Source organism: Caballeronia sp. SBC1 (genome assembly GCF_011493005.1).
GTDB lineage: Bacteria > Pseudomonadota > Gammaproteobacteria > Burkholderiales > Burkholderiaceae > Caballeronia.
Window position 1 is genome coordinate 2,180,393 of record NZ_CP049156.1, and the last position, 57,671, is coordinate 2,238,063.

General features: G+C 61.0%; 46 protein-coding genes, 1 other RNA gene and 1 pseudogene (2 of these 48 running past the window's edge). 20 read left to right on the forward strand and 28 right to left on the reverse strand.

Annotated features, from left to right (window positions below):
• The 11 genes from hflK to ndk form a co-directional block, all read right to left on the reverse strand.
• Positions 1–173, reverse strand: the 5' end (the start) of a protein-coding gene (hflK, locus tag SBC1_RS09555; protein ID WP_165091453.1) for an FtsH protease activity modulator HflK. 1,294 nt of this gene lie to the left of the window's left edge; the window shows 173 of its 1,467 coding nt (coding positions 1–173); its start codon is at positions 171–173; its stop codon lies beyond the left edge, outside the window.
• A gap of 47 nt (positions 174–220) precedes the next feature.
• Positions 221–1,495 carry a GTPase HflX gene (hflX, locus tag SBC1_RS09560; RefSeq protein ID WP_165093221.1) on the reverse strand — a complete coding sequence of 425 codons (1,275 nt, stop codon included), beginning with the start codon at positions 1,493–1,495 and terminating at the stop codon, positions 221–223.
• Between the two features lie 35 nt (positions 1,496–1,530).
• Positions 1,531–1,767 carry an RNA chaperone Hfq gene (gene hfq, locus SBC1_RS09565; protein ID WP_031356421.1) on the reverse strand — a complete coding sequence of 79 codons (237 nt, stop codon included), beginning with the start codon at positions 1,765–1,767 and terminating at the stop codon, positions 1,531–1,533.
• Between the two features lie 150 nt (positions 1,768–1,917).
• Complete coding sequence (gene der / locus SBC1_RS09570; protein WP_031356422.1) at positions 1,918–3,255, reverse strand: ribosome biogenesis GTPase Der; 1,338 nt, start codon at positions 3,253–3,255, stop codon at positions 1,918–1,920.
• 509 nt (positions 3,256–3,764) lie between these two features.
• Positions 3,765–4,904, reverse strand: a complete 1,140-nt coding sequence (bamB, locus tag SBC1_RS09575; protein ID WP_165091456.1) for an outer membrane protein assembly factor BamB — start codon at positions 4,902–4,904, stop codon at positions 3,765–3,767.
• 162 nt (positions 4,905–5,066) lie between these two features.
• Positions 5,067–5,696 carry a tetratricopeptide repeat protein gene (locus tag SBC1_RS09580; protein ID WP_165091458.1) on the reverse strand — a complete coding sequence of 210 codons (630 nt, stop codon included), beginning with the start codon at positions 5,694–5,696 and terminating at the stop codon, positions 5,067–5,069.
• A gap of 101 nt (positions 5,697–5,797) precedes the next feature.
• Positions 5,798–7,144 carry a histidine--tRNA ligase gene (hisS, locus tag SBC1_RS09585; protein ID WP_165091460.1) on the reverse strand — a complete coding sequence of 449 codons (1,347 nt, stop codon included), beginning with the start codon at positions 7,142–7,144 and terminating at the stop codon, positions 5,798–5,800.
• Positions 7,145–7,150: 6 nt separating this feature from the next.
• The gene (gene ispG, locus SBC1_RS09590) at positions 7,151–8,470 is read right to left on the reverse strand and encodes a flavodoxin-dependent (E)-4-hydroxy-3-methylbut-2-enyl-diphosphate synthase (protein WP_165091463.1); all 1,320 of its coding nucleotides are present in this window, start codon (positions 8,468–8,470) and stop codon (positions 7,151–7,153) included.
• 273 nt (positions 8,471–8,743) lie between these two features.
• Complete coding sequence (locus SBC1_RS09595; protein WP_165091465.1) at positions 8,744–9,922, reverse strand: RodZ domain-containing protein; 1,179 nt, start codon at positions 9,920–9,922, stop codon at positions 8,744–8,746.
• Between the two features lie 214 nt (positions 9,923–10,136).
• Entirely contained in the window at positions 10,137–11,279 is a 1,143-nt protein-coding gene (rlmN, locus tag SBC1_RS09600; RefSeq protein ID WP_165091467.1) for a 23S rRNA (adenine(2503)-C(2))-methyltransferase RlmN, read from the reverse strand.
• Positions 11,280–11,378: 99 nt separating this feature from the next.
• Positions 11,379–11,804 (reverse strand): nucleoside-diphosphate kinase, encoded by a 426-nt coding sequence (gene ndk, locus SBC1_RS09605; RefSeq protein ID WP_031356429.1) that lies wholly within the window; start codon positions 11,802–11,804, stop codon positions 11,379–11,381.
• Between the two features lie 432 nt (positions 11,805–12,236).
• Between ndk and SBC1_RS09610 the strand changes: the two genes are divergently transcribed.
• Positions 12,237–12,935 (forward strand): Bax inhibitor-1/YccA family protein, encoded by a 699-nt coding sequence (locus SBC1_RS09610; RefSeq protein WP_165091471.1) that lies wholly within the window; start codon positions 12,237–12,239, stop codon positions 12,933–12,935.
• A gap of 108 nt (positions 12,936–13,043) precedes the next feature.
• On the opposite strand, the gene rlmD is transcribed toward SBC1_RS09610, so the two are convergent.
• From rlmD to surE, 6 genes and pseudogenes are all read right to left on the reverse strand, one after another.
• Positions 13,044–14,348, reverse strand: a complete 1,305-nt coding sequence (rlmD, locus tag SBC1_RS09615; protein WP_371826751.1) for a 23S rRNA (uracil(1939)-C(5))-methyltransferase RlmD — start codon at positions 14,346–14,348, stop codon at positions 13,044–13,046.
• 244 nt (positions 14,349–14,592) lie between these two features.
• A complete protein-coding gene (locus SBC1_RS09620) occupies positions 14,593–15,369 on the reverse strand; it encodes a 3'-5' exonuclease (RefSeq protein WP_165091487.1) in 777 nt (258 codons plus the stop codon).
• A gap of 39 nt (positions 15,370–15,408) precedes the next feature.
• A pseudogene (gene rpoS, locus SBC1_RS09625) lies at positions 15,409–16,335 on the reverse strand (RNA polymerase sigma factor RpoS); the annotation flags it as partial.
• Positions 16,336–16,514: 179 nt separating this feature from the next.
• On the reverse strand, positions 16,515–17,492 hold the full coding sequence (locus tag SBC1_RS09630; RefSeq protein ID WP_165091493.1) for a peptidoglycan DD-metalloendopeptidase family protein: 978 nt from the start codon (positions 17,490–17,492) through the stop codon (positions 16,515–16,517).
• 5 nt (positions 17,493–17,497) lie between these two features.
• Entirely contained in the window at positions 17,498–18,736 is a 1,239-nt protein-coding gene (locus tag SBC1_RS09635) for a protein-L-isoaspartate(D-aspartate) O-methyltransferase (RefSeq protein ID WP_165091495.1), read from the reverse strand.
• On the reverse strand, positions 18,733–19,491 hold the full coding sequence (gene surE, locus SBC1_RS09640; RefSeq protein WP_165091498.1) for a 5'/3'-nucleotidase SurE: 759 nt from the start codon (positions 19,489–19,491) through the stop codon (positions 18,733–18,735). Before surE ends, SBC1_RS09635 begins: the two co-directional genes overlap by 4 nt.
• Before the next feature lie 196 nt (positions 19,492–19,687).
• Between surE and SBC1_RS09645 the strand changes: the two genes are divergently transcribed.
• On the forward strand, positions 19,688–20,662 hold the full coding sequence (locus SBC1_RS09645; protein ID WP_165091500.1) for an NADPH:quinone oxidoreductase family protein: 975 nt from the start codon (positions 19,688–19,690) through the stop codon (positions 20,660–20,662).
• 314 nt (positions 20,663–20,976) lie between these two features.
• On the opposite strand, the gene SBC1_RS09650 is transcribed toward SBC1_RS09645, so the two are convergent.
• The 6 genes from SBC1_RS09650 to ffs form a co-directional block, all read right to left on the reverse strand.
• A complete protein-coding gene (locus SBC1_RS09650; RefSeq protein WP_165091502.1) occupies positions 20,977–22,182 on the reverse strand; it encodes a CaiB/BaiF CoA-transferase family protein in 1,206 nt (401 codons plus the stop codon).
• A gap of 92 nt (positions 22,183–22,274) precedes the next feature.
• Positions 22,275–22,499, reverse strand: coding sequence for a DUF1653 domain-containing protein (locus SBC1_RS09655; RefSeq protein ID WP_165091505.1), 225 nt, complete (start codon positions 22,497–22,499; stop codon positions 22,275–22,277).
• Between the two features lie 38 nt (positions 22,500–22,537).
• Positions 22,538–23,134 (reverse strand): recombination mediator RecR, encoded by a 597-nt coding sequence (recR, locus tag SBC1_RS09660; protein ID WP_165091507.1) that lies wholly within the window; start codon positions 23,132–23,134, stop codon positions 22,538–22,540.
• A 35-nt stretch (positions 23,135–23,169) separates the two neighbouring features.
• On the reverse strand, positions 23,170–23,496 hold the full coding sequence (locus SBC1_RS09665) for a YbaB/EbfC family nucleoid-associated protein (RefSeq protein ID WP_165091510.1): 327 nt from the start codon (positions 23,494–23,496) through the stop codon (positions 23,170–23,172).
• A gap of 428 nt (positions 23,497–23,924) precedes the next feature.
• Entirely contained in the window at positions 23,925–26,828 is a 2,904-nt protein-coding gene (gene dnaX, locus SBC1_RS09670; RefSeq protein WP_165091513.1) for a DNA polymerase III subunit gamma/tau, read from the reverse strand.
• Between the two features lie 336 nt (positions 26,829–27,164).
• Positions 27,165–27,263, reverse strand: an RNA gene (ffs, locus tag SBC1_RS09675) — signal recognition particle sRNA small type.
• A gap of 402 nt (positions 27,264–27,665) precedes the next feature.
• Between ffs and trxA the strand changes: the two genes are divergently transcribed.
• The 12 genes from trxA to SBC1_RS09735 all read left to right on the forward strand — a co-directional run bounded on the left by trxA (position 27,666) and on the right by SBC1_RS09735 (position 46,615).
• Complete coding sequence (gene trxA / locus SBC1_RS09680) at positions 27,666–27,992, forward strand: thioredoxin TrxA (protein WP_031356443.1); 327 nt, start codon at positions 27,666–27,668, stop codon at positions 27,990–27,992.
• 384 nt (positions 27,993–28,376) lie between these two features.
• On the forward strand, positions 28,377–29,642 hold the full coding sequence (gene rho / locus SBC1_RS09685) for a transcription termination factor Rho (protein WP_031356444.1): 1,266 nt from the start codon (positions 28,377–28,379) through the stop codon (positions 29,640–29,642).
• Positions 29,643–29,875: 233 nt separating this feature from the next.
• Positions 29,876–30,355 carry a MerR family transcriptional regulator gene (locus tag SBC1_RS09690; protein ID WP_165091515.1) on the forward strand — a complete coding sequence of 160 codons (480 nt, stop codon included), beginning with the start codon at positions 29,876–29,878 and terminating at the stop codon, positions 30,353–30,355.
• Entirely contained in the window at positions 30,355–31,902 is a 1,548-nt protein-coding gene (locus tag SBC1_RS09695) for an MFS transporter (protein WP_165091517.1), read from the forward strand. Before SBC1_RS09690 ends, SBC1_RS09695 begins: the two co-directional genes overlap by 1 nt.
• A gap of 46 nt (positions 31,903–31,948) precedes the next feature.
• Positions 31,949–32,788 (forward strand): zinc-dependent peptidase, encoded by an 840-nt coding sequence (locus tag SBC1_RS09700; RefSeq protein ID WP_165091519.1) that lies wholly within the window; start codon positions 31,949–31,951, stop codon positions 32,786–32,788.
• A 185-nt stretch (positions 32,789–32,973) separates the two neighbouring features.
• A complete protein-coding gene (locus SBC1_RS09705) occupies positions 32,974–33,228 on the forward strand; it encodes a type B 50S ribosomal protein L31 (RefSeq protein ID WP_050380378.1) in 255 nt (84 codons plus the stop codon).
• A gap of 317 nt (positions 33,229–33,545) precedes the next feature.
• Positions 33,546–35,309: a glycosyltransferase family 39 protein gene (locus tag SBC1_RS09710; RefSeq protein WP_165091522.1), complete on the forward strand. Its 1,764-nt coding sequence runs from the start codon at positions 33,546–33,548 to the stop codon at positions 35,307–35,309.
• 2 nt (positions 35,310–35,311) lie between these two features.
• A complete protein-coding gene (locus SBC1_RS09715; protein WP_165091524.1) occupies positions 35,312–36,691 on the forward strand; it encodes an MATE family efflux transporter in 1,380 nt (459 codons plus the stop codon).
• A gap of 132 nt (positions 36,692–36,823) precedes the next feature.
• The gene (locus SBC1_RS09720; RefSeq protein ID WP_165987581.1) at positions 36,824–42,796 is read left to right on the forward strand and encodes an Ig-like domain-containing alpha-2-macroglobulin family protein; all 5,973 of its coding nucleotides are present in this window, start codon (positions 36,824–36,826) and stop codon (positions 42,794–42,796) included.
• A gap of 4 nt (positions 42,797–42,800) precedes the next feature.
• A complete protein-coding gene (pbpC, locus tag SBC1_RS09725; RefSeq protein ID WP_165091529.1) occupies positions 42,801–45,011 on the forward strand; it encodes a penicillin-binding protein 1C in 2,211 nt (736 codons plus the stop codon).
• Positions 45,012–45,338: 327 nt separating this feature from the next.
• Positions 45,339–45,965: a helix-hairpin-helix domain-containing protein gene (locus SBC1_RS09730; protein WP_165091532.1), complete on the forward strand. Its 627-nt coding sequence runs from the start codon at positions 45,339–45,341 to the stop codon at positions 45,963–45,965.
• Positions 45,966–46,165: 200 nt separating this feature from the next.
• A complete protein-coding gene (locus SBC1_RS09735; RefSeq protein WP_165091534.1) occupies positions 46,166–46,615 on the forward strand; it encodes a YidB family protein in 450 nt (149 codons plus the stop codon).
• A 126-nt stretch (positions 46,616–46,741) separates the two neighbouring features.
• On the opposite strand, the gene clpB is transcribed toward SBC1_RS09735, so the two are convergent.
• Positions 46,742–49,339, reverse strand: a complete 2,598-nt coding sequence (gene clpB / locus SBC1_RS09740) for an ATP-dependent chaperone ClpB (protein ID WP_165091536.1) — start codon at positions 49,337–49,339, stop codon at positions 46,742–46,744.
• 352 nt (positions 49,340–49,691) lie between these two features.
• The gene (locus SBC1_RS09745; RefSeq protein ID WP_165091538.1) at positions 49,692–50,183 is read right to left on the reverse strand and encodes an Rrf2 family transcriptional regulator; all 492 of its coding nucleotides are present in this window, start codon (positions 50,181–50,183) and stop codon (positions 49,692–49,694) included.
• Between the two features lie 652 nt (positions 50,184–50,835).
• Here SBC1_RS09745 and SBC1_RS09750 point away from each other — a divergent pair.
• Positions 50,836–51,447: a group III truncated hemoglobin gene (locus SBC1_RS09750; protein ID WP_241201914.1), complete on the forward strand. Its 612-nt coding sequence runs from the start codon at positions 50,836–50,838 to the stop codon at positions 51,445–51,447.
• 80 nt (positions 51,448–51,527) lie between these two features.
• Here SBC1_RS09750 and moaE read toward each other — a convergent pair whose 3' ends face one another.
• Genes moaE through glp form a run of 3 tightly spaced genes read right to left on the reverse strand, consistent with a single transcriptional unit; the run spans position 51,528 to position 53,507 of the window.
• Positions 51,528–52,007, reverse strand: coding sequence for a molybdopterin synthase catalytic subunit MoaE (gene moaE / locus SBC1_RS09755; RefSeq protein WP_165091541.1), 480 nt, complete (start codon positions 52,005–52,007; stop codon positions 51,528–51,530).
• A 1-nt stretch (position 52,008) separates the two neighbouring features.
• Positions 52,009–52,266, reverse strand: coding sequence for a molybdopterin converting factor subunit 1 (gene moaD, locus SBC1_RS09760; protein ID WP_165091545.1), 258 nt, complete (start codon positions 52,264–52,266; stop codon positions 52,009–52,011).
• 8 nt (positions 52,267–52,274) lie between these two features.
• Entirely contained in the window at positions 52,275–53,507 is a 1,233-nt protein-coding gene (gene glp / locus SBC1_RS09765) for a gephyrin-like molybdotransferase Glp (RefSeq protein ID WP_165093225.1), read from the reverse strand.
• A 322-nt stretch (positions 53,508–53,829) separates the two neighbouring features.
• Between glp and SBC1_RS09770 the strand changes: the two genes are divergently transcribed.
• From SBC1_RS09770 to SBC1_RS09790, 5 genes are all read left to right on the forward strand, one after another.
• Positions 53,830–54,375: an NUDIX hydrolase gene (locus SBC1_RS09770; protein ID WP_165091548.1), complete on the forward strand. Its 546-nt coding sequence runs from the start codon at positions 53,830–53,832 to the stop codon at positions 54,373–54,375.
• 15 nt (positions 54,376–54,390) lie between these two features.
• Positions 54,391–55,140, forward strand: coding sequence for a leucyl/phenylalanyl-tRNA--protein transferase (gene aat, locus SBC1_RS09775; protein ID WP_165987583.1), 750 nt, complete (start codon positions 54,391–54,393; stop codon positions 55,138–55,140).
• Positions 55,141–55,349: 209 nt separating this feature from the next.
• Positions 55,350–56,231: an arginyltransferase gene (locus SBC1_RS09780; protein WP_165091553.1), complete on the forward strand. Its 882-nt coding sequence runs from the start codon at positions 55,350–55,352 to the stop codon at positions 56,229–56,231.
• A 144-nt stretch (positions 56,232–56,375) separates the two neighbouring features.
• Positions 56,376–57,416, forward strand: a complete 1,041-nt coding sequence (locus SBC1_RS09785; RefSeq protein ID WP_165091557.1) for a quinone-dependent dihydroorotate dehydrogenase — start codon at positions 56,376–56,378, stop codon at positions 57,414–57,416.
• 140 nt (positions 57,417–57,556) lie between these two features.
• On the forward strand, positions 57,557–57,671 hold the 5' end (the start) of the coding sequence (locus SBC1_RS09790) for a transporter substrate-binding domain-containing protein (RefSeq protein WP_165091560.1). It continues 677 nt past the right edge of the window; only the first 115 of its 792 coding nucleotides appear in the window; its start codon is at positions 57,557–57,559; the stop codon falls past the right edge of the window.

Genomic DNA, 57,671 nt, shown 5'->3' on the forward strand with positions numbered 1-57,671 from the left:
TCCGGCGGGCCTTCACCATCCTTGTCCTTCGATGGCCGCTTGGGATCCTGTGGACGCTTCTGGTCCTGGCTTTTAGCGTCGCCATTGCCGTCGCCCCGCCCCCAGCGCGGATCGTTGATCGAAAAGACGGCATGCGAAAGCTGCCGGTTACTCCGCTCGTTGTAGTCGTTCACTCGGTGATTCACCATTAGACAGCCGGGTCAATGCAAATCGGAACAGATCAGTGCCCGTGCTCGGGGACCTTGCGGTCATCACTTTCGTCGGCTGACCGGTGGTCTTCCGGTAGCGTGGTTCCGTCGTCGGATGTGCTATCCATGGACTCCGGCACGATTGTGCCGTCCGGAAGTTCCGTGTACTCGTTGTTATCTTTGGGTTCGGAAGCCGCAAATTCGGCGATTGCCAGGCGCAGCGCGTCGAGTCCCTGACCCGTTCGCGCGCTCAAAAAGACGCGCAAAATATTACCATACTCATCCCTTTCAACCGGATCGTTGCGGGCCGCGAGCTCAGGCACCGAATCAATCTTGTTGAAAACGAGGATTTGCGGAATGCCGTCGGCGCTAATGCTGCTCAGCACCTTGTTCACCTCGTCGATCTGGTCGAGCCGCACCATGCTCGACGCATCCACCACGTGCAGTAACAAGTCCGCCTGAACGGTTTCTTCAAGCGTCGCACGAAAAGCCGCGACCAGCTGGTGAGGCAGGTCGCGAATGAAGCCGACCGTATCCGACACCACGGCCTGCCCCGCTTCCTCACTGAGATAAACCCGGCGGGAGGTGGTGTCGAGCGTGGCGAACAACTGGTCCGCCGCGTAGGCCTGCGCTTTCGTCAACGCGTTGAACAGCGTCGACTTGCCCGCGTTCGTATAGCCGACTAGCGACACCGAGGTGGTCCGGTTGCGCTCGCGCTGACGCCGTTGTGTGCCATGCTGGCGCCGCAATTTCATCAAGCGCGCCTTCAGCGCCTTTATCCGCTCGCCGATCAGCCGGCGATCAGTTTCAAGCTGCGTTTCACCCGGGCCGCGCAAGCCGATACCGCCCTTCTGCCGTTCAAGGTGAGTCCATGCGCGAATCAGGCGCGTGGACAAGTACTGGAGCTGTGCGAGTTCGACCTGCAGCTTGCCTTCGTGACTGCGGGCACGCTGCGCGAAAATGTCGAGGATGAGACTGGTCCGGTCAATGACTCGCCGATCCAGCGCCGTTTCCAGATTGCGCTGCTGCGCGGGCGCCAAGGCATGATTAAAAATGACAAGTTCCACGTCGTTGGCTTCGCACGCGAGGCGCAGCTCTTCGACTTTGCCGCTGCCGACAAACATCTTGGCATCGGGGCTGGAACGGCGACCGGTCAGGGTGACGGCGGGATGGGCACCCGCACTTTGTGCGAGCAGACTGAGTTCTTCGAGACTGGCGACGAAATCGATTTTTCCGAAGTCGACACCTACAAGCGCTGCGTTGATCAAATCAATGTTTTCATTTTGAAGCGACCGGTGAATTAGCATGTTCATTCATGCCGTGACACCGGGCGCAACGAGGTTTAGGGCGTCTCTGCATCCGGGTGGAAATTCACCGGACGCGCCGGCACGACCGTGGAAATGGCGTGCTTATAGACCATCTGGGTAACCGTATTCCGGAGCAACACAACGTACTGGTCGAACGATTCAATATTGCCTTGCAGCTTGATGCCGTTGACCAGATAGATCGATACAGGCACGTGCTCTTTTCGCAGTGCGTTCAAAAACGGGTCTTGTAACAATTGCCCTTTGTTGCTCATAGCAAACTCCGTATTATTTTTGCAGGTTAACGTGATTGCGACGAAGAAAAAGAGATCCGCCGTCAATCGCTACACTATAGCCGATTTTCATTTTCGCACCAGCGCGCCACGGCCGTCGAAACCCGGCGAAACGCTTGGTGCACGCGGGATTCAGCCTTTGTCCGCGTAAGGGTTCGCGCTTGAACGGAACTCTATGCGCAATGGAGTCCCCACGAGCCCGAAAGTTTCTCTGAAGCGACCTTCAAGGTAACGTTTGTAGGTGTCCGTGATCGCGTCGAGCGCATTTCCGTGGACGACGATGATCGGCGGATTCTGTCCACCCTGGTGCGCATAACGCAGCTTCGGACGAATCGGTCCGCGGCGACGCGGCTGCTGAAACTCAACCGCGTCGATCAGCGCGCGCGTGAGCTTCGGCGTGGGCAACTTGGCCATGGCGGCGGCGTAGGCGTCATCCACCGATTTCATGAGTTGGCTGATGCCCGTCTTTTCCAGCGCCGACACGTAGTGGAATTTAGCAAAGTCCAAAAACTTGAGCTTGCGCGTCAGGTCGGCCTTGGTGCGCTCTCGCACATGCGAGTCCAGTCCGTCCCACTTATTGACCCCTACCACCAGCGCACGTCCCTGCTCGACCACGAAGCCCGCGATATGCGCGTCCTGGTCGGAGATGTCCTGTTGCGCATCCAGCAGCAGGATCACCACGTTAGCGTCGGAAATGGACTGTAACGTCTTCACCACCGAAAACTTCTCCACCGCCTCGAACACCTTGCCGCGACGGCGCAACCCAGCCGTATCGATCAACGTGTATTTGCGGCCACTTCGCTCGAAATCAACATAGATGGAATCGCGCGTGGTCCCGGGCATGTCGAACGCGATCACGCGCTCCTCGCCGACCAACGCATTGATCAGCGTCGACTTGCCGACGTTCGGGCGTCCCACAATGGCGATTTTTACACCGCGCGCCGCCTTTTCTTCGGGGTCTTCTTCCGGCTGTCCGGCATACGCTATCTCGAGCGCGTCACCGATCATTTCCGTGACACCGTCGCCGTGCGCTGCAGAGATTGCCCGCGGGTCGCCCAGGCCAAGTTCGTAGAAGTCGGCGGCGACCGCGCTGTACTTCATGCCCTCGGCCTTGTTGACCACGAGGAACAGCGGCCGGCCCGTCTTGCGCAGATAGTCCGCAATCGCCTTGTCCTGCGGTGCGAGCCCATTGCGGCCGTCGGTGATGAAGACCACCACGTCGGCCTCCTCCACCGCCTGGCGGGTCTGGCGCGCCATTTCGTGCAGGATGCCATCTTTCGCGACCGGTTCGAAACCGCCGGTGTCGACCACCAGATAAGGCCGGTCGCCGACCCGGCCTTCGCCATAGTGGCGGTCCCGGGTTAGGCCGGGCAAGTCGGCGACGAGTGCGTCACGCGAACGGGTCAGGCGGTTGAAAAGCGTCGATTTCCCCACATTGGGGCGCCCCACGAGGGCAATTACGGGTTTCATCAGATGGTGTTCACAGTTGAACGCAAGGCGGATGATTCCGGCCCGGCGCGCGCCGGATAAAAGTCCGGAAACGGCGAGCCGCGAGTGTGCGTGGCCCGGCGATGTGTCGAAAATTAGCACGGTTCCAGCGGAGCGACCGCGGCGTGCAGCGATGTTCCACTTTCATGGCGTTTGAAGCGCATGTGGAACGCGCTGAGCGCTCCGCCAAACGACATGATCGATCGAGCAACGTCACCCGAAGGTGTGGACCGGCTTGCACAAATCTGCCGCCGAAATCCCGATGCCTGGTGTTGCCTAGAGTTACTTGTACCGTTGCCTTTACCGCTTAGATGCTGCTTGTGCGCTTATTTGCCGCACGATGGATGCTTCACGTGCAGCCTTGATGAATCGATTCTATTCGCACGGCGCGGACTCAAAAAACAAAAAAGTCCGAAAAAACACGAACGGCCGGCAAAGCCGGCACGCTCGTCAGAACGTTAGATCCAGTCAAACCCACTCAAACCGTCAAATCAGCGCGGACGGAAACCATACAGGCCGCCGTCGTGCGTCTGGATAACCAGGGTATCGCCTGCCAGCACCGGCGCAGCAGTAATTGCGCTGCCATCGGTCTTGGCACGGCCGACGAATTCGCCATTAGCCGTTGAAAGGAAATGCACGAAACCCTGATAGTCGCCAAGCACGACGGCGCGGCCCAGGATGAACGGTACGCTGACCATGCGATTCTTCAGCTTGTCGTTCTTCCAGAGCGGTGCACCGTCGATCCCGCTAAACGCGTTGACGATCGACCAGTCGTCGCCGGCTGCGACCATTTCATTGTCCTGCGCCAGGCCGCTGTCGCTCGAGAATGACTTTTCCCATTGCGGACGGCCCGAGTTCGCGTCGAAACAGCCAATGCGACCCTGGAAGGTGACCGCGCACGTTTCCGATCCTACGAGTGTTGGTGCGCCGGTGACGTCGTTGATACGCTCGACCTCAGTCACACCCTTCGGGAACGATACCGGCGTCTGCCAGTAGGCGTCGCCGGTCTGCAGATTGATTGCAGCGAAGGTACCGCCCGGGAAGCCCGCCAGGACCGCCTGGGAAGCGGCGAACGTCATGCCGGCAGCCACGCGCAGGTTGAGCGGCACGGCGCGCGCCTGGAATACCCATTTCTGCTCGCCAGTTTGCGAGTTGAACGCAATGACCTTGCCGTCGATCGTCCGGACGATGACCACGTCATTGCCGACCAGCGGCGGCGAGATGATTTCGCCCGGCGCGGTTGCTGTCCAGAGTTGCTTGCCGTCCGGTCCGAGTACGTAGACGTTGCCTTTCAGGCCACCGACCGCGGTCAGGTTGCCGTCGCTGCCCACGCCCGCTGACAGATCGTCTTTGAGCTTGGTACGCCACACGTCCTGCCCCGTCTTGGCATCGATCTTCGCAACCGTTCCGTTGGCGCCTGCCGCGTAGACGAAGTCACCGACTGCCACGGGCGAGAACAGATAACGCCCGGCCTTGCCGACGCTCGCCTTCCAGGCCTGCTCCACGGTTAGAACCGGCTTGATGTCTACAAGCGGAGTCGGCACGCGGCGCTCGTCCTTGGTGGCGCAGGCGGTGAGCATAACCGTCATCGCACAAGCGAGCGGGAGAGCGTAGCGTTTCAGAAAAGTCATCGGTGGACGCAACATGAATAAGTGAAATCGGTTGATCGGTGTGCGGCGTGGTGCTCGCTTGGGGTGCAAGTCACCGCTGCAAACCGGTGACTTTAACCTAGTGAGCAACGCGCCTGCATAAGGACGAGGTCGGCTGACGGGCCTTGAGACCGGCCGTCGGCGCTAGCCGCCGAGTGCGTCCAGCTTGAACTGGACCAGTTGACGGGCGGACGTATCGGACTTCGGCAGCGTGTCGAGCGCAACCTTGTAAGCCGCACGCGCGTCATCGCGCTTACCTTCGGCCGCCAGCAGGTCACCGCGACGGTCCGACACCACGCCCTTGAACGCGTCGAGGGGCGCGTCGGCGAGCACCTTCAGGCCAGCGTCATAGGATTTTTCGTCAAGCAGCAGCAAAGACAGCCGCAGTTTCGCGATCTGTTTGTATTCAGCGTCTTTCGCGTGATCGGCGGCCCATTGCAGTTGCGTTTTAGCCCCTGCGCTGTCCCCTGCGGTGTACAGCGATTTGGCGGCGGCCAGCGCCGTCATCTGCGCATACGCGGTGCCGCCGAACTTGTCTTCCATGTCCGTTGCCGCCCGCGTGACCATTGCCTTGTCACTCGATGCCACCGCTTGCTGCACCTGGTCGTAGAGCACGGCGGCTTCTGCAGCCTGCCTGCGCTGCCAGAAATTCCAGCCGTTCCAGCCCGCCGCGACGACGAGCACCGCAAGAACAATCCAGGTCGTGGAGTTGCCCCATTTCGCCCACCAGGCTTTCAGGTTTTCTAGTGACTCTTGTTCTTCGTGATAGCTCATGCCCTGCGTATTCCTTGACTGCTTTTGTGTTCGCGCGCAACGCCGCACACCATTGTTTCAGGCCGCCGCACCACCTTGCCCGCGTGGCGCAGCCCGACAAATCAGTCGGCGCCGTCGTCGGCGGTTGCCACCATCGCATTGATTAGAAATTCGGTCAAGTCTTCCACCGGCACCGTGGCTTGCTCGTTCTTTTGACCCGTCGACTCGATCGATGCACTGCGCAGCGGCTTCACGCCGACCATGCCCTGCGCCAGCTCGTTCTCGCCCAGCACCACGGCAAATGCCGCGCCGCTGGCATCGGCCTTTTTCATCTGCGACTTGAAGCTCGCGGGCGTGCCGTCCGGGCTGCAATGCAGGATGACGTCCAGGCCGGTGTCGCGCAATCGCTCGGCAATGATAAACGCCTGCTCTGCCGCCGCTTCACCCTGGTGAACCACGTAGATATCGGTTCCTTCCGGCACCGGCACCAGATCTTCTTCCTTCAGCAATTCAAGAATGCGCTCGACACCCATCGCCCAGCCGCACGCCGCTGTTGCCTTGCCGCCCAGTTGTTCGATCAGCGGATCGTAGCGGCCGCCGCCCGCCACCGTACCCTGTGCGCCGAGCTTGTCGGTCACCCATTCGAACACGGTGAGATTGTAGTAATCGAGGCCACGAACGAGACGCGGGTTGATCTTGAACGGAATATTGTTCGCCTTCAGCAGACGCTGAACCCCCTCGAAGTGCGCGAGCGATTCGGCCCCGAGGAAATCGACGAGCTTCGGCGCGTTCTGCGCAATCTCCTGCATGGCGGGATTCTTGGTATCCAGCACGCGCAACGGATTGGTGTAGAGACGGCGCTTCGATTCTTCGTCGAGCGCGTCAACATGTTGCTCGAGATACGCGATCAGTTCCGTCCGGTGCGCTGCGCGCTCTTCCGGCTGGCCGAGCGAATTCAGTTCGAGCCTGATACCGGAGAGTCCGAGATCGTCCCACAAGCGCTGGCACATCATGATGATTTCAGCGTCTGTGTCCGGTCCGGCAAAGCCGAGCGCTTCCACGCCGACCTGATAAAACTGCCGGTACCGCCCGCGCTGCGGACGCTCGTGACGAAACATGGGACCGATGTACCACAGCCGCTTGGGGCCGTCGTAAAGCAGATTGTGTTCGATCGACGCACGCACCACGGCGGCCGTGTTCTCCGGGCGCAGCGTGAGATGCTCGCCGTTGAGCGCGTCGGTGAAGCTGTACATTTCCTTCTCGACAATATCCGTTACTTCGCCAATGCCGCGCGTGAACAACTGCGTGGGCTCGAGGATTGGCGTGCGGATCTGCTGATAGCCGTATGCGCGCAGCATCGACTTGACGGTGTCTTCGAAGAATTCCCACAACGCGGCATCCTGCGGGAGGATGTCGTTCATGCCCTTCACGCCGGTCAGTTTCTCGAGCTTTTTCTTCTGTTCAGTCATCTGTCTTTAAAGTGTTTCTGCCTGCGCGGTTTCGCGCTTGCCGTAGGTCCGCGTCACATATTCGCTGACGATTTGCTGGAAATCCTGGGCGATATGCTCGCCGCGCAGCGTCTTGACCTTCACGCCATCGATAAACACCGGTGCAGCCGGATTCTCGCCCGACCCCGGCAAGCTGATGCCGATATTCGCCTGCTTCGACTCACCCGGTCCATTCACAATGCAACCCATCACTGCGACGTGCATTTTCTCCACGCCAGGGAATTGATCGCGCCACACCGGCATTGCATTGCGCAGATACGTCTGGATCTGCGACGCCAGTTCCTGGAACAACGTGCTGGTGGTGCGTCCGCAGCCGGGGCACGCAATCACCATTGGCGTGAACGAGCGCAGGCCCATGGTCTGCAGGATTTCCTGGCCGACGATCACTTCGCCGGTCCGCGCGCCGCCGGGTTCCGGCGTGAGCGAGATGCGGATCGTGTCGCCGATTCCCTCCTGCAACAGCACCGACAACGCCGCCGTGGACGCCACGATGCCCTTCGATCCCATACCTGCTTCGGTCAGCCCGAGATGCAGCGCGAAGCTGCAACGCTTGGCCAGTTCACGATACACCGCGATCAGGTCCTGCACGCCGCTTACCTTGCACGACAGGATGATCTTGTCGCGCCCAAGGCCGAGTTCGACCGCGCGTTCCGCTGACCCGATCGCCGATTGAATCAGCGCTTCATACATCACGCTTTGCGCTTCCCACGGGGTGGGACGGGCCGCGTTCTCGTCCATCATCCGCGCGAGCAGATCCTGGTCGAGGCTGCCCCAGTTCACGCCGATCCGAACCGGCTTGTCGTAGCGCGCAGCCGCTTCGATCATCTGGGCGAACTGCGTGTCACGTTTGGCTCCTGCGCCCACGTTGCCCGGATTGATCCGGTATTTCGACAGCGCTTCGGCGCACGCCGGATAGTCGCGCAACAGCGTATGACCGTTGTAATGAAAGTCGCCAACGAGCGGCACGGTCACGCCCATCCGGTCAAGCTGCTCGCGTACCGCTGGAACGGCTGCTGCGGCCTCGGGTGTATTCACGGTGATCCGCACCAGTTCCGATCCCGCTTGCGCCAGTTCCTTGACCTGGATCGCCGTGCCGATGGCGTCGGCCGTATCGGTATTCGTCATCGACTGGATGCGCACGGGGGCATCGCCACCGATTGTCACAAGCTGGCCGGCCCAGCGGACATCGACGGCGTGCGATGCGCGCCGTTTCCACGATCCGCCGAAGACTGGCTCCGACGAACAAATCTTGCTTTCAATAAGGGGGTGTTGAGCTTCGGATTGCATCGAAAGACCCTTTGCGCCGCCGGCTATCACACGGTGACGCGTATCTGGACATGAATGAGACTCGAGGACATAAAACGGCGCCACCACCTTTGCGACGCCTTGATGAAATCTTCGCACAACTCCGTGTCAAGGCTGAGAATCGACCTCAAAGCGACCTCAAAGCCCCTCACGCCGTGTGGCGTAATTCTTTCAAGCCCGCATCCGCTAACGGCGCGGCTGAAGCTCACAAGAGAGTGCACGCGAGTGCACGCTCGCGCGACTCGGGCAGCGCAATCAGGGCAGCGAAAAGCGGGCGACGTTGCCCTTCGCAGGGCCAAACTTGGCTGGATCGACAGGTTGTCCGTCGAACATCAGCGAATCGAGGCCCGCCCGATTTCCAACCGTGATCTTGAACGGCGCGTCGCCTGCCACTCGCTGCACGCTCCCGGCCTTGACCAGGCCTGAAAACACTTCCTTGCCGTCCTTCTGGCGCACGCTGAACCAGCTATCGCTTGCCACCTTCAATTCAAGTTCGTTGGCGCCGGCGCCGACTGAAGCAGTCGCTGACGCCGTAGCAGCCGCTTGCGCCGATGGCGTAGGTTTCACTGCATTCGCCAACGGCGCCGTAACCGGCGCGCTCGCGCTTTGTGCATGCGCGGCGGCGCCCTGGACAGCCGTAATAGTGGATGAAGACGCGGGAAGCGCATTCGTACCTAGCGGACTTGGCATGGGCTGGCCACCAGCCTGGGTTCCGGCCTGAGCCGGCGTTTCAGTAGCGGCGTCACCCGACGCTACCGAACCCGTGTTGGCCGTTGCTTCGTCGGTCGCCGCCACCGACGAACTCGCACTGGTTTCGCTGTTCGTTGCCTGGGTTGCGCCGTTAGCGCTGGCCTTCAGCCGCGCAAACCAAGCGGCGGAATCCCCACCCGTATGCCACATTGCGAGCGCAATCACGGCAACGATTACAGCAGCAACGCCCCACAACCACGACCGGCGTCGCGGGGAACCGCCCAGCGGGACCGACACGCGGCCGCGCGGCAAACCCGCACCCGACGATGCCGGCAACGATAGATTCTGCTCGACCGGACCGTTCACGTGGCGCAGCGCGGCCGTGAAGGGCGTTGGGTCGGCACCCATGATTTTCGCGTAGCTGCGCACAATGCCCGCCGCGAAATTTCGGTCTGGGAAAAGGCTGAGATCGCCGCTCTCGAGCGCACGTAGTTTCTGCGGAGATACCTTCAGCCGCGCGGATACGTCATCCAGTGACCAGTTCTTCGCTTCGCGGAGCTGCGTAAGACGCGCGCCGACCGCGGCGACCGAATCGAGACTCGCTGCCTGCTGAATGCCGCCCGGCGCGGTGTTGGCAGCGCTCGCGGCGTTCTCCGGCTGACTTCCGGGCAAAGCCCCGGCCTGACTGCCCGATTGGCCACCTTTATGAGCGCCGAAAGGCGTCGGGTGCTGCGGCTCACTCATCCCAAATTCCTCGCATCGATTCTTTTTTGTCGCTATTCAGCTTCGTTGCTGACCTTAGCGTCACCGCACAATATTGCCGAGTCGGCGTTGCAGACCGCTTTATAACAAAATGCACGCCGTTATGTGCCGCGTTTGATCATTTATTGCCGGATTTTCCGGTTTGTCCGTCGAATGAGGCACCGCAGGTTGGCAGCGCGACCATTCGGCCTGAAGCTCAGACAGCGCGAACCTCGATGACCTTCGCCGGCTTCCCCATGCGCTGAGCCAGCCGGGTGCGATCCTGAACCGCGCCGGCCAGCTGACCGCATGCCGCGTCGATGTCGTCGCCGCGCGTCTTGCGCACCGTTGTCACGACGCCCGCGTCCATCAGCACCTGCGCGAACCGCTTGATCTGTTCATTGCTCGAGCGCGTCAAACCGGACTCGGGGAACGGATTGAACGGAATCAGGTTGAATTTGCACGGCACATCACGCGTAAGCGCAACCAGCTCCCGCGCGTGCGCTTCGCTGTCGTTCACACCGTCGAGCATGCAATATTCGAATGTGACGAAATCGCGCGGCGCAACCTTTAGATAGCGCTGGCACGCGGCCATCAATTCACGCAGCGGATATTTCTTGTTCAACGGCACCAGCATGTCGCGAAGCGAATCAATTGGCGCATGCAGCGACACGGCCAGCGCGACGGGCAAATCCGCGCCGAGGCGGTCCATCATGGGCACGACGCCCGAGGTGGACAACGTCACGCGGCGACGCGACAGCCCGTAAGCGTTGTCGTCGAGCATCAGCCGCATGGCCGGCACAACAGCGTCGTAATTGAGCAGGGGCTCGCCCATGCCCATCATCACGACGTTGGTCACCACGCGGTCAGCCTTGCCGCTATTCGGCGCGCCGAAAGTGCCGCTTTTGGAAGCCCGCAATGCAAACTCTGCCATGCGCAACTGGCCGATGATCTCGCCCGTGCTCAGATTGCGCGAAAATCCCTGCTTGCCGGTGGAGCAAAACCGGCAATTCACAGCGCAGCCCGCTTGCGACGAAACGCAGAGCGTGCCGCGATTTTCTTCCGGAATGTAGACAGTTTCGACCGCGTTGCTGTTGCCCACGTCGATCAGCCACTTGCGTGTGCCGTCGGTGGACACGTGATCGCGGACGATAGCGGGCATATCCAGGCTTGCCCGCCCTTTCAATTTTTCACGCAGCGATTTAGCCAGGTCCGTCATGCCGTCGAAGTCGTCGACACCGAACTGGTGAATCCAGCGTTGCAATTGCTTGGCGCGAAACGGCTTCTCGCCCAGGCTGTCGCAATAAGCGACGAGCCCGGCGGCATCGAGGTCGAGAAGGTTGACTGTTGCAGCTGTCATTTCGATTCTGCCATTTCCTTGCTGAGCGAAAAACGGAACGCGTTCTGAGCCGCGCTCCAGCTATTTCGCGCCAATTCCTGCGATAAATCTACTCCCGAATCAACGCGAATAGACGTTCACTTCGGGGAAGAAGAAAGCGATTTCCTGACGTGCGGTTTCCGCAGCGTCCGAACCGTGCACCGCGTTAGCGTCGATGCTGTCAGCAAAATCCGCGCGGATCGTGCCCTTGTCGGCCTTCTTCGGGTCGGTTGCGCCCATCAGGTCACGATTCGTCAGGATGGCGTTCTCGCCTTCCAGCGCCTGGATCATCACGGGACCCGAGATCATGAATTCGACCAGGTCCTTGAAAAACGGGCGAGCAGCGTGAACAGCGTAGAACTTTTCCGCGTCAGCGCGCGACAGGTGGACCATACGAGCCGCGATGACCTTGAGACCAGCTTGCTCAAAACGGCTGTAGATCTGGCCGATCACATTCTTTGCCACTGCATCCGGTTTAATAATCGACAGGGTGCGCTCGATCGCCATGAAAAACTCCAAAAAATGAACGGGTTACGAATATAAATGAATCGACAATTATAGCACGAAGCGTTGTATGATTGCGATGGAAACCTTACGACTCCGTAAGCATAAAGCCAGGGAATGAATTGCAGTGCGGATCGCAGCGTGGGTATGAAACGCGCGGTAATTTTAGCGGTCCTAGTACTGCACGGCAGCATCGTTGATTTCGGTGCAAGATAGTCCCATATTTCGTGTCGGAAGGTCGTTGGGCCCGCAGCGTACAATGCAACTGAAGGTTTTCGCGGCAAATCGTCCAACGAAGCGTTCAACGAAGCCGCCTGACCGATAAAAGCCGTGTTTTCGCACGGTAGCTTTCGCACGGCACGTTGGCGCTTACGGCAAATCAAGCCGGTGTTTTTGAACCAGATGGCTTTACACAAGTTTAGGCAAGGAGAAACCATGAACGAATCCCCTTACAGTTTTGGCCGCAGCGGTAGCGTCACGTCGTCCGAAACCCGCAACCGCGTACTACGGAACACCTACTGGCTGCTTGCGCTGTCCATGGTCCCAACCGTAATGGGCGCGTGGGTCGGCGTAGCAACGGGCTTTTCCCTGTTTGCGGCTACCAGCCCCGCCATGAGCTTCATCGCCTTCATGGCAATCGCGTTCGGCTTCATGTTCGCCATTGAGCGCACCAAGAACAGCAGCATCGGCGTATTCGTGTTGCTCGGCTTCACGTTCTTCATGGGCCTGATGCTGTCGCGTCTGCTGAGCTTCATTCTCGGCTACACGAACGGGCCGCAGCTCATCATGATGGCGTTTGGTGGCACTGGTGTGATCTTCGCCGCCATGGCGACTATCGCAACAGTCAGCAAGCGCGACTTTTCCGGCCTCGGCAAGTGGCTCTTCATGGGCGTACTGGTATTGCTGCTGGCCGCGTTCGCGAACGTGTTCCTGCACCTGCCGGCCTTGATGCTGACGGTATCGGTGCTCGCTATCGTGATCTTCTCGGCGTACATGCTGTTCGACGTCCAGCGCGTGGTGAATGGCGGTGAAACGAATTACATCAGCGCCGCGCTCGCGATCTATCTGGACTTGTACAACGTGTTCACGAACCTGTTGATGCTGCTTGGCATCTTCGGTGGCAACCGGAACTGATTGCGCGTTAGTCTTGGTTCGCTCGTGTTGCTTCACTCGTAAAAACCGGCCTTTTCGAAGGCCGGTTTTTTTATGCTCGCAAAGCTTGGCGATTCGAAGCTTGGGGATTCAATCGCGCTCGAACAGCGCAATCGATTCGACGTGCGATGTATGCGGAAACATGTTCACCACACCCGCGCCCTTCATGCGGTAACCGGCATCGCGCACGAGCACGCCCGCGTCTCGGGCGAGTGTTGCCGGATTGCAGGAGACGTAGACAATTCGCTTGGGCAACTCGCCCTCGCCGCTCTGCGCAATTTCTCCCAGCGCCTTCGATACCGCCAGCGCACCTTCACGCGGCGGATCAATGAGAATCTTGTCGAAGGGACCGAGCGCACGAAAATCGTCTGCTGTGATCTCGAAGAGGTTTCGGCATGCGAACGACGTATGCTCATGGACGCCATTCGACCTCGCATTTTCCAGCGCACGTTCGGTCAGGCCCGCACTTCCCTCAATTCCCACCACTTCGCGCGCTACGCGAGCGAGCGGCAGCGTGAAATTACCGATACCGCAAAACAGGTCCAGCACCCGATCCGTGCGCTGCGCGGCCAGCAGCCGCAACGCGCGGCTGACGAGCACGCGGTTGATCTGATGATTGACCTGGGTGAAATCGGTTGGTTTGAACGGCATGCGGATGCCGAATTCCGGCAGCGTGTAAGCCAGTTCCCGGTCGACCGGATAAAAGGGATAAGCCGTCTCCGGCCCTTTCGGTTGCAGCCAAAACTGGACGCCATGGGCATCGGCGAAAGTACGCAGCAGCGCTTCATCCTCCTGCGTCAGCGGTTCGAGAATCCGCAGCACCAGCGCGGTTACCTCGGCTCCAACGGCCACTTCGATCTGCGGCAGGCGGTCGCGAATGGACAAATCGCGGACGAGCAGGCGCAGCGGCATAAGCAGTGCAGACACATTCGGGTGCAGGACGTCGCAAGTTTCCATATCGGCGACAAAACTGCTCTTTTTCTCGTGGAATCCCACCAGCGCGCCGCCCTTTCCCGCGATCAGCCGCACAGCCAACCGCGCCCGATACCGGTATCCCCACGACGGCCCGTGAATAGGCCGATAGATCGTTTCCGCATGGAGCTTGCCGATGTGCTGCAGGTTGTCCTCGAGGACGCGTTGCTTCACGGCGATCTGCGCGCGCACGTCGAGGTGCTGCATGGAGCAGCCGCCGCATTTACTGAAATAGGGGCATTTCGGCTGCGTCCGCATGACGCTTTCACGAAGGATTTTTATGAGCAGCGCCTGCTCGAAAGCGGCCTTCTTGCGAAAGCTCGCATACAACACGCGTTCACCCGGCAGCGCGCCTTCCACAAAAATAACCTTGCCTTCCGAGCCGTCCTCGGTCGTCGCGCGGCCGACACCTTGAGCATCCATATCGAGCGATTTGATTTCGATCTCGAGCGGCGCGGCCGAAGGATCCAGAGGAACGATTCGAACCGGCGCATTCCAGCGACTACGAGATTTTTTTCGAGCGTGAGACACCTGCGGACATCCTGGCTAATGTAAAAAAAGTGAACAATCGGGAAGTGGAAAACCAAACGAAAAGCGGGGTGAATACCCCGAAAAGAGCAGCAAAGGCGAGATTGTAGACGATGCCGGAAACGCCCCGGCGCGGTGCTTAGTTGTCGAACGCCGCCAGATATTCAGCCCAATGGGACGCCGGCTCAAGCGCGAGGGCATTCTTTACGAAGCTGATCTCGTCGGCATACTCTTCAGCGGAAAACCCTCCGCGCATTAGTTGAAAACGGCAGTACATCAGGTAGGTGTTTACCACGTCCGTCTCGCAATAATTGCGGATTTCTTCTATGCGCCCTTCCGAGTACGCCTGCCAGACCATGCCGCCGTCCATGCCCAGCTTGCCCGGGAAACCGCACAGCTTGGCGAGCGCATCCAGCGGCGCATTCGCGCGCGCCTGGTACATCGCAAGCACGTCCATCAGGTCGGTGTGACGCGCGTGGTAACGGCTGATGTAGTTGTTGTAGCGGAACTCGCGATCGTCGTTGCCCTGGTCCCAGTAGCGGGACGCCGCCACGCCATGCACCAGCGCGCGGTAGTGCAGCACGGGCAGATCGAAACCGCCGCCATTCCATGAAACGAGTTGCGGCGTATATTTTTCGATGACGCGAAAAAACGACTGGATCAGCGACGCCTCGGAATCGGTCGTAGTGCCGAGCGAACGCACGCGAAAACCCGTGTTATCGCGGAACACGCATGAAATGGCGGCAATGCGCTGCAGATGATGCGGCAGGAAGTCGTTGCCCACCTTTTCGCGGCGAGCGGCGAACGCATGCTCCGCTACCTCGATATCGGTCAGCGTGGCGGGAAGAGTGTCGAGACGGCGAATACCGTCGACATCGGGAATCGTCTCGATGTCGAATACGAGAATTGGAGTCATTACTTTTTTAAAGACAGCATTGCAAGGACGACGCTGCGCCTAGAGCACGGCGTCCTTTCGCACACCGTTCGATGCGAAGAACCGCTTGAGCCGGACCAGCGCTTCTTGCTGGATTTGGCGCACGCGCTCACGCGTCAGGCCCATTTCGTCGGCGAGTTCTTCGAGCGTGGCCGGCTCAATATGATTCAGGCCGAAACGACGCTCGATCACGTGCCGGTGTTTGTCGGAGAGACGGGAAAGCCACAGCTTCGTGAGTGTTTCCAGTTCGCGATGCTGAACTTCCGAATCGGGCGACTGGCTTGCGTCGTCGGACAGCAGATCGAGCAGGCTGCTCGCCGGATCGAGATCGAGCGGCGCATCGAGCGACGCCGTGTGTTCGTTGAGCGCGAGGATGTCCGTGACTTCCTCGGGCGTTTTGCCGGTGAGATGCGCGATGTCATCAATACTCGCGTCGCGCCGGTCCGGCGCAATGGCCGCCGTCGAGTTCGCCGAGCTTTTTTCGAGATGACGTTTCGCGCGCAGTACCTGGTTGAGCTCGCGAATCACGTGGACAGGCAAGCGTACCGTGCGCGCCTGATTCATGATCGCGCGCTCGATGCTCTGCCGGATCCACCACGTGGCATACGTCGAAAACCGGAAACCACGCGTGGGATCGAATTTTTCGATAGCGTGCATCAAGCCGAGATTGCCCTCCTCGATCAGATCGAGCAGCGGCACGCCACGATTCAGATAACCCTTCGCGATACTGACCACCAGCCGTAGATTGCGCTCGATCATGACCTGGCGCGCTTCGAATTCGCCGGCTTTCGCCAGCCGCGAATAGCGCTGCTCTTCCTCAACGGTCAGCAGCGGCTTCACACTGATGCGGTTCAGGTAATGCTGGATTGTGTCGGCCGTGAGTTCGGCCTGCAAAATAGACTTGAAGTCGTCGACGTCGGGTACGGAATCAGCCGCGCCCTCGACGGCATCCTTGCCGTTCACGCCACTGTCTTCGTCGGCATCAAGCTCGACGTCGGCCGTTTCGCCTTCGGACTCGTCTGCGTGGCTCGAAGCGCCGTCTTCCACCGTTGTCTGCGTGGGTCGGCTGATTGTCTCAGTCTCGGCTGGCGGCGGGCGGCGCTTCGATTTAGGCATGATGATTTCGCTTATTGCGGCGGCAAATACTTCAGAGGGTCGACAGGTTTGCCCTGCCGGCGGACTTCGAAATGCAACATCACGCGGTCCGAATCGCTGTTGCCCATCTCGGCGATTTTCTGCCCTTTTGTCACCGCGTCTCCCTCTTTTACCATCAAAGCACTGTTATGTGCGTACGCAGTAAGAAAAGTTGCGTCGTGCTTGATGATGATGAGATTGCCGTATCCGCGCAGACCGTTGCCGGAGTAGACGACCCGTCCATCGGCCGCCGCGTTGACCGGATCTCCGGCTGCGCCGCCAATGTTCAACCCTTTGTTCTTCGCGTCGTCGAACGTGCCGAGAATCGGCCCGCGCGCCGGCCAGATGAACGCGGGCTGCCCAGCAGAAACCGCGGCCGCGCCATTATCCACACCCGTTCCCGGCGGCTGCGTCATGGCCAGCCCTGGCGCCGCTGTGCCCGGCATTGCTCCCATGCCGGACGAAGTGCCGTAATTCGGTGCAGGCGGCAAACCGCCCTCCGTGCCCGGAGCAGTCGAAGGATTCGCACTGTACGTGCTGTTCAGCGGCTGGGCCTGCACTCCGCCGCCAACAATGGGAGCGGTAGAAACGCCCGGTGTAGCCGCCGCGAGATTAGCGCCCGGAGGCGCCACGCGCAGCAACTGGTCGACTTCGATCTGGTTCGGGTTCGTCATGTTGTTCCACGACGCGATATCCCGATAATTCTGGCCGTTTTCCAGTGCGATCCGGTATAGGGTGTCACCCGGCTTCACCCGGTAGTAACCCGGCGGCGGCGGACCCGGCGGCAACACGGCTCCATCCTGGGCAGCCTGCGTGCCGATTGCGGATCCAGTCCGGTCAACGACGGGCGCCTGATCCATCCGGGTCGCGCAGGCGGCCAGTGCGGACAGCGCAACGACGCATACACAGCGCTGAACCACCCACAGACCGGGGTTCGCGCTCACTTCACGTTTAGCACGCAACATACTCATCGGTGTTAAATCACTCCGGATTTTAAGGGTACAAAGAAAACCCGATCGAGCTGCGACTCGCGCCATTGAGTGGGCGAAACGCGCTCGACGAGTGTCAGTATCTGCGCTTGCGCCGTCTGGGATCCGACGGGCGCAACAAGTCTGCCGCCTACAGCGAGTTGATCGAGCAACGCCTGCGGAACGTCGAGGCCGGCACAAGCAATCACAATGGCGTCGAACGGCGCGACCGCCGGCAATCCAAGGCGCCCATCGCCGTAATGCAGGCGGATGTTCGGCACGCGCAACGGCCGCAAATTCAGCTTCGCGCGCTCAGATAACGGCCGGATCCGTTCAATGGAATACACGTCGGCTGCTACCTGCGACAACACAGCCGCCTGATACCCGCAGCCCGTGCCGATTTCCAGCACATTCCTGAGCGTTCGTCCGGCCGCGACCAGCTCGATCATCCGTGCGACCACCGACGGCTTGGAGATAGTCTGATGATGACCGATCGGCAGCGCAGCATCCTCATACGCCTGCGTGGCAAGTCCGGGATCGACGAACATGTGGCGCGGCACTGCTGCCATGGCGGCGAGCACGCGTGCATCCGTTATGCCGTTGGCACGCAGACGTTCGACCATGCGCTCGCGCACTCGTTCCGATGTCAGCGCGTGAGTGCTTTGCTGCCCGGCCTGGGACGTAGCCTTTCGGACGGCGTTTGATTTGACCTCGGGTTGCGGTGCCGGTTTTAACTTCGCTGGTTGTAAATTCGCCGGTTGTAAATTCGATTTCGCATCCGGCTTTAAGTGTGTCTTGGGCCTTGGCTGAGCATCGCGCGTTTCGTTCAGACGCGCGCCCGAACGCAGCGCGCCGGGCTGATGATGCGCGACGACCGTGGATGGTTTCGACGTAGCATGCAATCTTGCGGCCGAACGATGCCCTTCTCCCGTCGATGCAGCCGGACTCCCCGCCACACCTCGCGCCGTGTTGCCCGGGAGCGCCTTCGATTCAGGTTTCGCCACCGCACTCACTTTCGTGCCGGAGTGCGTGCCCGACGACGGTTTTGCTGCCCTTCCACCCGCCAGTTTCGGGGCGGCTGCGGAGGTCTTGTGCGTGGCCGCCGCGGATTTCAAAACACCGCTGCCGCCCGAAATCGCCTTCAATACCGGCTTGCTGCGCGCATCAGGACGCGCAGTCGCCTTGCGTGGCTCACGCACCAGATCGGCGAGCGCCAGCGGAAAGCGTTTCGCGCGTTCGTCCGTCATGAACGGCGGCTCCGTGCCTCGGCCCACTGGCGCGTAGCGGGCAGCAGCTTGGTGTGCGTCAGATCGAGTTGCAGCGGCGTGATCGAGATATGACCGTTCGCCACCGCGTGGAAGTCCGTGCCTTCGCTTGCATCGAGCGCGTCGCCGGACGGCCCGATCCACCAGATCGGATTACCGCGCGGATCGATTTGCCGAACGACCGGCTGCGACGGATGGCGCTTGCCCAGCCGCGTAATACGCCACTCGCCCATCTCGTCATACGGCAGACTCGGAATGTTCACATTGAGCAGCGGATGGCCGGGCATGGGATGCGCGAGATAGTGCGCGACGATATCCGCCGCCACCCGCGCCGCGTCCTCCAGATGCAGCCAATCTCGCCCGACCAGAGAGAACGCAATGGCCGGCACGCCGAACATGAACCCTTCGGTGGCCGCGGCAACCGTTCCCGAATACAGCGTGTCCTCGCCCATGTTCTGGCCGTTGTTTATGCCTGATACAACAAGATCAGGCTGCTCGGCCAGCATGCCCGTGAGCGCGATGTGCACTGAATCCGTTGGCGTGCCGTTCACATAGTTGAAACCATTTGCTGCGGTGTGAATGGTGAGCGGCCGCGACAGCGTCAGTGAGTTCGAAGCGCCGCTACAGTTTTGCTCGGGCGCCATCACGGTGACTTCGCCAAGCGGCTGCATGGCCGCGTGCAGCACGTTAAGGCCGCGGGCCAGATAACCGTCGTCGTTACTGAGTAGGATTCGCATCCGACGATTGTAACCGAGGAAGGAAGGCCCGCGGATCGACAGCGGGACACTCGGCCAAACGGTCTGCTACAGCGCTTTACAGTGGGCAAGTTGCACGCGTTTTATAGACCTTTCGGCCAACGAGACAGGTGCAGCAGCACGCTCGTGCAGCCCTGATCTACACTGCCAGATCACGATCATTTCCCCCGGAGACAGCATGCGCGCGATTCGATGCAACCAGTACGGACCACCGGAGTCCCTCGTCCTGGAAACACTCCCGGATCTCCAGCCCGGGCCGGGCCAGGTAGTGATCGACGTACGCGCCGCCAGCGTGAACTTCCCTGACGTCCTCGTGATCCAGAACAAGTACCAGATGAAGCCCGAATTGCCGTTCACGCCGGGCTCCGAGTTCGCGGGGGTGGTGCGGGCCACAGGCCCTGACGTCAATCGGTTGAAGCCCGGCATGCGGGTCGTCGCCTACACCGCGCAAGGCGCTTTCGCTGAGCAGGCGCTGGCAAGCGAGGCGGCCTGCATTCCATTGCCCGACGACATCGACTTCGCCAGCGCTGCGGCCATTACCCTCGCGTACGGCACCTCGCACCACGCCGTGGTCGACCGGGGCGCGCTGAAGGCGGGTGAAACCATGCTCGTGCTGGGCGCGGCGGGCGGCGTCGGGCTGGCGGCGGTGGAAATTGGCAAGGCGCTCGGCGCGCGCGTGATTGCGGCGGCGTCGAGTCCGGATAAGCTCGCGTTGTGCGTAGAGCACGGTGCGGACGCCACCATCGACTACACGAGTGAAAACCTGCGCGAGCGGATCAAGGCGCTGACAAACGGGAACGGGCCCGATGTGATCTACGACCCGGTCGGCGGCGAGTACGCGGAGCCGGCTTTTCGCAGCATCGGGTGGCGCGGCCGGTATCTCGTGGTCGGATTTGCGAACGGCGAGATTCCGAAGCTGCCGCTCAACCTAGCACTGCTCAAGGGCGCGAGTATTGTTGGAGTGTTCTGGGGTCAGCATATCCAGCGCGAGGCCGAACTGGCGAGTGCCGCGTTGCAGCAGATTTTCGGCTGGATCAAGGAGGGCCGGGTACGGCCGCATGTCACAAAGCGCTACGCCCTTGAACAGACCGCTACGGCATTGAACGACATGGCCAGCCGGCGCGTGTTGGGGAAGATCGTGATCGAACCTTGACGGATCGTGGGGCAGCGGATGACGGCGACGCGCACGAACAACGCCTGACAATCTGGCCGCCGCGTCTCACATCTTTTCGATATCACCGGCGCTCGGCTGCCATTTCATCTGGTGGCGATCAACCGGCGTCGTGCGATCCCGTCAAGCACCAGAGCCAATGCAGTCAGCACTAGAACGCCGGCGAGGTCGAAGGAACGCCGGCGAGGTCGAAGGTAGCTTCAGCTTGCAGGATCAGTGCCTACCCCACGCGCCGAGTTCTATATCTGGCGGTCCCTAAGGCGGATCGCTAAGGCGGATCGCTAAGGCGGAAAAGCTTAAATCGCCTTGTTCGCCCGTAGTTGCGCAATCTCGTGAGGCTCATACCCAAGCGATCGCAGGACTTCATCGGTGTGTTCGCCGAGTTGAGGGCCAAGCCAGCGTGTCTCGCCCGGCGTCTCCGACAACTTCGGCGTGACGTTCGGCAGTGCGATCTCCCGGCCATCCTGCCAGGGAAAATGCTGGATCATCTGGCGCGCAATGTATTGCGGATCGGTGAACATATCGGCCACGCTGTAGATTCGGCCCGCAGGAACATCCGCGGCGTTCAACACGGCAAGTGCCTCATCGATGGAACGGGTACAAAGCCATACGCGGATAGCATCGTCAATTTCGCGTGTGCGCGGCACACGTCCGTCATTCGATGCCAGCGTGGGATCGTTGCCCAGGTCCTCGCGGCCGATCGCGAACATCAACCGCTTGAAGATTGGATCGCTGTTGCCGCCAATCACAATACTGCCGTCACGGCACGGATAAGTGTTCGACGGCACGATGCCCGGCAGCGAGGCGCCCGTGCGCTCGCGGATCATGCCGTACACGCCGTATTCGGGTACAACGCTTTCCATCATGTTGAAGACGGCTTCGTACAGCGCGACATCGACCACTTGTCCCTTGCCGCCATTCGCTTGCCGATGATGCAACGCCATCAACGCGCCGATCACCCCATGCAGCGCGGCAATGGAGTCACCAATGGAAATGCCGATGCGCGGCGGCGGCAAGTCCGGGTAACCGGTGATGTGGCGCAATCCGCCCATTGATTCGGCGATCGCGCCAAAGCCCGGCCGGTCGCGATACGGCCCGGTCTGCCCGTAGCCCGACAGCCGCACCATCACAAGGCCCGGGTTTTCGGCAGATAACACCTCATAGCCCAGCCCGAGTTTCTCGAGCAGGCCCGGCCGGAAATTCTCGACGACGATATCGGCTTCCTTCGCGAGCCGCCGGACGATTTCCTTGCCTTCGGGAGCCTTGAGATTGACCGTCACCGACTTTTTATTACGTGCCTGGACCGCCCACCATAGCGACGTCCCGCCTACTTCCGGATAGAGCTTGCGCCATTTGCGCAGCGGATCGCCGCCGTTCGGATCTTCGATCTTGATCACGTCGGCGCCGAACTCGCCCATGAAGCGCGCGGCGAACGGCCCGGCGATCAGCGTACCGAGTTCGAGCACCTTGACGCCGGCGAGCGGTCCCGTAGAAACGCTCATGGTGCCTCCTTCGTTATGGTTTGCACAGCGGGTTTTCACAGCGCTCCGCAGCAGCTTGAAATAGCTTGAGAGCTTGATGCGCCGGGCAACCTTTACAGCGGAATGTCCAGCGCCTTGAACCGCGGCGAACCGTCGGCAAGCGTCCCGTTGAACAGTTCCGCCGGACGCACCCACAGGCCATGATCGTGCGGCCAGAGATGTTCATAGACGATCATCGCCTCTTCCGTCTCTGAATGCCGCGCCACGCCGATCACGCGATATAAACCACCCTTGTAATGCCGGTGGGTGGCGAGCGCCAATGCTTCTGCTTCGGTCATATCGTTGCCTTGTTGCCTTGTTGCGGTGTAACTGCTGTCTAAACTGAGCGCCGGTCAAGCATTGCACGCGCGATCGTGCCTGCGTCGACGTATTCGAGTTCGCCGCCTACCGGCACCCCGCGCGCAAGGCGCGTCACCTTCAGGCCCTTCGACTTGAGCGTCTGTGCGAGGTAATGCGCAGTCGCCTCGCCTTCGTTCGTGAAGTTCGTGGCGAGCACGATTTCCTTCACAAGGCCGTCTGTGGCGCGCTGGATCAGGCGGTCGAAATGGATCTCTTTCGGCCCGATACCGTCGAGCGGACTCAGCCGTCCCATCAGCACGAAATACAGTCCCCGATACGTCAGTGTCTGTTCGAGCATGATCTGGTCGGCAGGGGTTTCGACCACGCAGAGCAGTTCAGGATCGCGTTCGGGGTCGTCGCAGACCTCGCAAATCGCTGCTTCGGTGAACGTATTGCACTTTTCGCAGTGTTGCAGATGCTCGGTGGCGAACATCAAAGAGCGGCCGAGCTTTTCAGCGCCCGGCCGATCGTGCTGCATCAGATGATAGGCCATGCGCTGCGCCGACTTGGGACCCACGCCCGGCAGCGCGCGCAGCGCTTCGACGAGCGCCGACAAGGCGGAAGGTTGTTTCATGCGCTTGGGACCCTATGCTCTGAGGGTTGAGGTATTTAGAACGGCAGCTTGAAACCCGGCGGCATTGGCATGCCGGCCGTCATGCCGCTCATCTTTTCCTGTGTGGTGGCTTCGGCTTTACGCACGGCGTCGTTGAACGCCGCGGCAACGAGGTCTTCCAGCATGTCCTTGTCGTCGGCGAGCAGGCTCGGGTCGATCGCTACACGGCGGACGTCGTTCTTGCACGTCATGGTCACCTTCACGAGGCCGGCGCCAGACTGTCCTTCCACTTCGACGAGGGCGAGTTCGTCCTGCATCTTCTTCATGTTGTCCTGCATCTGCTGAGCTTGCTTCATCAAGCCGGCGAGTTGGTTCTTCATCATGGTCGGACTCCTTGCTGGAAACGGGGTAAAGATAATGAGTGCATGCCGCGCGGTTCGGGATCGGCTCGGGTCCGCGCTGGCCGTGAATGGGTGATGGTTGTTGCCTTGCGTGCTTTGTGTGTTTTGTGTGTTTTACAGCGGGTGTTCCGTTGTTCATTCGAGCCGTCCGGCATGAAGGGGGTTCCTCACCTTCGTACTTGTCCGGCTCTCTCGGTCTGAAGCTTATCTCTCGGTCTGACGCCTAGGCGCTCTGACTCGTTCGCTCCGCGCGGGTTCTGGCGTTTTCGCCTTCCAGCGTTTTCACGGCTGCGTTGCTTAACGGCTTTCGGCGCTTGAACACTGCGCGCTTGCTTGCTGTGCGGCGCCTGCTCTGTTCCCCTGCCTGCAGCCCTACCGCTGCCAGCCTTTTTCTGCGCTCACAGGAAAAGTCAATTCGCCGATGCCGCGTTCCGGCCGCCATCCTGCGCGTTGCCCGATGCCAGCGGCTTGATCGAACCTTGCACAATACTCGCGCCAAAATCGCGGATCAGCGACTGCACGAACGGGTTCTGCGTAATCTCCTGCTCCGCCTCCTGCTGGCGCTGCGCGCGAACGGCGGCGTCGAGCGCGGCGGCCGTGCGACGTGCGGGGCCGACACTCACGTTCACGTCGATCGGCCGGCCGAGCTTATCGGTTAATGCCGCCTTCAGCTTCGCAACCTGTGCGCTTTCGGCGTATTGCGGGACAGGCACGGCAAGCGTGATGGACGTGTCGTCGCACGCAGTCAATTCGCTATTGAAGGCGAGTTGGTAAGCGATGCCCTTCAGCGGCAAGTCCACGGCAAGCGTTGGCCAGTCACCGCTCACGCCAATGGCATCGAGCGGGACAGCGGGCGGCAGCGGACGCGCATCAACTCTGGGCGCAGGCTTGGTGGCGGGTGCATCGTTAAAGCGCAGGTCGTCGGGTCCGCTGTCGAACGCCGGCATGAAACCGTCATCGGGCGGCATGAAATAGCCGTCTTCCGACGAAACCGGTTGATAGTCGTCCAGCGGCATTTCTTCCCACGGAGGGGTTGCGCCGCCGCTGTTCCTGCTGGCGATGGCACCCGTGCCGTTAGCGCCGCTCGGAGCTCCGGCATTTTTGTCATTGCCGTTCGCGTTGGACTGAGCACCATTAAACCTGGAGTCGTCCGCTGCGGGTGCTGTGCCTCGATCGGCCGAAGCAGCAGGCCGACGTGGCACAGGAACCTGCACGGCAGGCGTCGCCTTGGGGGCTACGGGCTTGCGCACGGGTTCGGGAGCACGCGCCCCGCGATCCGACGATACCCGCATGCCCGCGCTGCGCAACACATCGAGCGCGGCGCTAGCACCGCCCGTCGCACGCGGCGACGCGATTTTTTCAGCTGGCGGCGCAGCCCGGTTCTCGGCCGGCTTCTCGGCCCGGTTCTCGGCCCGGTTCTCGGCCCGGTTCTCGACCCGCTCGCCAGCGGCGCGATCGATGAGTTCCTGGGCTGCTGCGGCAAGCATCGCGGAGTTGGAATCGGGTTCTGACTCAGGCACAGCCAACACGTCATCCAGCGAGGCATCGGAACTGGCAGATAATGAAGGCGTATCGGCGGAGGGCTGCGGATCCGAAGATAGCGCCGGTACTTCAGGCGATGCCGAACCAGCAGGAATGATTGCCGGTGCGCTTTGCGCATCCACTGCGTCCACCTCTACCGCATCGCCATGCCCCTCGACAGGCTTGTCCGTCAGCGCTTCAGCCTTCCCTTGTGCAGCATTGTCTGGATCGATGACACGAGTCTGGGCAACGGCGGGGATATTGGCAACCTCAGGCGTTCGATCAGGCTCCGCGGTCACCCGCGGCGTCACAGCCGGCACCGGCTCAACCGCCGGGCTTTGCACGACTTCGTCACTAGTCGCAGCAGGATTTTCGCGCGAGACCGCGTCCGAACCCGCCACCGGCGTGGGAGCCGAATCGCGCCCGTCCGCGGCAGCATTGTGGGCAGTCACCGCCGATTGACCTGCATCCTGCGACAGCGGCGCTTTCTCTTTTTCGCGATCCGAATCCGTAGTGTCCGCTCTGGTCGAAGCGATATCGGCTACACGATTCACCAGCGACTTCGCCGCACCCGCAGCCAACAAACCCGCCCCACCGGCTGCACCGGCTACAACACCACTCGGCGCCGCTTCACGTGCCACTGCACTAGGCGAACCCACGACTGCCGGCCTCACCCGCGCGCCGCCCCCACCGCCTCCGCCCGGACCACCCGCGGGTTCGAACGCAAGCATGCGCAACAGGGTCATGGTGAAACCGGCGTATTCATCCGGTGCCAGACCCATCTCGCCGCGCCCGATCGTCGCAATCTGATAGAACAATTGCACGTGCTCGGCGCTGAGCAAGTCCGCGAACCGGCGGATATCGGTTGCCTCCGGCCATTCGTCCAGCACCGAAGCCGGCGCGTACTGCGCCCACGCGATCCGGTGCAACAAGCCGGCCAAGTCCTGCAACGCCGTGGAAAACGACAAACTGCGCAAAGCCATCTCGTCCGCGATGCCAAGCACGCCCTGCCCGTCGCCGGCCGCGAGGGTATCGAGCAAGCGGATCAGATAACTCTGGTCGAGCGCACCGAGCATGCCGCGCACGGCCTCCTCGGTGACCTGGTTTGCCGAATACGCGATGGCCTGGTCAGTGAGCGAAAGCGCGTCGCGCATGCTGCCGTCGGCGGCACGCGACAAAAGACGCAACGCTTGCGACTCGTAAGGGATCTGCTCTTCGCCGAGCACATGTTCCAGATGCCCAACGATCTGCCCTGCCGGCATCTGCTTCAGATTGAATTGCAGGCAGCGCGAGAGCACGGTGACCGGGATCTTCTGGGGATCGGTGGTGGCCAGGATGAACTTGACGTGTGCGGGCGGCTCTTCCAGCGTCTTCAACATGGCGTTGAACGCGTGGTTCGTGAGCATGTGCACTTCGTCGATCATGTAGACCTTGAAACGCGCGTCGACCGGGGCGTATACCGCGCGCTCGAGCAGCGCGGCCATTTCGTCCACGCCGCGATTACTGGCCGCGTCCATCTCCACATAATCGACAAACCGTCCCTCATCGATCTCCTTGCACGCCCGGCATACGCCGCACGGCGTGGATGTCACGCCGGTCTCGCAATTGAGCGCCTTGGCGAAGATTCGCGACAGCGTTGTCTTGCCGACACCGCGCGTGCCGGTGAACAGATAGGCATGGTGCAGCCGTCCGCCGTCGAGCGCGTGCGTGAGCGCACGTACCACGTGCTCCTGGCCAACGAGCGAAGCGAAAGATTTGGGCCGCCACTTGCGTGCGAGAACTTGATAGGTCATGCCGAAATTGTATCAGCAACGTCAAGAGGCAAAAGCGTTTCCCCAAGGGACTCGCGCCCGCAGAGGCGACGCGCCAAAACTTGCCCCGCATACCGACAGAATGGCTCTTCAAGGGCGAAAAACGTGAGCAGAAAAGGGGTGAAGTAAGCGTACGAAAAACGCAAAACTTAACCAAACCTCAATAAGCCGCAAGAAACCCGGAAGACAGGAAGTTTGAAACGAGGGACAAAACGATGGGGTCGAGGAAATACTCGGGAAACTACGGAGGGGGTACGACGAAGAGGACAGGGGACAACGAGACAAAGAACGAACAACGAGACAAACAAGAAAAGCGAAGGTGACGAGCCCGACCCTCGGCACTGGTAGAAAACGGCTGTGGCTGCTTCGTTCCCGACCTGACCAGGTTGACCGCGCCACCATGCGAGGAGGCCCGTCACGAAGAATCATATCAGAGAAGGATCGCCGCGCCCACCACCAAGGTGAATGCTGTTGAATTTCAGGCGCGCAATCGCAATATGCACGACCTGGGGCCAGCAGCGTTGCCACCTGCCCGCTGTATAAAATACGCCGCTGAATACGCCGCAATATCGGGCGCTGGAGTTTCGTCCAGAGGGGACCTATCGGTACCCGGCAACAGATAGCAAAGTAAGCTAAGATGACAATTTGAAGCACCGGTTAATCACCGTGTGACAGACAGAACGCGGCTTTTCCGGCAACGGTATGCGCCCATCCAAGCGAGCGGCTCTACACCCCGCAGCGCGGCGAACTATTTCCTGTTTTGGTGTATCGTGGCGAGCATTCAAACGCGGGCCTCGAATTCATAGAGGTATTCACATAATGAGCGAATCGATCAAACATATCAGCGACGCATCCTTTGACCAGGACGTCACGAAATCGGATAAACCCGTCCTGCTCGACTTCTGGGCGGAATGGTGCGGCCCCTGCAAGATGATTGCTCCGATCCTCGACGAAGTGGCCAAGGACTACGGCGACCGCCTGCAGATCGCGAAGATCAATGTGGACGAGCATCAGTCAACACCGGTGAAGTTCGGCGTGCGCGGCATCCCCACTCTGATCTTGTTCAAAAATGGTGCAGTCGCCGCACAAAAGGTCGGCGCATTGTCCAAGTCGCAACTGACCGCCTTTCTCGACAGCAACCTGTGATTTGAAGCTGGGGTTCGAAGTTGTGAGTCGAAGCCGGAAAGCCTGCAACGGCATTTGCGGCTCTCGCGGAACAACTCCCTTCCAGCGGTACGACCCGGCGTTTGAGCCGGGTCTTATTCAGGTCTTATCCGGCTAGCTATAAAAGTAAAGACGGCAAAAGCAGTTAGCTCCACGTGAGATTCCAGCAGATTGTTGTGAGACCACAACATGAACGAATCACACTGTCACCATGGCCACCCGAGGCCATGCCGGCATGTGCTATGCTAGAATCCTAAGACTGCAAGACGTTTCTTAAGACGGCAAGACGTTTAGGTCCTTGAGCGTTCAGCTCACTTCTCCTCCCAAATTCTCTGTTGTACCTCTTCTCCCTGGCGGGAAATCCGTATGCATTTATCCGAGCTCAAGTCTCAGCACGTCTCCGCATTGATCGAAATGGCCAACGGCCTGGAGATCGAAAACGCCAATCGACTGCGCAAGCAGGAATTGATGTTCGCGATTCTTAAAAAGCGCGCCAAGACTGGCGACACGATTTTCGGCGACGGCACGCTCGAAGTATTACCTGACGGCTTCGGCTTCCTCCGGTCGCCCGAGACTTCGTATCTCGCCAGCACAGACGACATCTACATCAGCCCGTCGCAGATCCGCCGCTTCAATCTGCACACAGGCGACACCATCGAAGGTGAAGTGCGTACGCCGAAAGACGGCGAGCGCTACTTTGCGCTCGTCAAGGTAGACAAGGTCAACGGCCAGGCGCCGGAAGCCTCGAAGCACAAGATCATGTTTGAAAACCTGACGCCGCTGCATCCGAACAAACCGATGCCGCTCGAGCGCGAAATGCGCGGCGAAGAGAACGTGACGGGCCGGATCATCGACATGATCTCGCCTATCGGCAAGGGTCAGCGCGGGTTGCTGGTGGCATCGCCGAAATCAGGCAAGACCGTGATGCTGCAGCACATTGCGCATGCGATCAAATCGAATCACCCAGACATCGTGTTGTTCGTGCTGCTGATCGACGAACGGCCTGAAGAAGTGACGGAAATGCAGCGCTCGGTGGTGGGCGAAGTGATCGCCTCCACCTTCGACGAACCCGCCGCGCGCCACGTGCAAGTCGCGGAAATGGTGATCGAAAAGGCCAAGCGCCTGGTCGAAATGAAGCACGACGTCGTGATCCTGCTGGACTCCATCACGCGTCTCGCTCGCGCCTACAACACGGTGGTCCCGGCGTCGGGCAAGGTCCTCACCGGGGGTGTGGACGCGAACGCACTGCAACGCCCGAAGCGCTTCTTCGGCGCGGCTCGGAACATCGAGGAAGGCGGATCGCTGACCATCATCGGCACGGCGCTGATTGAAACCGGCAGCCGGATGGACGACGTGATCTACGAAGAGTTCAAGGGCACCGGCAACATGGAAGTGCATCTGGAACGCCGCCTCGCAGAAAAGCGCGTGTATCCGTCGATCAACCTGAACAAGTCAGGCACGCGTCGCGAAGAACTGCTGATCAAGCCGGACCTGCTGCAAAAAGTCTGGGTGCTGCGCAAGTTCATTCACGACATGGACGAAGTCGAGTCCATGGAATTCCTGCTCGACAAGATCCGTCAAACCAAGAACAACGCCGAGTTCTTCGATCTGATGCGCCGCGGCGGAAGTTAAATCAACTTAGTTAATCCAACGTAGTTAATCCAACGTAGTTAATCCAACGTAGTTAATCCAACGTAGTTAATCCAACGCGCTGGTTCGAAACATGAAAAGCCGCCCGCATTCGCGGGCGGCTTTTTTTCGTCTGCCGAAACGAGCAGCACGATTATGAACGTGTACGTTCACGTTCATGTTGATCTATAATTTCGGGACATCATCATCTGCCGATAAAACCTTCGGCCAGCACCATGTCCAACGAACTGCTCACCGTACGCGACGCCGCCGAACGCCTCGGCGTCACCCCCCGCACGCTGAAATACTACGAAGAACGCGGTCTCGTTACGCCCAGCCGTAGCGAGGGGCGTTATCGACTCTATGACGAAAACGATCTGGAGCGCTTCGGGCGCATCTTGCGGCTGCGGTCGCTAGGGTTTTCGCTGCACGGCATCGTGGAGATGCTCAAGCGGCCGCTTGAAAAAACGGAAGCCGGCCAGAATCGCTATTCACCCGATTCTCTGGCGGACATCCGCGAGGGTCTGCAGCAGCAACTTGATGCTATCGATACTCGCATTGAGTCCGTGCGCCGCGAGTTAAAAGAGGCACAAGCGGTGCGCGCCGAACTGCGTCTCGACCTGGATTACGTGGAAGCGCGGCTCGCCGGTCAGCCTGCCGACGCGCTACTCGAACAAAGGTCGAAGGCGAGCGCGAAGGCCAGGAGCAAGAAGTAATGAGCGCGCGGGCGCCGGTGTTCACGGTCGAGCGGTTGCGCGGGGACTTTTTCCCGTGGGTGCTCGCGCTCGTGACCGGGCTGGACTACTTCGACAACGCCATCTTTTCGTTTTTTGCCAGCTACATTGCGGGTGGAATCAATGCATCGCCGGATGAACTTGTGTGGTCGTCGAGCGCGTACGCGGTCGCCGCCGTGCTCGGGATCTTGCAGCAGCAATGGTGGGTGGACCGGCTCGGGCACCGGCGTTATGTGGCCGGCTGCATGCTGCTGTACGCGTGCGGCGCGATGATGTCCGCGCTCACCGAAACCTCGCTGCAACTGATGTTCACGCGCGGTTTGCAAGGCTACTTCATCGGTCCGATGATGGGCGCATGCCGCATCCTGATCCAAGTGAGCTTTACGCCGCAAAAGCGCGCCGGCGCAACGCGGGCGTTCTTGATCCTGATCGTGGGCAGCAGCGCAGTTGCGCCCTTGCTTGGGGGCTGGCTCGTGTCGCACTTCGACTGGCGCGCGTTGTTCGCCTGCACCGCGCCCGCAGGGCTCGCATTCGCCGTCCTGGCCATGCTCGCATTGCCTGATTCCGGCAATGTGGTGCGGGAGGAACGTGGCGCGACGAGTTTCTGGCCGTATCTATTGTTTGCGTTTGCGCAGGGCGCGCTGCAGATCGTGATGCAACAAGTGCGCTTCGTGCACTTCAGCACGTCGCCTGCTCTCGTATTGCTGACGGTGGCGGGTATTGGCGCCCTCGCCTGGTTTGCGTGGCATCAATGGCATCACCCTGCACCGCTCGTACGCCTTCACGCACTGCGCGAACGCTCGTTTCAGGTCGGTCTCCTGCTGTACATGTTCTATTACTTCGAGTCGACGGGATTCAGCTACCTGATCTCGCGATTCCTCGAACAGGGACTCGGGTATCCGGTCGAGAACACGGGCCGGCTGGTCGGTATCACGTCGCTGATCTCGGGTTCCGCGCTGTTCCTGTATTTCAGGTATACCAAGTACGTGAAGCGCAAGAAATGGATCATCGTGCCGGGTTTTGCGATTGCGGCGCTGGTCGGGTGGCTGATGACGCGAATGTCGCCGGGCGTGGCCCAAAGCGACCTGATCCCACCCATGTTGCTACGTGGATTGTTGCTGCTGTTCATCGTGTTGCCCGTCGCGAATCTGACGTTCAAGATTTTCGAGATCGAGGAGTTTACGCACGGCTACCGGTTGAAAAATATTGTGCGGCAGTTGACGCTCTCGTTTGCAACGGCGGCAGTGATTATTGTCGAACAGCATCGGGAAGCCTTGCATCAGTCAAGACTCGCCGAAGCTGTGAATCCGTACAATCCGGAATTTCAGAACGCCGCGAATGCGCTGGCGAATGGCTTCGCAGCGGCTGGCCATTCAGCCGTCGATGCCCACAGGCTTGCTATTGCAACCATCGCCCGCACGGTCGCGCAACAGGCGAGTTTCCTCGCTTCGCTCGACGGTTTTTATTTCCTGATGGGTGTGGCAATTTGCGGTGGCGTGTTCGCCCTCTGGCAGAAACAGATCGATTGAGCGCCGGAAAGCATCAAGAGAACATCGAGAGAACACTACAGATCTCATGGCCAATTTCCTGACCCGGCTGATCAGCGGAAATCGTCGTGAAAGAGCGCTGCGCAAACACGCTATCGACGACACGCTCTGGCACAACACACTCGAGCGCCTGCCGTTTTTTGGTCATCTCGACGACGCCGATCGCGGCCGGCTGCGCGAATGGTCAACGCTTTTTATCGCTGAAAAGGAGTTTTCGACCGCCCACGACCTGACGCTCACCGACGCGATGATCGTCGCTATCGCGGCGCAAGCCTGTCTGCCCGTGCTGAATCTGAGCCTGGAGTTGTACCGCGGCTGGGTCGGCGTGATTGTGTATCCGGGCGAGTTCGTGATCCGCAAGACGGTTGAGGACGAGGCGGGCGTGGTGCACGAGATTGAACACGATGCGAGCGGCGAGGCTTGGGAAGGCGGCCCGGTCGTGCTGTCGTGGGAAGACGCGCAGATGACCGATGGCGCCGATGCCTACAACGTGGTGATCCACGAGTTTGCGCACAAGATCGACATGCTGAATGGCGAGGCGGACGGTCATCCGCCCCTCTTTCGCCGCTGGCACGCGCCGCTCGATTCCAACGCCTGGAACGATGTCTTCGATCACGCGTACGACCATTTCTGCGCTCAGGTTGACGCGGTTCCCCCGCGCCGATGGGGCCGGTTTGAGCGCGAATCGCTGATCGATCCCTACGCCGCCGACCATCCGTCGGAGTTTTTTGCAGTCTGCAGCGAGGCGCTGTTCGTGCAGCCGGTGGCGTTCGAGCGTGATTATCCGGAGTTGTATCGCCTGCTTGCGCGCTATTACCGGCAGGACCCTGCGGGCGTGGGTGCGCTGAACTCGCCGGGGCAAGAATGAACCTTCCGCGTCGGTCCGGAAGCCCTGAAAACATGCCAAACAGCTGATTTTCTGGCATAATCGCCGTTTTTCGACCTCAGGCAAGTGGCTCGCGCTCGCAAGATCGGTTTGCAGGATGGCCTGCAAACATGCGCAAACCCCGTAATCCGGGTGGGCTGGCTACCAACAGATACCAAGGAAAGACCATGAAAGAAGGCATTCACCCGAATTACCGCGAAGTGCTGTTTGTCGACATGTCGAATGACTTCAAGTTCATCACACGTTCGACCATCAACACGCGCGAAACCGGCGAGTTCGAAGGCAAGACGTACCCGCTGGCAAAGATCGAAGTGTCGTCGGAATCGCATCCGTTCTACACCGGTCAGCAAAAGATCATGGACACGGCCGGCCGCGTCGAGAAGTTCAACAAGAAGTTCGCAGCATTTTCGGCAAAGAAGTAATTAGTCGAGAAAGCCGCCAAGGCTGGTTTCAAAAAAAGGCAGCGAAAGCTGCCTTTTTTTCGTCTGTACCTCGTGCGCCGGGGCAATCCGGGGCCAATCGGGCGAACTCACCCCGCTGAACCCACACGCTTTCAAGCACCGCAATGACGCGCGCGGCGCCACCCGTCTACAATGCCGGATTCGGTAAAAATCGCACGACCCGCCAAGGCACGAGATTCGCGTGTCACACCAGGATCCGAGCAGGACCCAAGCAGGATCCAAGCAGGACCCAAGCGCCGCCGCATTGCTCCATCAGTTTTGTTCCCTCGCCCAAACGCATGCGAAATGTTGTCCGTCTGACCGCCTCCGCCACTAGCGCCCTGCCGCGCTGGCTGCTGCTCGCCATTTGTATCATCTACGCGTCGTTTGGACTGTTCGGCCGTGACCCGTGGAAAAACGAGGACGCAGCGGGCTTCGGCGTGATGTGGACCATGGCCAACGGGGGCGCGAAAGACTGGCTCCTGCCGAATCTGGTAGGCAAGGCGCTCACCGGCGACGGCCCGTTCATGTACTGGTTCGGCGCGGGTTTTATCCGCCTGCTGAGCCCGTGGGTCGATGCAAGCAACGCATCGAGAGTGGTAACCGGATTGCTGTTTTGTATCGCCTGCGCGTTCGTCTGGTACACGGCGTATCTACTTGGCCGGCGTGACGAGGCACAACCGTTCAAATACGCCTTTGGCGGCGAGCCCGAGCCGCGTGACTACGGCCGCACACTCGCCGATGGCGCGCTGCTGATCCTGCTCGCCTGCTTCGGCCTGGCCGAGCGCGGCCACGAAACCACGCCCCAGCTCGCTCAGTTCGCCGGCACCGCCATGCTGCTGTACGGCCTCGTGCGCAGTTGCGACAAGCCGATCCAGGGCGCGCTCGTCTGGGGCGCGGCTATTGGCTTCGTGGGTTTATCGAGCAGCCCGGTGCTGGTGCTGGCACTGCTGCTCTGCACGCTGGCCATGACCGTTATCGTGCGCGAAGTGCGGCCGTTCCATCTGGTTGTGCTCGGCGTCCCCGTCGCCGTCATCCTGATCGGCGCTTGGGTGTGGGCGGTGCTGTACTTCTACCCGGACGACGGTGAATGGTGGCTGCGCCAATGGTGGCGTAACAGCTTCGACTCGTTTTCCGGTTCGCCGATCCAGGCGCTCTCCTACGCCCTCAAGAACCTGCCGCTCTTCACGTGGCCGGCGTGGCCGCTCGCCATCTGGACCTTTGTGAGCTGGAGCGGACTGCGCCGCTCGCCGCACGTGGCCGTGCCGCTTTCGGTGATCGGGCCGCTGCTGGTGCTGGTGATCCTGCAAAGTCATCAGTCGAACCGCCTGTTCATGCTGTTGCTGCCGCCGTTGTCCGTGCTGGCCACGTTCGCGCTGCCCACGCTCAAGCGCGGGGCGATCAACGCCATCGACTGGTTTGCAATGTTGAGTTTCACGCTGCTCGCCACGTTCGTCTGGCTCGTCTGGAGCGCGGGCCTGTTTGGTTTCCCCGCCCCGCTCGCGCGCAATCTCGCGCGTCTGGCGCCCGGTTTCCAGCCCGAATTCAAGATCATGTCGTTCGTGTGCGCGGTCGCCGTGACGCTGTGCTGGTTCTCGCTCGCGCGTTGGCGCCTCGCGCGTCATCCGAAGGTGTTGTGGCGCAGCGTCGTGCTGTCGAGCGCGGGAACCACGCTGATGTGGGTGCTGCTGATGACGCTGTGGCTGCCCGTGGTGAACTACAGCCGGACGTATCGCGACGTGGCCGAACAGATTGCCGATCATCTGCCGCCTGACTACACCTGCATTTCCCCGGTGCGCCTGGGCGATGCACAGATTGCGACTTTCGCGTATTTCGGCGGCATGCATTTCGCCTTCGATGAAGACTGCGACGTGATCCTGCGCCAGGACACGCAAGATTACGGCGAACCGTCGTCAATCTCGCCGTTCGAGTGGAAGCTGGTGTGGGAAGGCCGGCGCGTGGCCGACCGCGACGAACGGTTCCGGCTGTATGTGCGCATCGAGCGGCCGGTGGCGCCGGTCAAGCGGTTGCGGCCGAAGTCGCTGCATCGCGGAAGCGACTGATCATGTGGCCGGATGTCCGCAAGATCGTGGCCCTGGCGTGGCCGGTTCTGATCGGCCAGTTGGCGATCATCGCGTTCGGCGTGATCGATACAGCCATGGTCGGTCGATATTCCGCCACGGATCTGGCGGCACTCGGCCTCGGTTCGTCGATCTACATCTCTGTCTATATTGGTTTGACGGGCATCCTGACGGCGTTGCAGCCCATCGCCGGCCAATTGTTCGGTGCGCGGCGCGAAGCCGAGATCGGCGAGGAAGTCCGGCAGGCACTATGGCTGGCGGCGGTGTTGTCGGTGATTGGCTTCGTCTGCCTGTATTTCCCGCAGCCTCTTCTAAGCATCGCCGATGCTCCCCCCGCCCTGCACGACCGCACCCTCGCCTATTTGCGCATCCTGTCGCTTGGACTGCCCGCGAGTCTGGCATTTCGTGTTTATAGCTCGCTCACAAACGCCGTCGGTAAACCGCGCCTCGTCATGTTCCTGCAAGTCGGCGCGCTGATGCTGAAGATCCCGCTCAACCTGTGGTTCATCTTCGGCGGTTTCGGCGTGCCGGCGCTCGGTGGTCCGGGCTGCGCCATTGCCAGCACCATGATCAACTGGCTAATAGCCATTGTCGGAATAACGGTGCTTGTGCGTTTTGAGTTCTTCCGGCCGTTCGGCGTGTTTTCGCGCTTTTGCTGGCCCGTCTGGCAACGTCAAAAAGCGCTGCTCAAACTCGGCATTCCTATGGGGCTGTCCTACCTGATCGAAGTGACGTCATACACCTTCATGGCGTTGTTCATCTCGCACTTTGGCACGACCACGCTGGCTGGGCATCAGATCACCGGAAACATTGGCGCCGTGCTCTACATGACGCCCTTGTCCATTGGCGTGGCGTCCGCGACCCTCGTCTCGCAGGCGCTCGGCGCACAACGTTTCGATGCCGCCCGTTCGCTCGCCCGCCACGGCATTATGTTGTCGTGCGGTATTGCGTGCGTGTACGGCGCGGCGCTGTTCGCACTGCGGCCGTACTTGCTCGAGGCCTACACGCCGGACAGCCAGGTGATCGCGGCGGCCATGCCGTTACTCGCCATTGTCGTGTTCTATCATTTCTTCGATGCCCTCCAGATCACCACGGCTTTCGTGCTGCGCGCCTACAAGGTGGCGGTCGTACCCACGGTGATCTACGCGGTTGCGTTGTGGGGGATCGGGTTGGGCGGCGGGTACTTGCTCGGGTTCAACGTGGGCGGTTATGCGCCTGCCTGGCTGCATGGTGCACGCGGGTTCTGGGTGGCGAACTCGCTGAGCCTGGGCGTGGCGGGCGTAGGACTGTTTCTCTACTGGCGGCGTATCAGCACGCGGCACATTCCGGACGATCGCGTCCGCGCAGGGGCCGAGCCGGTTTAGATTCAACCATCGCAACCGCGCACTCGATGCAATCAGTTTGCATCGTCTTGTCATAAAATGAAAACAATTGGCAAGGATGACGTAACATTCCGGTAAAATCGCCAGCGTTTTGGCCACCCTGGAACGAGTGCGATGATCCGCGTCATAAAAAAACAACGCTGGCCACTGGCAACGCTGGCCGCCCTCTCCTTGCTCGCAGCGGGCTTCCTGGGCGCCACGCATCGCGCCGACGCCGCCCGCACGCTGAGCGTGTCGCCACAGGGCAAGGTCACGCAGGTGCGCCAGGTGGTCGTCAAGTTCGACGAAGCGATGATCGCGTTCGGAGATCCCGCAGCCAAAGCCCCAGCTCAAGTCCACTGCAGCGGGGGATCATCGGCGGGTTCCGCTCACTGGATCGACGATAAAACCTGGGCGTTCGACTTCATGCAAGACCTCACGCCCGGTATGCGCTGCTCGGTCGCGCTGGAAGACGGACTCAAATCCGCCGCGGGCAACGCGCTCACCGGTCCACGGCAGTTCCGCTTCGAAACCGGCGGCCCGTTTGTCACGCAAGTCATGCCCGGCGGCGGCGAGATAGAAGAAAAACAGACCTTCGTGCTGCGCCTGAACGGCCCCGCGACAGAAGCGTCCGCGTTGCAGGACATCTGGTGCGAATCGAATGGATTGGGTAACCGGATTCCCGTCAAGACCGTCGACGCCAACGCGCGCGCCGCCCTCCTCAAACATTTCCGCCTCGAAAAAGACAGCGCACGCGTGCTCACGCTCGCCTGCCAGCAGACCCTGCCGTCCGCCACGAAAATGCAACTCGTGTACGGCGCGGGCGTAGCCGGCCCGAGCGGTCTTGCCAACGACGTAGAGAAACGCTTCGACTTCGATGTCCGTGAACCCTTCACCGCGAGTTTTTCCTGCGAACGTGAAAACGCCAAGGCGCCCTGCACGCCGTTGCGCCCGTTGCGCATCCGCTTCAGCTCCCCCGTGCCACGAGCGGACGCAGAAAAGATCACCTTGCACGGCCCGGGCGGCAAGACCTCGCCCCAGTTCGATCCCGACGAAAAGGACAACGACATCACCAGCGTCCAGTTCGCGGCGCCGTTGCCCGAACACGCGGATTTATCGATAGAACTGCCTGCTGGCCTCAAGGATTCCAGCGGTCGCACGCTGTCGAACGCGGACCTTTTCCCGCTGAAGACATCAACGGCGCCCATGCCGCCGCTCGCCAAGTTTTCATCGTCGACATTCGGGATCATCGAGCGTTTCGCCGAACCGAACATGCCCGCCATGTTGCCCGTCACGCTGCGCCACGTGGAAGCCGACCTGAAAGTGAATGGCCTCAACGCGGGGTCATCGAGCGTGACAAAGCTGCGCGTGGATGCCGACACCGAGATTCGTCGATGGATGAAAACCGTCAATCGTTTCGACGGCTTTTCAATGTCCGTCGCGCAGATCAAACAGGAGATGCCACAGGCGCTCAGCAACGGCATCACGCCGGTCTACGCGCAGGGCAGCACCGCGAAAGATCCGCAAATCGATATCCGCTCGCTGTCGTTGCTGGCGAAACAACCGGGCGTTGAAAGCCTGAGCGTGCCGCAAGCCGATCCCAAGTCGCTGCGGCCTTTTGAAGTGGTCGGCATTCCTCTCCCGAAACCCGGTTTCTATGTAGTCGAACTGGCATCGCCGGCATTGGGTGCATCGTTGCTCGGCAAACCGCAAGCCATGTATGTGCGCACCTCGGTGCTCGTCACCAACCTGGGCGTGCACTTCAAACAAGGCCGCGAAAACAGCATCGTCTGGGTGACCGCGCTCGATAGCGGCAAACCCGTGCCGAACGCACAAGTGCGCGTCACGGATTGCAATGGCGATCAGATTGCAGTCGCCAAGACCGACCTGAATGGCATTGCAACGATCGGCAAACCGCTGGCATCGGCACGTTCCTGCGATGAAAACAGCATCGACGATTCCGGCTTCTTTGTCTCAGCGCGCGTCGACGATCCGAAGACCGGCCCGGACATGGCTTTCGTGCGGTCGGACTGGAATCGCGGGATTGAATCGTGGCGCTTCAATGTGCCCACCGATATGAGCCGCGATCAAACCACGCGCGCGACAACCGTATTCGACCGGACGCTGCTGCGCGCGGGTGAAACGGTGTCGATGAAACATTTGATCCGTGAAGAAACGCTCAACGGTTTTGCGTTCCCGTCGCATTTGCCTTCGCGCGTGACGATCCGTCATGAGGGCAGCGGCCAGACCTATCATCTGCCGCTCAAATGGGCGGCTGACCGGAGCGCCGATTCCACCTTCCCGATTCCCGCCGCTGCGAAGCTCGGCGAATACAGCGTAACGCTGGACGACGGATCGACAAACACGGACGACGACAACAACGGCGACGACGCCGGGTCCGGTCACATGAGCATCGAAACCGGCAATTTCCGCGTGGAGGAATTCCGCCTGCCGGTGTTCAAGGGATCGATCGGCATTCGCGATCAAAAGACCGGCGCGCTCGTCGCCGCGACGACCGCACCGCTCGCGGTGCAGATTGAATATGTGTCGGGCGGACCGGCATCGAATCTGCCGGTGCAAGTGTCGGCATTGATGAAAGACACGTCACCGGCTTTTGCTTCGCAGTTCGAATCGTTTAGTTTCGCGCCGTATAAGAAACCCACCGATGATGGCGCCAGCGCGCCCGCAACCGAAGGCGAGGATGACAACAGCAACGCGCAGGAAGATACGTCCACGGCGAAACTCATCGCCGATAAAACCGCGCTGACGCTCGACCGCAATGGCACGGGTACCCTCACGCTCAAGTCGCTGCCGGTGGTGGAAGCGCCAAAGCAGCTTGCGCTGGAAGCGACCTTCGCGGACCCCAACGGCGAGATCCAGACGCTGCGCGGCAGTGCCACGCTCTGGCCCGCAGCTGTTGCCGCCGGTATCAAGGCAGGCGACTGGGTGTCGGTCGGCAACGCGGTGCCGGTGCAGGCACTTGCCGTCGACTTGCAAGGCAAGCCGCGCGCGGGCGTCGCGCTCGAAATACGCGGCGTTGCACGGACCATGACGAGCTCGCGCAAGCGCATGGTCGGCGGTTTCTATGCATACGACAACCACACGGAAACCAAGGACCTCGGCACGCTCTGCAGTGGCAAGAGCGACGACCACGGCCTGCTTTCCTGCGAGGCAAAACTGAAGGAAGCAGGCAACGTCGACCTGATTGCTACCGCCAAAGACGGCGATGGCCGGGTGGCGAACGCGACCACCTCGATCTGGGTCACGCGCGAAGATCAGCTCTGGTTCGGTGGCGAAAACACGGACCGGATCGATGTGCTGCCTGAGAAAACAAGCTACGAACCCGGCGAAACCGCCCGCTTCCAGGTGCGTATGCCGTTCCGCTTCGCGACCGCGCTGGTGGCGGTGGAGCGCGAGGGTATCGTGGAAACGAAGGTCGTGGAACTCGATGGCAAGAACCCGACGGTCGAGCTGAAAGTGCAGGAGTCGTGGGGGCCGAATGTGTACGTCTCCGTGCTCGCGATCCGCGGGCGGATTCACGAAGTGCCGTGGTATTCGTTCTTCACGTGGGGCTGGAAATCGCCACTCGATTGGGTGCACGCGTTCTGGTACGAAGGGCGGCAATACGAAGCGCCTACCCCGCTTGTCGATTTGTCGAAGCCCGCATTCCGTTACGGGCTCGGCGAGATCAAGGTGGGAACGGCCTCGCACAAGCTTGGCATAACCGTCACGACGGATGCGAAGTCGTACGCCGTGCGCTCGAAGGCACATGTGAAAGTCCGCGTGACGCTGCCGGGCGGCAAGCCCGCGCCGGCCGGCACGCAAATCGCACTCGCGGCCGTCGACGAAGCCCTGCTCGAGCTAATGCCGAATCAAAGCTGGAACGTGCTCGACGCCATGTTGCAACGGCGCGCGTATGGCGTGGAGACATCGACGGCGCAAATGGAGATCATCGGACGCCGTCACTTCGGCCGCAAAGCAGTGCCGGCGGGTGGTGGAGGCGGACATAGCGCGACACGCGAACTGTTCGATACGCTCTTGCTCTGGAACCCGCGCGTGACGCTCGATGCAAACGGCGAAGCAACAGTCGATGTGCCGCTCAACGACGCGTTGACGAGCTTTCGCATTGTCGCAATCGGGGCGGTGGGCGCAGGTCAATTCGGCACCGGCAGTGCATCCATACGCAGCACGCAGGATCTGCAACTGATCTCGGGCCTGCCTCCGCTCGTGCGCGTGGGCGATCAGTTCCGCGCGTTGTTCACGCTGCGCAATACAACCGCACGGACGATGCAGGTTGTCGTCACGCCTCGTGTTCCGACGCTCGATCTCCCCGCGCAAAACGTGACACTGGCGCCGGAGTCATCGCAGGAAATCTCGTGGGATGTGAAGACGCCCGACGCCATCGGCATGGCTGCAACTGGCGCGTTGAACTGGGAAGTGGGTGCAGCGGAGCAAGGCGGTCCGAAAGCCGCCGATGCCGTCAAACTCACGCAACGTGTGGTGGCCGCGATTCCTGTGACCGTGCAGCAAGCTACGATCACTCAAGTCGACGGCACGTTCGCATTGCCCGTGGCACCGCCCGAGACCGCAGTGGCGTCAGCTGATGGACAGATTCGCGGCGGCATTGCCGTCACGCTGCAGCCGAAACTCGCCGATGGCCTGCCGGGTGTGCGACGCTGGTTCGAGCGATATCCGTATAGCTGTCTCGAGCAGCAAACATCACGCGCGCTGGGTCTCGATGACCTCACGCAATGGCAGACGGTGATCGCGCGGATGCCCTCATATCTGGATAGCGACGGGCTCGCCAACTACTTCCCGCCCTCGGACGACTCCCGGCCTTACGGTAGTCCGGCGTTGTCGGCGTATCTGCTCGCGGTCAGCGATGAAGCATCGAAAGCGGATCCCCGCTTCGCGCTTCCCGACGACCTCCGCGACAAACTCGCGGCGGCGCTGACCAACTTCGTGGAAGGGAAGATCGAGCGGAAATTCTGGTCGCCTCGGCAGGACCTGGACTTCGTGAAACTCTCGGCGATTGAAGCGTTGTCGCGCTACGGTCTGGCTGCACCGCGCATGCTCGGTTCGATCACCATCGCGCCGAATCAGTGGCCAACATCGGCGCTACTCGACTATTACTCGATTCTTTCGCGTGTCGATGGCATAGCTCAACGCGACGATCAGCGCGCCCAAGTCGAGCAGATCTTGCGAGCACGTTTGACGTATTCGGGCACGCGCCTCACCTTCTCCACCGCCGCCGACGACGACCTCTACTGGCTCATGACCGGCCCGGAAACGAACGCGGCACGCACGGCATTGCTTTTCGCCGATAACCCCGCGTGGAAGGATGAAATGCCGCGCCTGATTGGCGGTTTGCTCGCGTTGCAGACGAACGGCGCGTGGCAAACCACGACGTCGAACCTGTGGGGCAAACTCGCCGTGCAGCGCTTCTCGCGTGTGTTCGAAAGTACGCCGGTCAACGGTCAAACGCGCATTGCGCTCGGCACGACGGAAAAAGCCATCGCGTGGAATGCGCCCGCCTCGCCTGCGAATCCCCACAACGTGACGTTGCCGTGGGCATCCGGCACGCTGAACCTGACGCAAGAAGGCAGCGGCAAACCGTGGGCGACCATCGAGAGCCTCGCGGCCGTCGCGTTGAAAGCGCCGTTCGCAGCGGGTTATCGGATCACGAAAACCATCACGCCGATCGATCCTGCAGTCAAAGGCACGCTCTCGCGTGGTGACATCGTGCGTGTGCATCTCGACATTGATGCCCAGAGCGATATGACATGGGTCGTCGTCAATGATCCCATTCCGGCGGGTGCAACGATCCTCGGCTCGGGCCTCGGCCGTGACTCGGAAGCGGCGACCGAAGGCGAAAAGAGCCCGCAAGGCGCTTGGCCGGCGTTTGTCGAACGTGGTTTCGATGGATACCGCGCGTATTACGATTATTTGCCGAAGGGGAAACTGCAGGTGGAATACACCGTCCGGCTGAACAATGCGGGCACGTTCGGGTTGCCGCCTACGCGCGTGGAAGCGCTCTACGCGCCATCCGTGTTCGGCGCGATTCCCAATGCAACGATGCTCGTCGCCCCCCTGGCCGCGGCCAAATAACGCGATGAAACGCGCTGCCCTCGCCCTTATCGGTTGCGTCGCGTTCGCCGGGTTCGCCAGCTCGGCGAACGCGCTGCCTAGCTTCGACGAAGTGCGCTCGGGCTGGCGCAGTTCCGACTGGGTGTTGCTCGCTCGTGACGGCGAACCGCTGCAGCGCACGCGTATTGACACAACCGAGCGGCGCGGCGACTGGGTCGCGTTGCAGGATGTATCGCCGGCGTTGCGCGAGGCGATTGTTGTTTCGGAGGACAAACGGTTCTACGAGCACAGCGGCGTGGATTGGCGCGGCGCGGCGGCGGCGGCTTGGGGCAACCTCTGGAACACGCGCACGCGCGGTGCATCGACGGTGACCATGCAACTGACCGGTCTGATCGATGAAGATCGCCGGCCCGGACGCCGTTCGATAAGCGAGAAAGCGACGCAGACGGTCGGCGCGTTATGGCTCGATCACGCGTGGCGCAAGGACCAGATTCTCGAGGCCTATCTCAATCTCGTGCCGTTTCGCGGTGAGCTCGTGGGTTTGTCGGCGTTGTCGCAGACTTTGTTCGGCAAACTCCCGTCCGGGCTGAACGAGCGTGAAGCCGCACTCACGGCCGCGCTGGTGCGTGCGCCGAATGCGAATTACGCGAAGGTATCGGCTCGGGCGTGCGGGATTTTGAAGGACATGAACCGGGCGCGGCCATTCGCAACGGACCCTTGCGCGAACCTCGACAGCTACGTGCAGCTGACGCTCACGCGGACCGCATCCGCCTCGCCGCGGTCCTCGGATTACTACGCGCTCGCGCCGCACTTCGCGCGCCGTGTGGCCGGCGAAGTACATCCTGCAGCGGGCGCGCGTGTCCAGTCCACGCTCGACGCATCACTGCAGCGCTTCGCCCGTGACTCGCTCGCGCGAACCTTGCTCGAGCTCAACTCACGCGCGCATCAGCGCAATGTGCACGACGGTGCAGCGATCGTCATCGATAACCTCAGCGGCGAGGTTCTCGCGTGGGTCGGCTCGGCGGGAGGGTTGTCGAACGCGCCGGAAGTCGATGCGGTCGTTGCGCTGCGCCAGGCTGGCTCGACGCTCAAGCCGTTCTTGTACGCACAGGCTATCGACGAAAAGCGCCTCACGCCAGCTTCTTTACTCGATGACGCCCCGCTCGATCTCGCCACCGGCGGCGGCCTGTATATCCCGCAAAACTACGATCACGATTTCAAGGGCTGGGTGAGCATGCGCACGGCGCTGGGATCGTCGCTGAATGTGCCGGCGGTGCGCACGCTGGTAATGGTCACGCCGCACCGGTTCGCGAAAACGCTGGTGTCGCTCGGTCTGCCGCTCACGCAAGCGGGCGATTACTACGGCTTCAGTCTCGCGCTCGGCAGCGCCGACGTGACGCTCGCGACACTCACGAACGCGTACCGGACGCTCGCGAACGGCGGCCTCACCGGGCCAATATCGGATTTGCCGACACGCACCTCGCCACCTCTTGGCACGCGAGTCTTCAGTCCGCAAGCCAGTTTTATCGTGACGAACATCCTCGCCGACAACAACGCGCGCACGCGCACCTTCGGCTTCGACAGTGTCCTTGCCACGCGTTTTTTCAGCGCGGTGAAAACCGGCACGAGCAAGGACATGCGCGATAACTGGGCGGTCGGCTACACGTCGCGCTATACAGTTGGCGTGTGGGTAGGCAACGCGGACGGCGCGCCGATGTGGGACGTCTCCGGCGTCACAGGCGCCGCACCCGTGTGGGCCGCCCTGGTGAACTACCTGCACCGGCGCACGCCAAGCCGGCCGCCGGTCGCGCCACCGGGCGTAGTGCGCACAAAGATTGTTTATCAAAACGATATCGAGCCGGCGCGCGACGACTGGTTCCTGAGCGGCACGCAAATGTCGCGGATCGCGTTGTCGGCGAATGCGGAAGGCGCGGCCGTGCGCAACGGCACGGCCCGGATCGCCTCGCCCACCGACGGCACTATTTTCGCGCTCGATCCCGATATTCCCGCCGCGCGCCAGCGGGTCTGGTTCGAGAGCGCGCAAAGCGCACCAGCGGGCAGCGTGTGGCGGCTGGACGGCAAATTGGCCGGCCCTTCCGCACAAATGACACGAATGGCTTGGCTGCCGTGGCCCGGGCATCACACGCTGGAACTGGTCGATCGCCAGGGCTTGGTGGTCGATTCCGTGAAATTCGAAGTACGCGGCGCGTTTGCGAAAATCAAGACAAAAGATTGATAAGAATCAACCTGAGGAATCAAATCCGGCAATGCATCTATTCCGACAAGCGTATATCCGAAAACGTTAAATCTGAACCGATTCGCCTCCATCCGCCACGAGTCTGGTGATAATCGCTATCGGAATCGAAACCGGGCAGCGGATTCGGTACAACCGGCAAAATAATAGCCGGTGATGTTGTAAAAAATAATCCCCCCCGCACCGGACGGAGGTCGCTGCCATTATCCTGACCCGCATTTTGTCCTATGCTTGTTGGACTTTCTGGCCAGGCTTCCAGTAAGGCCGGCATCGATTCCTGTTTTTATTTTTCAACCTGGAGCACTTGTCATGCTTAAAAAGCTGTTGATGCTGTGTCTGGCCCTTGCGTTGTCCGTAGGCGCCGCGTTTGCGGCCGTCGACGTGAATACGGCAGACCAAACGTCGCTTGAATCGGTAAAGGGGCTTGGGCCGGTGAAATCGAAGGCGATCATCGACGAACGGACGAAGAACGGCCCGTTCAAAGATGCCGACGATCTCGCCAACCGCGTGAAAGGACTCGGCACGAAGTCCGTGACGAACCTGGAGCAGGCCGGGCTGACGGTTGGCGGTTCATCCGCACCGCCGACCGGGACGAAAGCCAGCAAGACGCCTGCCGCCACGAATGAAGGTGCCGCAGCGCCCGCCAAATCGACAGTGAAGTCGTCCGCGGCCGCAACCGCCGCCACGTCACCCGCCGCGACCACGGCCACAACGCCAGCAGCAACGCCAACAATGACCCCCGCAACAACGGCGGACGCGGCGTCCACCACCAAGGGCAAGAAGGGTAAAAAAGCCAAGGCCAGCGCGGCAGCTAGTTCGAGCGCGGCGACAACAGCAACAACAGCGACGGCCGATGCAGCGTCGAGCGCGAGCGGCGCCAAGGCGTCGAAGAAGTCCAAGAAAAAGAAAGCCGCGAGTGACGCGGCAGCAACCTGAGGACGGCGACGCACTTCAGCGCTGAATCCCGAGCGTTGAATGGTCATCAACGCGCATCTCGAATTCAAGCCGCCCAGGTCGCCTTGCAGCAGAAATACTCTGGCCGTCCTTCACGGGACGGCATGTTTTCCGTTCGGCAGAGGCAAACCAGCATGACGCCGGACGACATCTAACCAGCATCGTTTTCAAGTGAGACAGCCATGAGCCTACTCGATACCCTCGCCTCTTCTTTCGGCAATTCGTCTCAAGGTAGCGGCACACAGTCCGGCCTGGTCGCCATTGCGATGGAGTTCGTCAACAACCAGCCCGGCGGCCTGAACGGCTTGATTCAGCGTTTCCATGAAAATGGCGCGGGCGACATCGTCTCGTCGTGGGTTGGCAACGGCGAAAACAAGCCGATCAGTTCGGACACCGTGACCAACGTGCTCGGTTCGGACGCGGTCAGCCAGATGGCGCAGAAAGCTGGCTTGTCCGGCGACCAGGTGTCCGGCATGTTGGCCGCGGTGTTGCCGCATCTCGTGAACCACGCGACGCCGGATGGCCAAGTACCGGCGAACGGCCAGCTGGATGTGGGCAGCTTGCTGGGTTCGCTCGGCGGCCTTGGCGGTCTGGCAGGCTTGTTCGGCAAGAGCGAAGAACCGAAGGCCTAAGCGTTTTCAGCTAGGTCTCTGCAGTTTCCGTAGTAGAAAAAAGGGGCAACGGATCACTCCGTTGCCCCTTTTTTGTTGGGACGAACGACCCCCGACCGACTTCGTCGGGCGCCGTCAACCCTCGCCTTAGTGCACGACGCGATCGAACACCAACTCGCCATCCCGCATATCCACGGGGATCACGTCCTTCGGTCCGAACTTGCCGGCGAGGATCAGCTTCGCGACCGGGTTCTCGATCTGCTGCTGGATCGCGCGCTTCAACGGCCGTGCGCCAAACACCGGGTCGTAACCCACCTTGCCGATATGTTCCAGCGCGGCATCTGACACATCGAGTTGCATCTCCAGCTTCGCGAGCCGCTCATGCAACCGCTGCAACTGGATCTTCGCGATCATCTGGATGTTCTCGCGGTCGAGCGAATGGAACACCACGACGTCGTCAATACGATTCAGGAATTCCGGCCGGAAGTGCAGCTTGACCTCTTCCCAGACCGCCTCCTTCACCGCTTCGTGCGGCTCGCCGACCATTGCCTGGATCACGTGCGAGCCGAGATTCGACGTCATGACGATGACCGTGTTCTTGAAGTCCACGGTGCGGCCTTGCCCGTCGGTCATGCGGCCGTCGTCGAGCACTTGCAGCAGTACGTTGAACACATCCGGATGCGCCTTCTCGATTTCATCGAGCAGGATCACGCTGTAGGGCTTGCGACGCACCAGCTCGGTCAGGTAACCGCCTTCCTCGTAGCCGACATAACCCGGCGGCGCGCCAATCAACCGCGCAACGCTGTGCTTCTCCATGAACTCGCTCATGTCGATACGGATCATGTGATCCTCTGAATCGAACAGGAACGCAGCGAGCGCCTTGCACAACTCGGTCTTGCCCACACCCGTTGGCCCAAGGAACAGAAACGAACCATACGGACGGTTTGGATCCGATAACCCCGCGCGCGAACGGCGAATCGCATCGGCCACCGCGCCAATCGCTTCGTCCTGCCCGACCACGCGGTCATGCAGCTTGCCTTCGATCTGCAGCAGTTTCTCGCGCTCGCCCTGCATCATCCGCGACACCGGAATGCCGGTGGACCGCGACACCACTTCCGCGATTTCCTCGGCGCCCACTTGTGTGCGCAACAGGCGTGGCCGTGTCGGATTGCTTTGTTCGGCGGTCTCGGCCTGCGTGACCTGCTTCAACTGCGTTTCGAGTCCGGGCAACTTGCCATACTGCAATTCGGCGACCTTTTCGAGCTTGCCTTCACGCTGCAAACGCACAATGTCCGCGCGCACTTTCTCGATCTCTTCCTTCAGCGTCGCGCTGCCCTGCACGGCGGCTTTCTCCGCCATCCAGATTTCCTCGAGATCGGAATACTCGCGATCCAGCCGTTCAATTTCTTCCTCGATCAACTGCAGGCGCTTCTGCGATGCCTCGTCCTTTTCCTTCTTGACGGCTTCGCGCTCGATCTTCAACTGAATCAACCGGCGATCGAGCCGGTCCATCTCTTCGGGCTTCGAATCGATTTCCATCTTGACCCTGGACGCTGCTTCGTCGATCAGGTCGATGGCTTTATCGGGGAGAAAACGGTCCGTGATATAGCGATGCGATAGTTCCGCCGCCGCGACGATCGCCGGATCGGTGATTTCCACGCCGTGATGCAGTTCATACCTTTCCTTCAAGCCGCGCAGGATCGCGATGGTCGCTTCCACCGACGGTTCATCGACCAGCACCTTCTGGAACCGGCGTTCGAGCGCCGCATCCTTTTCGATGTATTTCCGATACTCGTCAAGCGTCGTCGCGCCGATGCAATGCAGCTCGCCGCGCGAGAGCGCCGGCTTCAGCATGTTGCCCGCATCCATGGCGCCTTCGGCTTTACCGGCACCGACCATGGTATGGATTTCATCGATGAAAACGATGGTCTGGCCTTCGTCCTTGGCAATGTCGCTGAGCACGGATTTCAGCCGCTCTTCAAATTCCCCGCGATACTTGGCGCCGGCCAGCAGCGCGGCCATGTCGAGCGACAGCACGCGCTTGCTCTTGAGCGATTCCGGCACTTCGCCGTTCACAATCCGCTGCGCGAGACCTTCCACAATGGCGGTCTTGCCCACGCCCGGCTCGCCGATCAGCACCGGGTTGTTCTTCGTGCGGCGTTGCAGTATCTGAATTGAACGGCGAATTTCGTCGTCCCGGCCGATCACTGGATCGAGCTTGCCCGCGCGTGCGCGTTCGGTCAGGTCGACGGTATATTTCTTCAGCGCGCCGCGCTGGCTTTCGGCGTCCTGGCTGTTCACCTGGCCACCGCCGCGAACCGAATTGATCGCCGCTTCGAGCGCCTTGCGCGTGAGGCCGTGCTGCTTGGCGATACGACCGGCTTCGCCCTTGTCATCGGCGATGGCGAGCAGATACATCTCGCTTGCGATGAATGTGTCGTTGAGCTTTTGCGCCTCTTTGTCAGCGCTGTTCAGCAAGCCGGCCAGATCGCGGCTGACCTGGACGTTGCCGTCCGTGCCCTGGACTTGCGGCAGACGCGTCATGGCGTCCTTGAGCGCGGTTTGCAGCGCCTGGACCTGCACGCCCGCCTGCGACAGCAGCGAGCGCGCCGAACCGTCCTGCTGCGCAATCAGCGCGGCAAGCAAGTGAACCGGTTCGATATATTGATTGTCATTGCCGACGGCAAGACTCTGCGCGTCGGCCAGTGCTTCTTGGAACTTCGTCGTTAGCTTGTCGATTCTCATATTGAGACCTCCAAATCGGGATGTGTTCAAAATGAGGCGTGATCCGGCACTTTCAAGCGCTCCACTGCCCAAAAACCGCAGTTTTCTGCGAAATGCCGATTGACGCGCTTGGTGGTGCCGAGCGATTAATAGCGGCGGGTAGCGGTCATGATGCGCGAAGCCGTTGAGCCAGGAGCAACATATATGTTGGCGTCCGTTCAGCGTGGGCGTCATGGAACCATTGTGATCGGATATCGACGGCAGCGGGCTGATCCAGGTCGAAGAACCAGCACGGCCCGCGCCAGGAATAAGCGAGCTTCAGGAAGGTCAGGCAGGCAAATCGGTCACATCACTGTCATGTACCGCAGCTCGGTCAGCTATGTCCGGCAATACGATCTATGGCCGCCGCTGGCGGCATGAATCGCACAATGCCGAGCACGCTCGCGAGCTCATTAGCCGGCGACGCCAGATTGCCGACCGTATGCTGATCGAGTTCCGCGAGGAACGCGTCGCGCGCGGCGGCGAACACCCCCCGCAGACGGCAATGGGACTGGATCACGCAATGCCGATGGGCCTCGCTTTCATCGGCGAAACAACCGACTATCGAAAAATCGTTCTCCGTCTTGCGCACGACCTCGCCGATGCTCAGCAACGGCGTACGAGGATCGAGCCTCAGCCCGCCGTTACGGCCGCGTACGGTTTCCACCCAGCCCAACTCTCCAAGCCGCTGCACCACCTTCATGAGATGGTTCTTGGAGATCCCGTAGGCATCGGAGATCTCCTGGATGGTCGACAATCCCTCGGGCCGAACGGCCAGATAGAGCAAGACGCGCAACGAATAGTCGGTGTAATCGGTCAGTCGCATGGGTGTTCGCGTAGTTCGCGTAATCAGTCGCATGAACCGATCGCATGGTCGCGTCGGTTCGGAGCATAGGAAAAGCTTCAATCGCACGGACACAGGGTACGGCGTCGGGCGGCAAAGATAGTCAGGAACACGCTCGGCCTGAACCAGCTGTACGTGTCTGGCCCAGCCTGCCCGGCCGCCGTGCAACGCCTGCGTCGTGGCCACGACCCCTGCGACCAGTCGCCGCGTGGACCACCCTGTGTCACGATTAAACGTCGATTATCATCGAAGCAATCAGTTGTATGTCAATCAGACATCATTTGGCTTATTTGCCGCACGTTCTGGCCTAACTTACTGGCCTAACCTATCGGCCTAACTTATTGCCCTGACATCGCCCTGATTTTCTTGTCGGCTGACCTTTCTGGCCCCATTTACAGATGGTTCGTATAACGTTGCGGGCTTCATGAACCTGGCTGATCAGCCCACTTTATGAGCTCATTCGGCGATAGATTCGTAGTTTATTCTGTTTCGGTCAAGTAACTACTGTGCGTGGCATCTTACTAATCCGGCGGCTCAGGTTTGCGCTCGCCGAGTCGAGAGCCACTATCAGCGACCGCTATCGGCGTTTCGCCAGCCGAACGAAATCCGCCACTGAATCCTGTGATCGAATCTTATGAGCAAGCCCCTGATTGAGCCCTCCAGCGAGCCGAACCCGCTACCGACGCCGTTCGTCCCCGCCGCGGAACCCGACGAAACGAATATCCGGGAACTGGTCGACGCGTTCTACCGCCGTGTGGACGACGACCTGCTGCTTGGCCCGATCTTCGCCCGCGAACTCGCTGGGCGCTGGGACGCGCATCTAGCGAAGATGACGACGTTCTGGTCGAGCCTCGTGCTTGGAACGAAGGGATATAGGGGCAACGTTCAAGAGGCGCACCGGCCTCTCGGCGATATTGAACCCCAACACTTCGCGCGCTGGCTCACGCTTTTCCTCGATACCGTCAACACCCGCTACGAACCCGCCGCTGCAGTGCAGTTCATGGAGCCTGCGCTGCGCATTGCGCAAAGCCTGCAACTGAGCAAATTCGGCTGGGACTATGCCATTCCGGACGCGCAACTCGCTTTGATGGCGTCGCTAAAGCGCCTGCGCACAGGCACCAACGAGACCGAGTCTTCGACGGAGTTGCCCGACCGAAGCCACGGCGAACGCTTTCCGGTCAGGCTGTCGGGCGTTGAAAACGCAGAACCAAGCGCAGAACCAAGCGACGAATCGAGCGACGCATAAGCGCGGATTCCCGGTCCGCCCGCCACAGAGCCGGGCGGAGCCACCGGCCGTACCGGCCGTTGCCGGTCGTTGCCGATTGCTTACGCAGCCGCCCCTTTCGGCGACTCGAGATCCCATCGCGCCAGCGCCGCGTCGTCGGATTCACGGGCATCGACCCATTTCTCGCCGTGTTCCGTCTTTTCCTTCTTCCAGAACGGCGCCTGCGTTTTCAGATAATCCATCACGAACGCACACGATTCGAACGCTTGCGCCCGGTGCATGGCGGTCGTCACAACCAGCACGATCTGGTCGAGCGGCAAAAGTTTTCCCACGCGATGCACGATCAGCACGTCCGAACCCGGCCAGCGCTCTCGTGCCTGCGCAGCGATTGCCTCCAGCGCCTTTTCGGTCATGCCTGGATAGTGCTCCAGCTCCATCGCCTGAACGGTTTGGCCCTCGTTAAGATCCCGCACCGTGCCTACAAAACACGCTACCGCACCCACCTTCGGATTGTCGGCACGCAACGCGGCGACTTCCGTGCTGAGATCGAAATCGGCTTCCTGCACGCGGACTCGGGTCATCTCAGCCGCCCGTGACTGGCGGGAAAAACGCGACTTCGCAGCCTTCCGTGATGCGTCGCGACGGGTCCGTCATTTCGTGGTTGCACGCCATGCGCAACGAGCGGCCCTCGGCGAGCGTCTCCGCCCACGCGCCACCGCGCATGCGCAGCCAGGCCCGGACGTCGCCGACGCTCGACACGTTGTCCGGGACCTCCACGCTCTCGTTCGCCACGCCGAGCGCTTCACGCACGCCCGCAAAAAACCTCAATTCGACTTTCATGATTGCCTTCAACACATCAGTTCTGAAAACGGGATAAAACGCACGGTTTCGCCGGCCTGGATGGCGTGGTTCGGCGGGTTATCGATCAGGCCGTCCCCCCAGACCGTGGATGTCAACACAGCCGAGCTTTGATTCCCGAACACCTCCAGGCCACCGGCGTCATTCACGCGGGCACGCAGGAATTCGTTGCGCCGGTCGCCCTTCTTCTGCGTGAAATCGGCGCGCATGGAGTACACGCGCGGCTCAACCGTTTCGGCGCCCGCCAGCCGCAGGATGAACGGCCGCACGAACAGCAAAAACGTGCAGAAACTGGAGACCGGATTTCCCGGCAATCCGATGAAAAATGCCTCGCCGCCGTTTTGATCGGCCGCCTCGCGCCGCACCGCACCGAAAGCGAGCGGCTTGCCGGGTTTCATCGCAATCTGCCACATGGAAATGCGCCCTTCGGCTTCCACAGCCGGTTTCACATGATCTTCCTCGCCAACCGACACGCCCCCGCACGTGAGGATCAGGTCGTGATCGCGCGCCGCCCGCCGCAAGGTCTCGCGGGTTGCGTCCAGACGGTCGGGCACGATACCGAGGTCGGTCACCTCGCACCCCAGCTTCGCGAGCAACGCACGCAGCGTGAAACGATTCGAGTTGTAGATCGCGCCGGGGCGCAATGGCTCGCCGGGCATGGTGAGTTCGTCGCCGGTAAAAAACACCGCCACGCGCACTTTGCGAACCACTTCGAGCGCAGCGCTTCCCACCGATGCCGCGAGTCCCAGCGCCTGCGGCGTAAGCCGCGTGCCGGCGGGCAGAATGACAGAGTCGCGACGGATATCAGCGCCTTGCTGGGTGATCCACTCGCCCTCCGGCGGTACATGTGAAAACGTCGCGCCGGCATGGTCGGAGCGAACCATTTCCTGCATCACGATGGTGTCCGCGCCCGGCGGCACGGTGGCCCCGGTGAAGATGCGCGCGACCGTGCCTGCAGCCAGCGGCACGGCCGTCTGGCCAGCCGGCACCCGCTGCGACACGGGCAACGTCACGGCGCCCGCATCAGACGCCCCGGCGAGATCCGCGGCCCGCACCGCGTAGCCGTCCATGGAACTGGTGCGCATGGGCGGGACGTCGAGCGGCGACACAACCGCGGTGGCCAGCACGCGCCCGAGCGCTTCGACAGTATCGACGGTTTGTGCGCCGTCCACCCGGCGCGCGGCCGCCAGCAAAGTGGCGAGTGCGTCGGCGGTGGACAACATTGGCGGGCGTGGAGCGGCGGGCGTAGTGGGCATCGTCGGGGGATTTGTATTGGCCGTGGAATGATGAAATGGTGAAACCGGCAGCGCCAAAAGCGTTGCATCCGAAGTACTTATTGTAGCGAGAAGCCAGCGGCAAGCGTCCGCCCGGTTGCGCCCGATCCGGGGTCATCGGCCATCCGGACAAGTGCACCACAATTGCGCACTCCGTCGCGTATCTCGTCATGCACCCCGGCTTCGGAGCGCCTTCTTTCGACTGGTGCCGCGCTGCCGCGCGGCACGGGCTCGGTGATACACTCGCACGACACTTTCAGACTTCTCCTCTATGAAATTCTGTTCCGTCTGCGGCCACGAGGTCGGCCTGAGCATTCCGCCTGGCGACAACCGCCAGCGCTACGTCTGCGGCAATTGCGGCACGGTGCATTATCAGAATCCGCGCAATGTGGTCGGGACCGTGCCGGTCTGGGACGACAAGGTGCTGCTGTGCCGGCGCGCGATCGAACCGCGCTACGGCTACTGGACCTTACCGGCGGGTTTCATGGAAATGGACGAAACCACCAGCGAAGGCGCGGCGCGCGAAACACTCGAGGAAGCCGGCGCGCGCGTCGAAATCCAGAGTCTCTTCACGCTGCTGAACGTGCCGCACGTGCATCAGGTGCACATCTTCTATCTGGCACGGCTGCTGGATCTGGACATCGACGCCGGTGAGGAAAGCCTTGAAGTGAAGCTCTTCGACGAAAGCGAAATCCCTTGGGACGAAATCGCCTTCCCGACGGTCGGGCAGACACTGCGCTTCTTTTTCGCCGACCGCGCCGCCGGCAACTACGCGCTGCATACCGGCGACATCTTCCGCTCGCTGCGCGAAGGCTGAGCGCCCCCGAGAATCATGGTTCCCTGGCTCGCCTCCGACGATCAGTTCCCCCCCGTCGAGCGCGCCCTCGGCGAGGCGAGCGGCGCGCCCGGATTACTCGCGGCCAGCGCTGAATTGCAGAGCAGCCGTCTCGTGGATGCGTATCAGCGCGGCATTTTCCCGTGGTATTCCGACGGCCAACCGGTGCTCTGGTGGAGTCCCGATCCGCGCATGGTGCTGATTCCCGACGAATTCAAAGTCTCTGATTCGCTGCGTAAAACGCTGCGGCGCGTGTTGCGCGAGGCGTCGTGGGAAATTCGCGTGGACGAAGATTTCGCCGGCGTGATGCGTGCCTGCGCCCAGACCCCGCGTGAAGGCCAGCGCGGCACGTGGATCACGGCGGATATCGTGGAAGCGTATTCCTCGCTGCATCGCGAAGGTCGGGCGCACAGCATTGAAACGTGGTTCGAGGGCAAGCGCGTGGGCGGTCTTTATGGCGTGTCGTTCGGGCGCATGTTTTTCGGCGAATCGATGTTCGCGCATCGCACCGATGCCTCGAAAATCGCGCTCGCGGCGCTCATAGGACACTTGCGTCACCATAAAATAGAGATGATAGACTGCCAGCAGAATACGTCGCATCTGGCGTCGCTGGGCGGCCGGGAGATATCCCGCAAGGTATTTGTGAGACATCTGCGCGGGGCGGTCGGCGAGCCGTCGATCCCTTGGGGCTTCGACAAAACCGCGCTGCAAGAAACGCTTCGGCCACGCGTGTTGCCGCCTGAATGAGGCCGGTTTGTTGAACGAGGCGCGAGGTCCGGAAGGCAAGCCGATGTACCCTTTGAGATTCGCGAACGAATCCAGAACCATCGAACGTGATGACGTGATGTATAGCAAGCAAGATAGCGACACGACCCAGGTTTTCCGCCCTGCATCGAACCGCTGTGGCACGGTTGGGACGGTAAGCAAGATAGACGCTTAGAACGAGAGCTGCCAACGTGACTCACCCCAATGAGCTGCCGCTTTCACCGCTTTCGGCGTTGCAATTCTATGCAACGGCGCCGTACCCCTGCAGCTATCTGGACGGACGCATTGCGCGCTCCCAGGTGGCAACGCCCAGTCACCTGATCAACTCCGACGTCTATACCGAACTCGTCAAAGCGGGTTTCCGGCGCTCCGGGGTCTTCACCTATCGCCCGTATTGCGACGGTTGCCGCGCGTGCGTGCCGGTGCGCGTGCCCATCGATCACTTCAAGCCGAACCGCACCCAGCGGCGCGTGTGGAAGCAGCATGGCGACCTGGTCGCGAGTGTCGCACCGCTTCACTACGACGAAGAGCATTACGCGCTGTATATGCGCTATCAGTCAGCGCGGCACGCGGGCGGCGGCATGGATCGCGACAGCCGCGACCAGTACGAGCAATTCTTGCTGCAAAGCCGGATCAACTCACGCCTGGTGGAATTCCGCGAGCCTGTGCGCGCCGGCAATCCCGCGGACCCCCTTAATCCCGATCCAACCCCGCCCGGCAGTCTCGGCGAAGAACCGCCCGCGCCCGGCACGCTGCGCATGATCAGCATGATCGACATTCTCGGCGACGGACTTTCATCGGTTTATACATTTTTCGAGCCCGGCCTGCCGCACACCAGCTTCGGCACTTACAACATCCTGTGGCAGATCGAGCAGGCGCGCAGCCTCGATTTACCTCACGTCTATCTTGGTTACTGGATTCGTGAGAGCGACAAAATGGCGTACAAGGCCAATTTCCGGCCGTTGGAGGGCTTGATCGACGGCCACTGGGACTTACTCGATCCCCTTACCATGCACTCTGCCGGAACGCCGCCAATGCCGGGCAAGATGCCAATGGACAAACCGCGGCGCTGACCGGTACAGCCGGCTTCGGCGATGGCCTTTTTCGCGGCCTTTTCTGAGGCCCTTTTCGTCCGCTCGTCATCGCTTTTCGGCGTGCCTCCTCAAAGCCGTTAAAATGGCGCGTCTCAATTTCCGCCGCTCCGGCCTTTCCTCCTCGTGTTCAGCTCCCTCTACCCGCTCGCCCGCGCGCAACTTTTTCGCATGGATGCGGAAGATGCCCATCACCTGACGCTGCGTATGCTTGGCGCCGCCGGCCGCACCGGTCTGGCCGGTATCCTCGCCGAGCGCGCCGCCGATTCGCCGCGTACCGTCATGGGCCTGAGCTTTCGCAATCCGGTCGGGCTCGCGGCGGGGCTGGACAAAGACGGCGCATGTATCGACGGACTCGCGTCGCTCGGGTTTGGATTCATCGAAGTGGGAACGGTCACGCCGCGCGCACAGCCCGGCAACCCGCGCCCGCGCATGTTTCGCCTGCCCGACGCGCAGGCGCTGATCAACCGGCTTGGGTTCAACAACCGGGGCGTCGACCAATTCGTCGAGAACGTCCAGGCCGCGCGGTATCGCGGCGTGCTGGGGCTGAATATTGGCAAGAATGCCGATACCCCCATCGAACGCGCCGCCGAAGATTATTTGTACTGCCTCGAGCGTGTCTACCCGTTCGCGAGCTACGTGACGATCAACATCTCGTCGCCGAATACGAAAAACCTGCGCCAATTGCAAGGCGCGGGCGAACTCGACGCGCTGCTCGGCGCGCTGAAGGACAAGCAACAACGTCTGTCCGACCTGCACGGCAAGCTTGTACCCCTCGCACTGAAGATCGCCCCCGATCTCGACGACGAGCAGGTCAAGGAGATTGCCGCCACCTTGCTGCGCCACAAGATTGACGGCGTGATCGCGACGAACACCACACTGTCGCGCACCGCTGTGACGGGCATGAAACACGGCGATGAAGCCGGTGGTTTGTCGGGCAAGCCGGTTTTCGAAGCATCGAATGCGGTGATCCGCAAGTTGCGCGCGGAGCTGGGCAGCGAGGTGCCAATTATCGGCGTGGGCGGCATCATGTCGGGCGACGACGCGCGCGAGAAACTCGCAGCGGGTGCATCGCTCGTGCAGATTTACACCGGACTGATCTATCGAGGCCCGGCGCTCGTGACAGAATGCGTCGAAGCGCTGGCCCGCATGGGTGCCGGCGCATGAGCGCATTTTTTCCGTCTCATTTCGGTCTCCCCAAGCGTGGCTCATATCCACATGAGCAAACGATCTGAAGACGGCATTGCGTTTTAGCTATCATCGCCGCACTTCAGATCACTGACAAAAACCAGGACAAAGGCAAAATCATGAAACTGTCTCTCTTCAAGAAAGTGCTCGTGGCGGGCTTGATCGGCGCGTCGCTCTCGGCCGTCGCCCACGCGGAAGACCTGCTGGATTCGGTCAAGCAACGCGGTACGTTGC

Bases quoted from the DNA above. Each gene is read 5' to 3' on its own strand.
- SBC1_RS09700 (WP_165091519.1), top strand. From the start codon at position 31,949: ATGGCCAATTTCCTGACCCGGCTGATCAGCGGAAATCGTCGTGAAAGA.
- SBC1_RS09630 (WP_165091493.1), bottom strand. From the start codon at position 17,492: ATGAGTATGTTGCGTGCTAAACGTGAAGTGAGCGCGAACCCCGGTCTG.
- hfq (WP_031356421.1), bottom strand. From the start codon at position 1,767: ATGAGCAACAAAGGGCAATTGTTACAAGACCCGTTTTTGAACGCACTG.
- rlmN (WP_165091467.1), bottom strand. From the start codon at position 11,279: ATGACAGCTGCAACAGTCAACCTTCTCGACCTCGATGCCGCCGGGCTC.
- SBC1_RS09610 (WP_165091471.1), top strand. From the start codon at position 12,237: ATGAACGAATCCCCTTACAGTTTTGGCCGCAGCGGTAGCGTCACGTCG.
- recR (WP_165091507.1), bottom strand. From the start codon at position 23,134: ATGAAACAACCTTCCGCCTTGTCGGCGCTCGTCGAAGCGCTGCGCGCG.
- moaE (WP_165091541.1), bottom strand. From the start codon at position 52,007: ATGACCCGAGTCCGCGTGCAGGAAGCCGATTTCGATCTCAGCACGGAA.
- SBC1_RS09655 (WP_165091505.1), bottom strand. From the start codon at position 22,499: ATGACCGAAGCAGAAGCATTGGCGCTCGCCACCCACCGGCATTACAAG.
- der (WP_031356422.1), bottom strand. From the start codon at position 3,255: ATGAAACCCGTAATTGCCCTCGTGGGGCGCCCCAATGTGGGGAAATCG.
- SBC1_RS09690 (WP_165091515.1), top strand. From the start codon at position 29,876: ATGTCCAACGAACTGCTCACCGTACGCGACGCCGCCGAACGCCTCGGC.
- SBC1_RS09770 (WP_165091548.1), top strand. From the start codon at position 53,830: ATGAAATTCTGTTCCGTCTGCGGCCACGAGGTCGGCCTGAGCATTCCG.
- bamB (WP_165091456.1), bottom strand. From the start codon at position 4,904: ATGACTTTTCTGAAACGCTACGCTCTCCCGCTCGCTTGTGCGATGACG.
- SBC1_RS09635 (WP_165091495.1), bottom strand. From the start codon at position 18,736: ATGACGGACGAACGCGCGAAACGCTTTCCGCTGGCGCTCGCCGATCTG.
- SBC1_RS09750 (WP_241201914.1), top strand. From the start codon at position 50,836: ATGAGCAAGCCCCTGATTGAGCCCTCCAGCGAGCCGAACCCGCTACCG.
- trxA (WP_031356443.1), top strand. From the start codon at position 27,666: ATGAGCGAATCGATCAAACATATCAGCGACGCATCCTTTGACCAGGAC.
- pbpC (WP_165091529.1), top strand. From the start codon at position 42,801: ATGAAACGCGCTGCCCTCGCCCTTATCGGTTGCGTCGCGTTCGCCGGG.
- ndk (WP_031356429.1), bottom strand. From the start codon at position 11,804: ATGGCGATCGAGCGCACCCTGTCGATTATTAAACCGGATGCAGTGGCA.
- SBC1_RS09710 (WP_165091522.1), top strand. From the start codon at position 33,546: ATGCGAAATGTTGTCCGTCTGACCGCCTCCGCCACTAGCGCCCTGCCG.
- rho (WP_031356444.1), top strand. From the start codon at position 28,377: ATGCATTTATCCGAGCTCAAGTCTCAGCACGTCTCCGCATTGATCGAA.
- SBC1_RS09695 (WP_165091517.1), top strand. From the start codon at position 30,355: ATGAGCGCGCGGGCGCCGGTGTTCACGGTCGAGCGGTTGCGCGGGGAC.
- SBC1_RS09735 (WP_165091534.1), top strand. From the start codon at position 46,166: ATGAGCCTACTCGATACCCTCGCCTCTTCTTTCGGCAATTCGTCTCAA.
- SBC1_RS09620 (WP_165091487.1), bottom strand. From the start codon at position 15,369: ATGACTCCAATTCTCGTATTCGACATCGAGACGATTCCCGATGTCGAC.
- SBC1_RS09720 (WP_165987581.1), top strand. From the start codon at position 36,824: ATGATCCGCGTCATAAAAAAACAACGCTGGCCACTGGCAACGCTGGCC.
- SBC1_RS09595 (WP_165091465.1), bottom strand. From the start codon at position 9,922: ATGAGTGAGCCGCAGCACCCGACGCCTTTCGGCGCTCATAAAGGTGGC.
- SBC1_RS09730 (WP_165091532.1), top strand. From the start codon at position 45,339: ATGCTTAAAAAGCTGTTGATGCTGTGTCTGGCCCTTGCGTTGTCCGTA.
- surE (WP_165091498.1), bottom strand. From the start codon at position 19,491: ATGCGAATCCTACTCAGTAACGACGACGGTTATCTGGCCCGCGGCCTT.
- SBC1_RS09665 (WP_165091510.1), bottom strand. From the start codon at position 23,496: ATGATGAAGAACCAACTCGCCGGCTTGATGAAGCAAGCTCAGCAGATG.
- clpB (WP_165091536.1), bottom strand. From the start codon at position 49,339: ATGAGAATCGACAAGCTAACGACGAAGTTCCAAGAAGCACTGGCCGAC.
- aat (WP_165987583.1), top strand. From the start codon at position 54,391: ATGGTTCCCTGGCTCGCCTCCGACGATCAGTTCCCCCCCGTCGAGCGC.
- hflX (WP_165093221.1), bottom strand. From the start codon at position 1,495: ATGCTAATTCACCGGTCGCTTCAAAATGAAAACATTGATTTGATCAAC.
- glp (WP_165093225.1), bottom strand. From the start codon at position 53,507: ATGTTGTCCACCGCCGACGCACTCGCCACTTTGCTGGCGGCCGCGCGC.
- SBC1_RS09715 (WP_165091524.1), top strand. From the start codon at position 35,312: ATGTGGCCGGATGTCCGCAAGATCGTGGCCCTGGCGTGGCCGGTTCTG.
- SBC1_RS09580 (WP_165091458.1), bottom strand. From the start codon at position 5,696: ATGAGCTATCACGAAGAACAAGAGTCACTAGAAAACCTGAAAGCCTGG.
- ispG (WP_165091463.1), bottom strand. From the start codon at position 8,470: ATGCAATCCGAAGCTCAACACCCCCTTATTGAAAGCAAGATTTGTTCG.
- SBC1_RS09705 (WP_050380378.1), top strand. From the start codon at position 32,974: ATGAAAGAAGGCATTCACCCGAATTACCGCGAAGTGCTGTTTGTCGAC.
- moaD (WP_165091545.1), bottom strand. From the start codon at position 52,266: ATGAAAGTCGAATTGAGGTTTTTTGCGGGCGTGCGTGAAGCGCTCGGC.
- SBC1_RS09645 (WP_165091500.1), top strand. From the start codon at position 19,688: ATGCGCGCGATTCGATGCAACCAGTACGGACCACCGGAGTCCCTCGTC.
- dnaX (WP_165091513.1), bottom strand. From the start codon at position 26,828: ATGACCTATCAAGTTCTCGCACGCAAGTGGCGGCCCAAATCTTTCGCT.
- rlmD (WP_371826751.1), bottom strand. From the start codon at position 14,348: ATGGATGCTCAAGGTGTCGGCCGCGCGACGACCGAGGACGGCTCGGAA.
- SBC1_RS09650 (WP_165091502.1), bottom strand. From the start codon at position 22,182: ATGAGCGTTTCTACGGGACCGCTCGCCGGCGTCAAGGTGCTCGAACTC.
- SBC1_RS09745 (WP_165091538.1), bottom strand. From the start codon at position 50,183: ATGCGACTGACCGATTACACCGACTATTCGTTGCGCGTCTTGCTCTAT.
- hisS (WP_165091460.1), bottom strand. From the start codon at position 7,144: ATGACTGAACAGAAGAAAAAGCTCGAGAAACTGACCGGCGTGAAGGGC.